Genomic DNA, 52,414 nt, shown 5'->3' with positions numbered 1-52,414 from the left:
AAGCTGCAGTTCACCGACGTGACGGTGGACCAGACCACCGGCTCGGTGACGATCCGCGCGATCTTCCCGAACCCGAACCGCGTGCTGCTGCCGGGCATGTTCGTGCGTGCGCGCATCGAGGAAGGCACCAACGACAACGCGTTCCTGGTGCCGCAGATCGGCGTGCAGCATGATCCGAAGGGCCAGCCGACCGCACTGGTGGTGGGTCAGGACGGCAAGGTCGCCACGCGCGTGCTGAAGACCACCGGCACGCACGGCCAGGACTGGGTCGTCGAAGGCGGCCTGCAGGCGGGCGACCGCGTGATCGTGCAGGGCGTGGCGAAGGTGCAGCCGGGCATGGCCGTCAAGGCGGTGCCGGCGCAGCTGCCGCCCGCGCCGGACGCGAACGCGCCGCAAAGCGCGGCGGACACCGGCAACGCGAATCCGGACGCTGCGGGTGCATCGGGTGCGGCAGGCGCTTCCGGCGCCTCGTCGGCGGCACCCGCGAGCGCGGCGGCCGGTTCGGCAACGAGTGCGACGGCGGCTTCGGGCGCGTAATCACAGGGGGCCTGTTTCATGGCAAAGTTTTTTATCGATCGCCCGATCTTCGCGTGGGTGATCGCCATCATCCTGATGCTCGCGGGTATCGCGGCGATCTTCACGCTGCCGATCTCGCAGTATCCGACGATCGCGCCGCCGTCGATCCAGATCTCCGCCACCTATCCGGGTGCGTCGGCGAAGACGGTCGAGGACACGGTCACGCAGGTGATCGAGCAGCAGATGAGCGGTCTCGACAACTTCCTGTACATGTCGTCCACCAGCGACGATTCGGGTACGTCGACCATCACGCTGACGTTCGCGGCCGGCACCAATCCGGACATCGCGCAGGTGCAGGTGCAGAACAAGCTGTCGCTGGCCACGCCGATCCTGCCGCAGGTGGTGCAGCAGCTCGGCCTGAAGGTCACGAAGTCGAGCAGCAGCTTCCTGCTGGTGCTCGCGTTCGTGTCCGAAGACGGCAGCATGAACAAGTACGACCTCGCGAACTACGTCGCCTCGCACGTGCAGGATCCGGTCAGCCGTCTGAACGGCGTCGGTACCGTCACGCTGTTCGGCTCGCAGTATGCGATGCGCGTCTGGCTCGACCCGAACAAGCTGACCAACTACAGCCTCACGCCATCCGATGTGACGGCCGCGATCACGGCGCAGAACGTGCAGATCGCGGGCGGCCAGATCGGCGGCACGCCGGCCAAGCCGGGCACGGTGCTGCAGGCCACCATCACCGAGCAGACGCTGCTGCAGACGCCCGAGGAGTTCGGCAACATCCTGCTGAAGGTGAACCAGGACGGCTCGCAGGTGCGCCTGAAGGACGTCGCGACGATGAGCCTCGGCGGCGAGAACTACAACTTCGACACGAAGTACAACAATCAGCCCACGGCCGGCCTCGGCATCCAGCTCGCGACCAACGCGAACGCGCTGCAGACGGCCAACGCGGTGCGCGCGAAGATCGACGAACTGTCGAAGTACTTCCCGCACGGGCTGGTGGTGAAGTACCCGTATGACACGACGCCGTTCGTGCGCCTGTCGATCGAGGAAGTGGTCAAGACGCTGCTGGAAGGCATCGTGCTGGTGTTCCTCGTGATGTATCTGTTCCTGCAGAACCTGCGGGCCACGATCATCCCGACCATCGCGGTGCCGGTGGTGCTGCTCGGCACGTTCGCGATCATGTCGGCGGTGGGCTTCTCGATCAACACGCTGTCGATGTTCGGCCTCGTGCTCGCGATCGGCCTGCTGGTGGACGATGCGATCGTGGTGGTGGAGAACGTCGAGCGCGTGATGTCGGAGGAGGGGCTCTCGCCGAAGGAAGCGACCAAGAAGGCGATGGGCCAGATCACCGGCGCGCTGGTGGGCGTGGCGCTGGTGCTGTCGGCGGTGTTCGTGCCGGTGGCGTTCTCGGGCGGCTCGGTGGGCGCGATCTACCGGCAGTTCTCGCTGACGATCGTGTCGGCGATGGTGCTGTCGGTGCTGGTCGCGCTGATTCTCACGCCGGCGTTGTGCGCGACCATCCTGAAGCCGGTGGGCCCCGATCACCACGAGGAGAAGAAGGGTTTCTTCGGCTGGTTCAACCGCAACTTCAACCGCAGCCGCGACAAGTACCACTCGGGCGTGCATCACGTGATCAAGCGCTCGGGCCGCTGGCTGATCATCTACCTGGTGGTGATCGTCGCGGTCGGGCTGCTGTTCGTGCGCCTGCCGAAGTCGTTCCTGCCGGACGAGGATCAGGGCCTGATGTTCGTGATCGTGCAGACGCCGTCGGGCTCCACCCAGGAAACCACCGCGCGCACGCTGAAGAACATCACCGACTACCTGCTCAACCAGGAGAAGGACATCGTCGAATCGGCGTTCACCGTGAACGGCTTCAGCTTCGCGGGCCGCGGCCAGAATTCGGGCCTCGTGTTCGTGCGGTTGAAGGACTACTCGGTGCGCCAGAGCGCGAACCAGAAGGTGCAGGCGCTGATCGGCCGGATGTTCGGGCGCTACGGCGGCTACAAGGACGCGATCGTCGTGCCGTTCAACCCGCCGTCGATTCCGGAACTCGGCACCGCCGCCGGCTTCGACTTCGAGCTGACCGACAACGCCGGTCTCGGCCACGATGCGCTGATGGCCGCGCGCAACCAGCTGCTCGGCGTCGCGTCGAAGGATCCGACGCTGCAGGGCGTGCGTCCGAACGGCCTCAACGACACGCCGCAGTTCAAGGTCGACATCGATCGCGAGAAGGCCAACGCGCTCGGCGTGACGCCAGCTTCGATCGACCAGACCTTCTCGATCGCGTGGGCCTCGCAGTACGTCAACAACTTCCTCGATACCGACGGTCGGATCAAGAAGGTGTACGTGATGGCCGACGCGCCGTTCCGCGCGACGCCGCAGGACATGGACATCTGGTACGTGCGCAACGGTTCGGGCGGGATGGTGCCGTTCAGCGCGTTCGCGACCGGCCACTGGACCTACGGTTCGCCGAAGCTGGAACGCTACAACGGCATCTCGTCGGTGGAAATCCAGGGGCAGGCATCGGCGGGCAAGAGTACCGGCCAGGCGATGACGGCGATGGAGAAGATCGCGCAGAAGCTGCCGAACGGCATCGGCTATTCGTGGACCGGCCTGTCGTTCCAGGAAATCCAGTCGGGCTCGCAGGCGCCGATCCTCTACGCGATCTCGATCCTGGTGGTGTTCCTGTGTCTGGCGGCGCTGTATGAGAGCTGGTCGATCCCGTTCTCGGTGATCATGGTGGTGCCGCTCGGCGTGATCGGCGCGCTGATCGCCACCACGGTGCGCGGGCTTGAGAACGACGTGTTCTTCCAGGTCGGCCTGCTGACCACGGTGGGGCTGTCGGCGAAGAACGCGATCCTGATCGTGGAATTCGCGCGCGAGCTGCAGATCGGCGAGAAGATGGGGCCGGTCGAGGCGGCGCTGGAAGCGGCGCGGCTGCGGCTGCGCCCGATCCTGATGACCTCGCTCGCGTTCATCCTCGGCGTGCTGCCGCTCGCGATCAGCAACGGCGCGGGTTCGGCGAGCCAGCACGCGATCGGCACCGGCGTGATCGGCGGGATGTTGACCGCAACGTTCCTCGCGATCTTCATGATCCCCATGTTCTTCGTGAAGGTGCGGGCGGTGTTCGGCGGCGAGAAGGAAGACGCCGACGAGGCGCTGCGTCTGGCGCAGGAGCACGCGCACCGGACCCAGGAAGGCGGCGACGGCAACAAGGAACAGTGACAATGCGAAAATTTGCTTTGACTGCAATGGCGGTCGCGCTCGTCGCCACCGGCTGTACGCTGGCACCGCGCTACGAGCGTCCGGCGGCGCCGGTCTCGGGGTCGTTCCCGTCCGACGGCGTCTACGCGACGCAGCCGGGCGCGAGCGCGACCAAGAGCGCGAACGGCCAGGCCGCCAGCGACATCGGCTGGCGCAACTTCTTCACCGATCCGCGGCTGCAGCAGCTGATCGAGCTGGCGCTGAAGAACAACCGCGACCTGCGCGTGTCGGTGCTCAACGTGGAGGCGGCGCGCGCGCAGTACCAGATCACGCGCGCCGAGCTGCTGCCCACGCTGGGCGGCACCGGCACCGGCTCGCTCCAGCGGCTGCCGGCCGGCGTCTCGACCACGGGGGCGCCGCTCGTCACGCACGTCTACAACGTCGGGCTGTCGGCGTCGTGGGAGCTGGACCTGTTCGGCCGGATCCAGAGCCTGAAGGACCAGGCGCTCGCGCAATACCTGTCCACGGCACAGGCACGCAAGGCCGCCGAGATCTCGCTGATCTCGCAGGTGGCCGACCAGTACCTGACGGTGCTGTCCACCGACGACCTGCTGAAGGTGACGGAAGACACGCTGAAGACGGCGCAGTCCTCGTACAACCTGACCAAGCTGCAGTTCGACAACGGCACCGGCTCGGAGCTGGACCTGCGTCAGGCGCAGACGGTGGTCGAGCAGGCGCTGGCGAACCAGCAGGCGCAGGCACGCGCACGGGCGCAGGCGCTCAACGCGCTGGTGGTGCTGGTGGGCGAGCCGCTGCCGGACGACCTGCCGGCGGGCCTGCCGCTCGACTCGCAGGACCTGCTCACCGACATCCCGGCGGGGCTGCCGTCGGACCTGCTCACGCGCCGGCCCGACATCATGGAGGCCGAGCAGACGCTGCGCGCGGCCAACGCGAACATCGGGGCGGCGCGCGCGGCGTTCTTCCCGCGCATCTCGCTGACGGGCGCGTTCGGCACGGCGAGCCCGACGCTGGGCGGGCTATTCAAGGCGGGGACGGCGGCCTGGTCGTTCGCGCCGGACATCACGCTGCCGATCTTCGAGGGCGGCTCGAACCTGGCGAACCTCGATCTCGCGCACGTGCAGAAGCGCATCGAGGTGGCGAACTACGAGAAGGCGATCCAGACGGCGTTCCAGGAAGTGTCGGACGGGCTGGCTGCTCGGGGGACGTTCGACCAGCAGATCGCGGCGCTGCAACGCAACGAGCAGGCGCAGCAGCGGCGCTACGATCTGTCGGACCTGCGCTACAAGAACGGGGTGGACAACTACCTGACAGTGCTGACGGCGCAGACGGATCTGTACACGGCGCAGCAGTCGCTGATCTCGGCGCGGCTGTCGCGCTGGACGAACCTGGTGGACCTGTACCGCGCGCTGGGCGGCGGCTGGATCGAGCATTCGGGCGACACGCCGCGCGAGGCCGATGCGCCGGTCGACTACGGCAAGGCTGCTCCGGCGGCACCGGCTTCGCAAGCCACGGCGGGCTGAGCCCCGGATCGAGGCAGGCGGGTGGCGGCAGCATCGACCGCTCGCGCGCCTCGCGCTTCACGCCCCACGCTTTACGCTTCACGATGACACCCCGGCAGGCTTCACGGCTTGCCGGGGTGTCGTTTTTTCGGCGCCGCAAAACGCGACACCCGGCCGGAGCCGGGTGTCGTGTCGCCGTCCGCCGCCCGAGCCGCGCCGCCGCGGCAGGCTGGCGTCGCCGTCAGTGCAGGCCGGCCGGATGCCGTTCGAGATCGTGGCCGGCGCGGCGGATCTCGCACTCGGCCTGCTGCTCGCTCTTCACGCCGTTGAACACGAGATTCAGCAGCACCGCCGACACCGAGGCAAGCAGGATGCCGCTATGCAGGATCGGCGCGAGCGCGCCCGGCAGCTTTGCGAAGAAGTGCGGCGAGACTACCGGCACGAGACCGAGCCCGATGCTGACCGCGACGACGAACAGGTTGTTGTGGTTGCTGACGAAGTCGACGCGCGAGAGCGTCTTCACGCCGTTCGCGGCCACCATCCCGAACATCACGATGCCGGCGCCGCCGAGTACGAAGGCCGGCACCGAGGCGACGATCTGCGCCATCTTCGGGAACAGCCCGAGCAGCACCAGGATCACGCCGCCCATCACGCACACGAAGCGGCTCTTCACGCCGGTCACGCCGACCAGACCGACGTTCTGCGAGAACGAGGTGTGTGGAAACGAATTGAAGATGCCGCCGATCAGCGTGCCGAGGCCGTCCACGCGCAGGCCGCGCACCAGCGCCTGCTGATCCACCGGGCGGTCGACCATGTCGCCGACCGCGAGGAACATGCCGGTCGATTCGATGAACGTGACGAACATCACGATCACCATGGTCGCGATCGACAGCGCGTCGAAGTGCGGCATGCCGAAGTGGAACGGCATCACGAAGCCGACCCAGGGCGCGGCCGCGACGCCGTCGAGATCGACACGCCCGAGCCCGAGCGCGATCACGAAGCCGGCCACGAGGCCGAGCAGCACCGCGATGTTGGCGAAGAAGCCGCGGCCGAACCTGTTGATCAGCAGGATCAGCGTGAGCACCAGCAGCGACAGGCCGAGGAATACCGGGCTGCCGTATTCGGGGTTGCCCACGCCGCCCGCGGCCCAGTTGATGCCGACCCCCATCAGCGACAGCCCGATCACCGCGATCACGGTGCCGACCACCACCGGCGGGAAGAAGCGCAGCAGCTTGCCGATCACCGGCGCGATCACGATGCCGATCACGCCGGCCGCGATGGTCGAGCCGAACACGTCGAGCAGGCCCAGGCTCGGATTGGTGCCGATCGCGATCAGCGGGCCGACCGAGGCGAACGTGCAGCCCATGATCACCGGCAGGCGGATGCCGAAGATCCAGACGCCGAGCGTCTGGATCAGCGTGGCGATTCCGCACGCGAACAGGTCGGCGCTGATCAGGAACGCGATCTGGTCTTTCGGCAGCTTCAGCGCGCCGCCGATGATGAGCGGCACGGCGACGGCGCCGGCATACATCACGAGCACATGCTGCAGACCCAGGGTGACGAGCTTGCCGGCGGGCAAAATCTCGTCGCACGGATGGACCGTGTTCGATTGCATCTGTCTCACTCCATGATCTTGTTGTCGGGGTGGTGTGAAGTTATGCGCATCGACGCGGGCCAACAAGAGTACTGGGCGCTATTCCGCGGTTTGCGGGCGGGATATGCGTTTTTCGATGCCGGATGCCGAGAATTCATGGGGGACGCCCCGCTGGGGTGGGATTGCCGGGAGTTATATCCAGTCAAAAACAGCGTGGCGCCGGTGCCAAATATCGGCCGGGTTATTGTCTGTATCCAGCATGGCGCATGAGGCCGCTTTGGGCCAGCTGCCCGACCGGCTGGGTTTACCCGCGTCGCAAGGCTTTTCACGGGGTCGGATCGCGGTTCGGGCGGTGTCGGCGACGGTTCGTGCGGACGGTTTTTTTCGACGTCGGGACGGGCCGGACGGCGCACGAATCGACCGGCGAAACCGGCTGGCGACGCGAGGCGACATCGATTCGTCGCGTGGCGCCATGCCAGTTTTCGCGGCCGGCGTTTACACTTCCGGCTGGTTCCGCCGCGCCGGCCCGGCGCGTCTCGCGCAGGGCGCGCGCCATGCGCCGGGTCCGGGCACGGCTTCGGCCGCCGCCCGGCGCCGTCCGCGGCGAGCAACCCCGCAACGTCACAGACAAGGAGCATCAAGATGAAGACGAAAGCCGCGATCGCATGGACGGCCGGTGCGCCGCTGACCATCGAGGAAGTGGATCTGGAAGGCCCGCGCGCGGGCGAGGTGCTGATCGAGGTGAAGGCCACGGGGATCTGCCATACCGACTACTACACGCTGTCGGGCGCCGATCCGGAAGGGATCTTCCCGGCGATCCTCGGCCACGAGGGCGCGGGCGTGGTGGTGGACGTCGGCCCCGGCGTCGGCACGCTGAAGAAGGGCGACCACGTGATTCCGCTCTACACGCCGGAATGCCGCGAGTGCAAGTTCTGCCTGTCGCGCAAGACCAACCTGTGCCAGAAGATCCGCGCCACGCAGGGCAAGGGCCTGATGCCCGACGCGACCTCGCGCTTCTCGCTCGACGGCAAGCCGATCTTCCACTACATGGGCACCTCCACGTTCTCGAACTACATCGTCGTGCCGGAGATCGCGGTGGCGAAGATCCGCGAGGACGCGCCGTTCGACAAGGTCTGCTACATCGGCTGCGGCGTGACGACGGGCGTGGGCGCGGTAGTCTACTCGGCGAAGGTCGAGGCCGGCGCGAACGTGGTGGTGTTCGGCCTCGGCGGGATCGGCCTGAACGTGATCCAGGGCGCGAAGATGGTGGGCGCCGACAAGATCATCGGCGTCGACATCAACCCGGCGCGCGTCGAGCTCGCGAAGAAGTTCGGCATGACGCACTTCATCAACCCGAAGGACGTCGAGAACGTGGTCGACCAGATCGTGCAGCTGACCGACGGCGGCGCCGACTACTCGTTCGAGTGCATCGGCAACGTCACCACCATGCGCCAGGCGCTCGAATGCACCCACAAGGGCTGGGGGCAGTCGTTCATCATCGGCGTGGCGGCGGCCGGCCAGGAGATCAGCACGCGGCCGTTCCAGCTCGTCACGGGCCGCGAATGGAAGGGCTCGGCGTTCGGCGGCGCGCGCGGGCGCACCGACGTGCCGAAGATCGTCGACTGGTACATGGAAGGCAAGCTCAACATCGACGACCTGATCACGCACCGGCTGCCGCTCGAGCAGATCAACGACGGCTTCGACCTGATGAAGAAGGGCGAGTCGATCCGCTCGGTCGTGCTCTACTGATCCCGGAGGCAGCGATCATGCTCGAACTGGTTGCGTCGCATGCGTGCTTCGGCGGCGAGCAGCGTTTCTATCGCCACGAGTCGTCGACCATCGGCCTGCCGATGAAGTTCTCGGTGTTCCTGCCGCGGCAGGCGGTGGCGGACGGCACGCGAGTGCCGGCGCTGTTCTTCCTGGCGGGGCTCACCTGCACCGAGGAAACCTTCATGACCAAGGCCGGCGCGCAGCGCTTCGCGGCCGAGCACGGCATCGCGCTGATCGCGCCCGACACGAGCCCGCGAGGTGCCGGCGTGCCGGGCGAGGCCGAGGCCTGGGATTTCGGGGTGGGCGCGGGCTTCTATCTCGACGCCACCGAGGCGCCGTGGGCCACGCACTACCGGATGGAGTCGTACCTGATGGACGAGCTGCGCGCGCTGGTGCTCGGCGCGCTGCCGATCGAAGGCACGCGGCTCGGCATCTTCGGCCATTCGATGGGCGGCCATGGCGCGCTGACGCTCGCGCTGCGGCACCCCGGCGTGTTCCGTTCGGTGTCGGCGTTCGCGCCGATCGCCGCGCCGATGCGCTGCGCGTGGGGCGAGAAGGCGTTCGGCGGCTATCTCGGCGAGGATCGCGAGACCTGGAAGGCGCACGACGCGAGCGAACTGGTCGCGCGCAGCGACGCGCCGCGCTATGCCGACGGGATCCTCATCGATCAGGGGCTGGCCGACAAGTTCCTGCCGACCCAGCTCAATCCCGAGGTGTTCGAGGCCGCCTGCCAGGAAGCCGGCCAGCCGCTCACGCTGCGCCGCCACGAAGGCTACGACCACGGCTATTACTTCATCTCGACGTTCATCGCCGACCACCTCGCGCATCACGCGCGCACGCTGCTCGCGTGACGGCGCAGGTGGCGGCGGTCATCCGCTGCCGCTCGATGTTGTCCGGCGCCGGACCGTGAAACGACGAAGCCCGCCGACGCGCTTGCGAGCGCATCGTCGGGCTTTTTGTTTCGTGCGTCGTGGAGAGGGTCGCGCGCGCTCGCCTCAGGCCGAGGCGCCCGCCGTGAGCCGGCGCCCGCCGAGGCTCGCCGCGTAGACGAGCGCCGACAGCGCGGTGATCCAGAAGCTGGTCGGCCAGTCGGTGTAGTAGGCGAACGTGATGCCGAGCCAGGCCTCGCCGAGCGCGAACAGCGCGGCGAGCCAGACGCCGGCGGCGAGCCGCGTGGTGAGGTTCTGGGCGGCCGAGGCCGGCCCCACCAGCAGCGTGAACACCAGCAGCACGCCGACGATCTGCGTGCAGGCGGCCACCGCCAGCGCGCAGATCGCGAGGAACAGCACCGAGACGAGCCGCAGCGACACGCCCTTGGCCTCGGCCAGCTCCGGCTGCAGCGAGGCGAACACGAGCGGGCGCAGGATTGCCGCGAGCGCGATCAGGCTGACCGCGCCGATCCCGGCCAGCACCATCAGCGTGGCGTGGCTCACGCCGAGCACGTTGCCGAACAGCAGCGCGGTGACCTGGGTCGCGTAGCTCGTGTAGAAGTGCAGGAACAGCAGTCCCGCGCCGAGCGCGACCGAGAGGATCACGCCGATCGCGACGTCGCGGCCCGCGAGCCGTTCGCCGAGCGCGCCCATCGCGATGCCGGCCGCGAGCGTGAAGCCCACCATCCCCCAGATCGGCGAGAGGCCGAGCAGCACCGCGCCGGTGGCGCCGGTGAAGCCGACGTGCGAGAGCGCATGGCCGGCGAAGGTCTGGCCGCGCAGCACCAGGAAATAGCCGACCACGCCCGCCAGCACCGCGACGATCCCCGCCGCGGCGAACGCGTTGACCATGAATTCGTATTCAAACATCGTGCGCCTACTCGTGCGAAGTGCCGTGCGAATGATCGTGGCCGTGCCCATGTGAATGCGCATGAGCGTGCCCGTGTCCGTGGTGGCCGTCGTCCTCGTGTTCGTGATCGTGCTTCTCCACCTCGACGTCGCCCGACATCACGAAGATCCGGCCGTTCACGTGCATCACGTCGATCGGCGAGCCGTACAGGCGTGACAGCACGGGCCGCGTGATCACCTCGTCGACGGTGCCGAGCGCGGCGGTGCCGTTGCCGAGATAGAGCACGCGGTCGAGCGCGTTCAGCAGCGGGTTCAGCTCGTGCGCCGAGAACAGCACGGTAATGCCGAGCTCGCGCTGCACGCGCCGCACCAGTTCCACCACGCCGCGCTGGTGATGCGGGTCGAGACTGATCAGCGGCTCGTCGAGCAGCAGCAGCTTCGGCGCGCCGAGCAGGCACTGCGCGAGCAGCAGGCGCTGGCGCTCGCCGCCCGACAGTTCGGACAGCGGGCGCTGCGCGAGCGCCGCGGCGCCGACCAGGTCGAGCACGCGCGCCACGTCGGCGCGCACCGCCGGGTTCGCGCGCGGCAGCCCCCAGCGGTGGCCGTCGGCGGCCATCGCCACGAAGTCGTAGCCGCGCACGCGGCGCCCGGCCAGCGCGCTGCGGATCTGCGGCATGTAGCCGATCGCCGGATTGCCGCGCGAGACCGGCGCGCCGGCCACCGAGAGGGTGCCGCGCGAAGCCGGCACGAGGCCCAGCACGGCGCGCATCAGCGTGGTCTTGCCGGCGCCGTTCGGGCCGAGCACGCCGACGAATTCGCCGGCCTCGACGGCCAGGCTGACGTCGCGCAGGATGGTGCGCCCGCCCAGTTCGAGCGTGACGCGATCAAGCGCGAGCGCGGCGGAAGCAGCAGCGTTCATGGTCTCAATGGCGGCCCAGCGCGGCGCCCAGCGCATCGAGCTGCGCGAGCATCCACTGCTGGAAGGTCTTGCCGGCCGGTTCGGTCTCGGTGACGCTGACGGTCGGCACGGACGCGTCCTTCGCGATCTTGAGCATGCGCCTGGTCATCGGCTCCTCGGCCTGGCTGTTGTAGATCAGCGCGCGCACCTGGCGCGTGCGGAGGTCTTTCTCGAACGCCGCGATGTCGCTCGCGCTCGCCTCGGTGTCGTTCATGGTCGCGAGCTGGAAGCTCAGGTTGCGCATCGTCAGGCCGATCGCGTCCGACATGTAGCCGAACACCGGCTCGGTGGCCGTCACCGGCACGCCGTGGTACTGCGCGCGCAGCGCGGCGACCTTCGCGTCGATCGGCTTCAGCGAGGCGACGAAGCTCGCGAGGTTCTTCTCGTAGTCGGCCTGGTGCGCGGGATCGGCCGCCGCGAGGGCGGCGGCGATGGCGCGCGCGGCGGCCGGCATCGTGGCCGGATCGTACCAGAGGTGCGGGTTGTCGCCGGGCTTTTTGCCGACCAGGTCGGCCACCACGATGGTCTTGCGCGCGGCGTTGTTCGACGCGGCCAGCAGCTTGGCCATCCACGGATCGTAGTCGGCGCCGTTGTAGACGACCAGGTTCGCGTGCTGCAGCTCGCGCGCCGTCTTCGGGCTCGCCTCGAACAGGTGCGGATCCTGGTCCGGATTGCTGAGGATGCTCGACACCGCCACGTTCGCGCCGCCGATCTGCCGGACCACGTCGCCGTAGAAGTTCTCGGCGGCCACCACCTGCAGCTTCGCGGCCTGCGCGAGCGCCGGCGCGGCGAGCGCCAGCGCGGCGCAGCCGGCGGCGAGCCAGCGGGCCAGGCGGGTGCGGGGGGCACGGGGGGAGCGGGCGCGCAGCGGCGCGCGCGACGTGGCGGCGAAAGTCATGCTTGTTCCTCGACGGAGTGGGCGAGCCGCGCGCCCGAACAGACGCGCGGCGGAGCGGGTCACGCGTTCGGCGCGCCCTTGGGATGGGTCCTGCATTCGCCGCAGAGGCCCGTCAGTTCGACCACCTGACGATGCATCTCGAAGCCGTGGGCGGATTCGCTGGCGGAGAGCTGGCGCGCGAGATCGGCGCCGGGGATTTCGACCGTGTCGCCGCACGATTCGCAGATCAGGAACTGCCCCTGGTGGGGCGGGCCGATCTCGCAACAGGCGAAGAACGCGTTGCGCGACTCGATGCGGTGGATGAAGCCGTGCTCGACGAGGAAATCGAGCGCGCGATAGACGGTGGTGGGCGGCATGCGGCCGCGCTCGGGCGTGAGTTCGGCGATCAGGTCGTAGGCGCCGATCGGCTTCTGCGCGGCCAGCACCTTCTCATAGACCTGCCGCCGCAGCGGCGTCCAGGTCAGGCCGTGCTCGGCGGCGAACGCGTCGGCGCGGGCGAGGCGGGCATCCAGGGACGAGGTCGAGGCCATGGCGATACACCATCGAAAAGCGGGAGATAGCGGATGATATAACGTATCCAGCGATCGTGCATACGGCCGGCTTGCGGAAACCGCGGCGGCGCTGATCCACCCCGGCCGCCGCCGTCCGCGCGATGCGGCAGCGCATCATCGAAAGCGGCGTTTTCGCCTTGACAGTCCCGCAGTGGTATCCGATTATTCGATCGCAATCTGAGCAAATGATCATTCAATGAGCGTTAGCTCACTGAATGCCGGATGACAGCACGAATAACGAAATCGGAGACAGCCAGTGAGATTGCAGGACAAGGTCGCGATCCTGACGGGCGCCGCCAGCGGCATCGGCGAAGCGGTCGCGCAGCGATATCTGGAAGAGGGCGCGCGCTGCGTGCTGGTCGATCTGAAGCCGGCCGGCGGCTCGCTGGCGGCGCTGATGGCCGCGCATCCGGAGCGCGCGATCGCGGTCACCGCGGACGTGACGCGGCGCGAGGACATCGCGCGTATCGTGGCCGCGGCCGTCGAGCAGTTCGGCGGCGTCGACATCCTGTTCAACAACGCGGCGCTGTTCGACATGCGCCCGCTGCTCGACGAATCCTGGGACATCTTCGACCGCCTGTTCGCGGTCAACGTGAAGGGCATGTTCTTCCTGATGCAGGCGGTCGCGCAGCGGATGGTCGAGCAGGGCCGCGGCGGCAAGATCGTCAACATGTCGTCGCAGGCGGGCCGCCGCGGCGAGGCGCTGGTCTCGCACTACTGCGCGACCAAGGCCGCCGTGCTCAGCTACACGCAATCGGCCGCGCTGGCGCTCGCGCCGCACCGGATCAACGTCAACGGCATCGCCCCCGGCGTGGTGGACACGCCGATGTGGGAGCAGGTGGACGCGCTGTTCGCGCGCTACGAGAACCGTCCGCTCGGCGAGAAGAAGCGCCTGGTGGGCGAGGCGGTGCCGCTCGGCCGGATGGGCCTGCCGGCCGACCTGACGGGCGCCGCGCTGTTCCTCGCCTCGGCCGACGCCGACTACATCACCGCCCAGACGCTCAACGTCGACGGCGGCAACTGGATGAGCTGACGCCATGGCCGAGATCGTCGTCGCGGGCGAGCTGCTCGCCGAATTCGTCGCCGTGAAGCGCGGCCAGGGTTTCGCGGCGCCGGGCGAATTCACCGGTCCGTTCCCGAGCGGCGCGCCGGCGATCTTCGCCGATCAGGCGGCGCGCATCGGCGTATCGGTGGCCTACGCGGGCTGCGTCGGGCGCGATGCGTTCGGCGACGCGATCGTCGCGCGGCTCGATTCGCACGGCGTGCGCACCGGCGCGATCCGCCGCGTGGCGCGCCCCACCGGACTCGCGTTCGTGGCCTACCGCGACGACGGCAGCCGCCAGTTCGTCTACAGCATCGACGGCAGCGCCTCGGCGCTGCTCGAGGCAGCCGACGTCACGGCCGACCTGTTCGAGGGCTGCCGCTATTACCACGTGATGGGCTCGTCGCTGACGAGCGAGAACGCGATCGCCGCCGTCAAGCGCGGCGTGATCGAGGCCGCGCGCGTGGGCGCGAAGATCTCGTTCGATCCGAACGTGCGCGCCGAGATGCTGGCCGCGTTCAAGCCGATGCGCGCCGCGCTGGAAGAATTGCTCGACGCCTGCCACCTGTTCCTGCCGAGCGAGGCCGACCTGCCGTTCTTCTGCGGCCCGCAGCCGGCCGAGCGCGCGATCGCCGGGCTGCTCGCCACGCGGCCGCTGCTCGAGCGCGTGGTGCTCAAGCGCGGCGCGGCCGGCAGTGCCGCGTTCGACCGCAACGGTCAGATCGAGATCGGCGGCTACGACACCACCGAGGTCGATCCGACCGGCGCCGGCGACTGCTTCGGCGGCACGCTGGTGGCGAGCCTGATCCAGGGCTGGCCGATCGATGCGGCGCTGTCGCGCGCGAACGCGGCGGGCGCGCTGGCGGTGGCCCGGGTCGGCCCGATGGAGGGCAACAGCTCGCCGGCCGAGATCGTCGAATTCCTGACCCGCCGGGGGATCGCATGCCCGGCCTGAGCCCCGCCGCCGAACGTCACGAACGCCGCGAGCGCCGCGAAGCGCAGGCGGCCGATGCCGGCCGCACGCTCGGCGCGATCTTCGGCGCCAATCGCGCCGGCGCGCGGCGCGGCATCTATTCGGTCTGCAGCGCGCACGCGCTGGTGCTGGAAGCGGCGTTCGAGGCCGCGCGCGACGACGGCTCGCCGCTGCTGATCGAGGCGACCTGCAACCAGGTCAACCATCAGGGCGGCTACACCGGCGCGACGCCGGCCGATTTCCGCCGCGACGTGGAAGCGCTGGCCGCGCGCACCGGTTTCCCGCTCGACGCGCTGGTGCTGGGCGGCGATCACCTCGGCCCGAATCCGTGGCGCCACCTGCGAGCGAAGGACGCGATGCAGGAGGCCGCGGCGATGGTGGCCGCCTACGTGGCGGCCGGCTTCACCAAGATCCATCTCGACGCGAGCATGGCCTGCGCCGACGACAGCGCGCCGCTCACCGACACGCTCGTCGCCGAGCGCGCCGCGCAGCTCTGCGCGGCGGCCGAAGCCGCGGCCGAGGCGGCCGGCACGGCGCCCGTCTACGTGGTGGGCACCGAGGTGCCGGTGCCGGGCGGCGAGACCGGCGGCAACGTGGATGGTGACGCGCCCTCGCAGGATGAAGGAGCGGGCGCCGGCCCGCTGTCGCACATCAAGGTGACGCGCGCCGAGGCGATCCGCGCCACGCTCGACGCGCACCAGGACGCGTTCGCGCGCTACGGCCTCGACGCGGCCTGGGCCCGCACGGTGGCGGTGGTCGCGCAGCCCGGCGTCGATTTCGACGACCGCCAGGTGCTCGACTACGCGCCGGCCCGTGCCGAGGCGCTCGCCGCCAGCATCCTCGAGGTGCCGCGCTTCGTGTTCGAGGCGCACTCGACCGACTACCAGACCGAGGCCGCGCTGGCCGCGCTGGTGCGCGACCATTTCGCGATTCTGAAGGTCGGCCCCGGCCTGACCTTCGCGTTGCGCGAGGCGCTGTTCGCATTGAGCTACGTCGAGGACGCGCTGGTCGACGAGAATCAGCGCTCGCGGCTGCGCGACGTGGTGGACGAGGCGATGCTCGCGCGCCCCGAGCACTGGGCGCCGTACTACCGCGGCGACGCCGCCGCACAGCGGCTCGCGCGCCAGTTCAGCTACAGCGACCGGATCCGCTACTACTGGCTGCAGCCGGTGGTGGCCGCCGCGGTCGCGCGCCTGTTCGCGAACCTCGCGCGCCGCGCGCCGCCCGAGACGCTGCTCGCGCAGTGGCTGCCGGACGTCTACGAGGCGCGGCGCGCGCATGCGCTCGGCGACGATCCGGCCGCCTGGGTCCGGTTCCGGATCCGCCACACGATTGCCCGCTACGCTCGCGCGTGCGGGATGCAGCAAGGCGGGTGAGGGCGCATCAGATCGCGCGCATCCACCCGCACCACGATGGACAGACCGTAGACGACAAGCCGATAACACAGGAGACATGCCATGCAACGACCGACGCTCATCGCCGCCGCCACGCGAATTCTCGCGGGCGCCGCGCTCGCGTCGTCGGCACTGGCCGCGCAGGCGGCCACGCTGACGATCGCGACGCTGAACAACCCCGACATGATCGAGCTGAAGAAGCTCTCGCCGGCGTTCGAGAAGGCCAACCCGGACATCAAGCTGAACTGGGTGATTCTGGAAGAGAACGTGCTGCGCCAGCGCGCCACCACCGACATCACCACCGGCAGCGGCCAGTTCGACGTGATGGCGATCGGCACCTACGAGGCGCCGCAGTGGGGCAAGCGCGGCTGGCTCTCGCCGATGACGGGCCTGCCCGCCGACTACGACCTGAACGACGTCGTGAAGACGGCGCGCGACAGCCTCTCGTACAACGGCCAGCTCTACGCGCTGCCGTTCTACGTCGAGAGCTCGATGACCTATTACCGCAAGGATCTGTTCGCGGCCAAGGGCCTCACGATGCCGGCCCAGCCGACCTACGACCAGATCCAGCAGTTCGCCGACAAGCTGACCGACAAGGCCAACGGCACCTACGGCATCTGCCTGCGCGGCAAGGCCGGCTGGGGCGAGAACATGGCCTACGTGTCGACCGTGGTGAACACGTTCGGCGGCCGCTGGTTCGACGAAAACTGGAACGCCCAGCTGACCTCGCCGGAATGGAAGAAGGCGATCAACTTCTACGTCGACCTGCTGAAGAAGGACGGCCCTCCGGGAGCGAGCTCGAACGGCTTCAACGAGAACCTGACGCTGACCGCCTCGGGCAAGTGCGCGATGTGGATCGACGCCACGGTGGCGGCCGGCATGCTCTACAACAAGCAGCAGTCGCAGGTGGCCGACAAGATCGGCTTCGCGGCCGCGCCGACCGCCGTCACGCCGAAGGGCTCGCACTGGCTGTGGGCCTGGGCGCTGGCGATCCCGAAGACGTCCAAGCAGCAGGACGCCGCGAAGAAGTTCATCACCTGGGCGACCTCGAAGCAGTACGTGGAAGCGGTGGGCAAGGACGAGGGCTGGGCCTCGGTGCCGCCGGGCACGCGCCAGTCCACCTACGCGCGCCCCGAGTACAAGGCCGCCGCGCCGTTCTCGGACTTCGTGCTGAAGGCGATCGAGACGGCCGACGTCAACGATCCCTCGCTGAAGAAGGTGCCGTACACGGGCGTGCAGTACGTCGGGATTCCTGAATTCCAGTCGTTCGGCACGGTCGTCGGCCAGTCGATCGCGGGTGCGGTGGCCGGCCAGATGACGGTCGACCAGGCACTCGCCGCCGGTCAGGCCGCCGCCGACCGCGCGGTGCGCCAGGCCGGCTACAAGAAGTAATCGAGCCAGTCGCGATCCGTGCCGGGCCGGCGCGGATCGCCTCGATGCAAGGCCCGTGCGCCGCCGCGCGGCACGTGGGCATCCGCTTCAAGAGGTCCGAGCATGCGTCACTTACGTCTTCCCCTACATCATCCGGCGCCCATGACCGATTCGTCTCCCGCCTCCGCCGCGTCCTCGCGCGGCAAGCCCGCCCGCTGGCTCGTCACGCCGTCGGTGGCGGTGCTGCTGCTGTGGATGTCGATCCCGCTCGCGATGACGATCTGGTATTCGTTCACGCGCTACAACCTGCTGAATCCCGACGAGAAGGGCTTCACCGGCCTCGACAACTACCGCTATCTGGCCACCGACCCGTCGTTCCTGCCGGCGATCTGGCACACGCTGGTGCTGATCGTGGCGGTGCTCGCGATCACCGTGGTCGGCGGCGTGCTGATGGCCGTGCTGTTCGACCGCAAGTTCTACGGGCAGGGCATCGCGCGCCTGCTCGCGATCGCGCCGTTCTTCGTGATGCCGACCGTCTCGGCGCTGATCTGGAAGAACATGATCCTGAACCCCGTCTACGGCCTGATCGCCCACCTGATGCGCGGGCTCGGCATGGCGCCGATCGACTGGTTCGCCGAATACCCGCTGACCGCCGTGATCATGATCGTCGCCTGGCAATGGCTGCCGTTCGCGTTCCTGATCCTGTTCACCGCGATCCAGTCGCTCGACCAGGAGCAGAAGGAGGCCGCCCGCATCGATGGCGCCGGGCCGTTCGCGATGTTCTTCTACATCACGCTGCCGCACCTGAGGCGCGCGATCGCCGTGGTGGTGATGATGGAAACCATCTTCCTGCTGTCGATCTTCGCCGAGATCTACACGACCACCGGCGGCGGCCCCGGCAACGCCACCACCAACCTGTCCTACCTGATCTACGCGCTCGGCCTGCAGCAGTTCGACGTCGGCCTCGCCTCGGCGGGCGGCATCCTCGCCGTCGTGCTCGCGAACGTCGTGTCGTTCTTCCTGGTGCGGATGCTCGCGAAAAACCTCAAAGGGGAGTACGAAGCATGAGCGACCTGACCGCAACCCCGCGCGCCGCGGGCGCGTCCGGCCCGTCCGGCGGCCTCGGCGCCGCGCTCGGCACCGTCCGGCGCGCGATTCCCGGCCTGCTCGCGTGGCTGATCGCGCTGCTGCTGTTCTTCCCGATCTTCTGGATGGCGATCACCGCGTTCAAGACCGAGCAGCAGGCCTACTCGATGTCGCTGATCTTCACGCCGACGCTCGACAGCTTCCGCGAGGTGTTCGCGCGCAGCAACTACTTCGGCTTCGCCTGGAACTCGATCCTGGTGTCGGTCGGCGTGACGCTGCTGTGCCTGCTGCTGGCGGTGCCGGCCGCCTACGCGATGGCGTTCTTCCCGACCCGGCGCACCCAGAAGGTGCTGCTATGGATGCTGTCCACCAAGATGATGCCGTCGGTGGGCGTGCTGGTGCCGATCTACCTGCTCTGGAAGAACTCGGGCCTGCTCGACACCGTGAGCGGCCTCGTGATCGTCTACACGCTGATCAACCTGCCGATCGCGGTCTGGATGACGTTTACCTATTTCGCCGAGATCCCGCGCGACATCCTGGAGGCCGGCCGCATCGACGGCGCCACCACCTGGCAGGAGATCGTCTACCTGCTGATGCCGATGTCGCTGCCGGGCCTCGCGTCCACCTCGCTGCTGCTGGTGATCCTGTCGTGGAACGAGGCGTTCTGGAGCATCAACCTGACCAGTTCGAACGCCGCGCCGCTGACCGTGTTCATCGCCTCCTACTCGAGCCCCGAGGGGCTGTTCTGGGCCAAGCTGTCGGCCGCCTCGCTGCTGGCCGTGGCGCCGATCCTGATCGTCGGCTGGCTGTCGCAGAAGCAACTGGTGCGCGGCCTCACGTTCGGGGCGGTCAAATGAGCGAACACGGCATGAGCCTGGCCGCCGGCGAGGGCCGCGACCGCCTGCTGATCTGCGATTGCGACGGCGTGCTGATCGACAGCGAGGCGGTGGCCGCCGGCGTGCTGGTGAGCGAGCTGGAAGCGCGCTGGCCCGGCGTGGACGTGCGCCCGGTGGTGATGCCGCTGCTCGGCCTGCGTACCGAGCGCGTGCTGGAGCGCGCGGCCGGACAGGTCGGCCGTGCGCTCGCGGCCGCCGAGGTCGTCGCGATCCGCACGGCGGTGGAGCGCGCGGCGGTGCTCGCGCCGGCCGTGGACGGCATCGACGCGGCACTGGCCGCGATCCCGCTGCCGATCGCCTGCGCCAGCAACAGCAATCGCGCCTACGTGGAGGCTGCGCTGACCCGCACCGGCCTCAAGCGCCATTTCGGCGAGCGGCTGTTCTGCGCCGACGGCGTGGAGCGGCCCAAGCCCGCGCCCGACGTCTACCTGGCCGCCGCCCACACGCTCGGCTTCGCGCCCGAGCACTGCCTGGTGGTGGAGGACAGCGCGACCGGCATCACCGCCGCGGCCGCGGCCGGCATGACGGTGATCGGCTTCATCGGCGGCGGCCACGCCTCGCCGTCGCAGGTCGATGCGCTGCGCGCGATCGGCGCGCGCCACGTGTTCGACCGGATGGACGCGCTGCCCGGCCTCGCCGCGCAGTGGATCGCGACCGGCAGCGTGCCGTCGCAGTGAGCGAAACGAATTGCGCGCCGCGCCGGCCGATCCGGCGGCGCGGCGCGTCACGAACCCAGCGGTAAGGAAAGCGGAGACAAATCATGGCAAGCCTGCTTCTGCGCAACATCGGCAAGCGCTACGACGACAACGAAGTGCTCGGCAACGTCAACCTCGACATCGCGGACGGCGAGTTCGTGGTGTTCGTCGGCCCGAGCGGCTGCGGCAAGTCCACCCTGATGCGGATGATCGCCGGGCTCGAGGACATTTCCAGCGGCGACCTGCTGATCGACGGCGCGCGCGTGAACGACCTGGCGAGCGCCAAGCGCGGCATCGCGATGGTGTTCCAGTCCTACGCGCTGTACCCGCACATGACGCTGTACGACAACATGGCGTTCGGCCTCAAGCTGGCCGGCGCGAAGAAGCCCGAGATCGACGCGGCGGTGCGCAACGCGGCGAAGATCCTGCACATCGACCACCTGCTCGACCGCAAGCCGAAGCAGCTCTCGGGCGGCCAGCGCCAGCGCGTCGCGATCGGCCGCGCGATCACGCGCAAGCCGAAGGTGTTCCTGTTCGACGAGCCGCTGTCGAACCTCGACGCGGCGCTGCGCGTGAAGATGCGCCTCGAGTTCGCGCGGCTGCACGACGAGCTGAAGACCACCATGATCTACGTGACGCACGACCAGGTCGAGGCGATGACGCTGGCCGACAAGATCGTGGTGCTGTCGGCCGGCAGCGTGCAGCAGGTGGGCGCGCCGAACACGCTCTACCACGCGCCGGCCAACCGGTTCGTGGCGGGTTTCATCGGCTCGCCGAAGATGAACTTCCTGGAAGGCGTGGCGCAGGCCGTGACGGCCGACGAGGCGGTGGTGCGCTTCGAGTCCGGCGAGGCGCAGCGCGTGGCGGTGCGTACCGGCGCGCTGAAGGTCGGCGACAAGGTGACGGTCGGCATTCGCCCCGAGCATCTGCTGGTGGGCGCCGCGCCCGACGGCGGGGGCGTGTCGGTGCGCACCATGGCCGTGGAGTCGCTCGGCGACGCCGCCTACCTGTACGCCGAATCGCCGGTCGCGCCGGACGGCATGATCGCGCGGATTCCGCCGCTCGAGACGCACCGGCCGGGCGAGATGCTGCGGGTCCACGCGCAGCCCGAGCACTGCCATCTGTTCGACGAGGGTGGCCTCGCGTTCGAGCGGCGCTCGCCGCATGCGCTGGCCGCGTGAGGCGGCGCCGGGCCGCTTCGGCGGCTCGGTGTGAGTGGGATTGAATGGAACCGACGCCGCGCGATTTTTGCGCGGCGTTGTTGTTTGAGGTGTCGGTCTTGATGTCGAGGATGCGCCGCGTATTCGGCATCGCGGAGGAGGGCGGTCGCGATCGTCTCGTGCGTGGTGGCGTTGGCCGGCGCAGTGATGATGCCGACGGCGATGCGATCGTCAGGCGTCAGGCGCCGTGGATGGCGCGCCGCGCGTTCGCATGAAGGAAGTTCGATGGCCTGAAGGCAAACCGCGATCGCCAGTCATGACGATCGCCGATCGACGGCCGCGCGTTCAATCAGCCAGCGCGGCCCGCGCGCAGGTCTCGTCGGTGACGAGCCCCGACAGCCAGCCGCCGCGCAGCGCGGCCAGCACGGCCGCCTGCTTGCGCGGCCCGCCCGCGAAGCCGATGGTCGGCCGGCGCGGCGGCGTCTCCATCGACACGCTCGTCACGCGCGCCGTCGACGGCGTGACCACGCGCCGGCCGTTCGCGTCGATCGGCAGCCCGACCATCTCGGCCACCGCGCCGCTGGCCATCATCTCGTTCAGCTCGTCGGGCGTGAGGAAGCCGTCCACGAACAGCGGACAGTCCGGGCCGACGTTGCCGATCCCGACGAACGCCACGTCGGCGTCGGCCGTCAGCTGCTCGACGATGCGGTAGAGCCGGTGGTTGCACCACTGCGCGCGTTCGGCGTCGTTGTCGGCGACGAGCGGCGCCGGCAGCAGGAAGTGCTTGCCGCCCGTCTTCTCCGAGATGTGCTGCGCGACGTCGTAGGGGTTCGACGAGCCGTCGCGCGCGATCGCGCCCACCATCGACACGAGCCGGTGCTGGCGGCGGTCGAGCTGCGCGATCTGCGCGACCGCCGCCTTCAGCGTGCGGCCGCTGCTGACCGCGATCACCATCGCGCGATCCTCGTTCAGGTAGCGCTCCATCACCTGCGCGCCCGCCACCGCGAGCTTGCGGTCGACCGCGTCCGGCGTGTCCGAATCGATCGGCACCACCTCGCACATCGCGAGCCCGTAGCGCTTCGAGAGCTGCGCGGCCAGGTCGAGGCAGTCGGCCACGCCGTGATCGACGCGCACGCGGATCAGGTTCTTCTCGACCGCGAACGCGACCAGCCGCTGTGCGACCGGGCGCGACACCTGCAGCTTTTCGGCGATCTCGTTCTGGGTGTCGCCGGCCACGTAGTAGAGCCAGGCGGCGCGGGTCGCGAGATCGAGTTTTTCAGAGGACTTGGGCACGGTGCGTGGGCGCTCGGACGGGCGGCTGGCTGGAAAAGGAACGGATCGTAACGCAATCGGCGTCAGGCGAGGCGCGCGCGCGACGGCTCGAACAGCGGCCGCACGTGGCGATACAGCGCGCGATAGGTGTCGAGCCGCTCGCGCAACCAGGCGTGGCGGCCCGCGTCGGGCACGTACTCGGCCGACAGCGGCGGCTTGGTCAGAACCTGCGACGGATCGCCCCCGTCGGCGAGCCAGCCGAGCCGCGCCGCGCCGAGCGCCGCGCCGGTCGCGCCGCCGCCGAGCTGATGGGTGCGCACGTCGAGCGCGTCGGCCACCAGCTGCGCCCAGTACGCGCTGCGCGCGCCGCCGCCGATCAGCGCCAGCGAGCCGGCCGCCGAGCCGGCCGCGACCAGCGCGTCGTGGCCGTCGGCGAGCGCCAGCGTCACGCCTTCAAGCACCGCGTAGCCGAGCCGCGCGCGATCGGTGCCGTGCGTCATGCCGTAGAACACGCCCTGCGCGTAGGGGTCGTTGTGCGGCGTGCGCTCGCCCGACAGGTAGGGCAGGAACAGCGGCGCGTCGGCGAGCGCGGCCCGATCGAGCGCCTCGACCTCGCCGATCAGCGTCGGCTCGTCGGTGCCGGTCAGCTTGCAGACCCAGCGCAGGCAGCTCGCCGCCGACAGCACCACGCTCATCTGCTGCCAGCGGTCGGGGATCGCGTGGCAGAACGCGTGCAGCGCCGATTCGGGGTAGGGCATGAAGCGGTCGCCGACGATGCTGAGCACGCCCGAGGTGCCGAGCGAGACGAAGCCGTCGCCGGGCTGGGTGGCGCCGATGCCGAGCGCACTGGTGGCGTTGTCGCCGCCGCCGCCCGCCACCACGATGCCCTCGCGCAGGCCCAGTGAGCGCGCCACCTCGGCGCGCAGCGTGCCGGACGGCGCGTTGCCCTCGACGATGCGCGGCATCTGCTCGCGCGTCATGCCGCCCGCTTCGAGCAGCGAGCCCGACCAGTCGCGGCGCGCCACGTCGAGCCACAGCGTGCCGGCCGCGTCCGACGGATCGGACACGCGGTTGCCGGTCAGCCGCAGCCGCAGGTAGTCCTTCGGCAGCAGCACGCAGGCGATCTTCGCGAACGTGTCGGGTTCGTGGGCCGCCACCCAGATCAGCTTGGGCGCCGTGAAGCCGGGCATCGCGAGGTTGCCGGCGAGCCGGTGCAGGTCCGGCGCGCGCTGCGTGAGCGCCGTGCATTCCTCGTCGCTGCGCATGTCGTTCCAGAGGATCGCGGGGCGCAGCACGCGGTCGTCGCGATCGAGCAGCACCGCGCCGTGCATCTGGCCCGACAGGCCGATCCCGCGCACCTGCGCGTACTCGGCCGGATGGCGCTCGCGCAGCGCGGCGAGCGCCTCGAGCGTGCCCACCCACCAGTCTTCCGGATGCTGCTCCGCCCAGCGCGGATGCGGGCGCGACACGGTAAACGGCGTACCCGCCGTGCCGACGACCGCGCCGTCGGGGGAAAGCAGCAGCACCTTGACTTCCGAGGTGCCGAGATCGATGCCGAGATACATGATGGGCGCTAGCCGTTGGTCGTCAGAGAGTCGCTAATGTAGCCGCGCGACGCGGCCCGTGCCAATGCCGGTTGACCCGGAGCGGCGGCAGCCCGGCGCGTGCCGGGCGGTGCCGCCGCGCCGCGCGCGACGCGGTTACGGATGCCACGCGTCGACGCGCGCGAGCCCGGCGCGCAGCGCCCGCACGAGCCGCGCGTCGCCGGCCAGCGACCCCCACAGCAGCCGCTCGGCGGCCAGCGCGGCGACCGGATCGTCGGCCGCCACGATCGCGCGGGCGAGGCCCGCGTCCATCACGCCGTCCTGATACTCATAGGGCAGCAGGCCCTGCGCCCAGCGGCCGAGGAAGCGCAGGAACAGCGCCGGCAGCACCGCGGTGGAGGCCGGCTCGGCGCCGCGCGCGAAGCAGTCGGCGAAGGTCGGGGCGATGAAGCCGGGGATCTTCGAGAAGCCGTCGGCCGCGACGCGCTGGTTGGTGTCGAGGATGTACGGGTTGCCGAAGCGTTCGAGCACCACGTCGCGATAGCGCGCGAGATCGAGCGGGCTCGGCGTGAGCGAGCCGATCACGTCGTCGCTCACGTAGGCGTGCGCGAACGCGCGGATCGCCGGATCGTGGGTGCCTTCGTGGATGTAGGTGAGGCCCGCCAGCGTGCCGGCCCAGGCGATGCAGCTGTGGGTCGCGTTGAGGATGCGGATCTTCGCTTCCTCGTAGGGATGGACGTCGTCCACCAGCTCGGCGCCGGCCAGCTCCCAGCGCGGGCGGCCCGCCACGAAATCGTCCTCGATCACCCATTGGATGAACGACTCGCCCATCACCGGGCAGGCGTCGTCCACGCCGGTGGCGGCCTTCACGCGCTCGCGCACGTCCGGCGTCGGGCGCGGCGTGATGCGGTCGACCATCGCGCTCGGGCACGACACGTGCGCGTCGAACCAGCCGAGCAGGTCGGTCAGGCCGCGCCGTTCGAGGAATTCGCGCATGCCGGCGCGGAACCGCGCGCCGTTGCTGCGCAGGTTGTCGCAGCTCTGCAGCGTCAGCGGGCCGGCGCCGCGCGCCTGCCGTTCGGCCAGCAGCGCCGCGAGCGCGCCGTAGATGGTGGTGCGCGCGCCCTGCAGGTCGGCCGCGAGGTCCGGGTTGCCGGCGTCGAGGCGGTTGTGTTCGTCGAGGTAGTAGCCGCCCTCGGTGACCGTGAACGAGACGATCCGGCAGGCCGGATCGGCGCCCGCCTCGATCAGCGCGGCGAGGTCGATCGACCAGGGCAGCACGCGCGTGATCGAGCCGATCGTCTCGTAGGCGCGCTCACCGTCGGGCGTCACGGTCTCGAGCGTGTAGCGGCCCTGCTGCGCGGCCAGCGCGTCCATCGTCGCGCGCATGTCGTCGCGGATGTTGGCGACGACCAGCGACCAGCGGCCGGCCGGATCGTCCGGTGCGGCCTGTTGGTTGACGCGGTGCAGATACCACGCCTGATGCGCGCGGTGGAACGAACCGGCGCCGATGTGGAGGATCACCGGCGCGGCGGTCGGCGGAGGATTCATCCGTTGTCTCCTTGCGGCCGAACATGGCCTCGTTAAGATCATTTGCTCTCGTGGTGAGCGAATGATCGTATTCGGTTCCATGAAAGTCAAGGCGGCCGGACCGGATTTCGATGCTGCACTGCGGCGCCTGAAAGCTCGGGCCGCTTTTTGTTCGCACGCCCGGGGCATCGAATCGTCTTATGATGCGCAGGCTCGTTCGGCGCCACGGCGCCAGGCGGCGCGCGCGATGGGCAGGCGCGCCGCGCATCACCGCCGCGCATCACGACAGGCCGCCTCCGGCCGCCGCCGGCCATCGGCGCGCGGGCCGGGGATTCCGAGGAGAGAAGAACATGAACCGATCCGTGCCGCGTCGCGCGGCCCGATCCGTATTGCCTGCGTCGCCTGCATCGTGCTTTCCGCGCGCGGTGGCGCCGGCCGCCGCCGTGTGCATTGCCGCGCGCCGGAGGCCGGCATGAGCGCGGCGCGCGAGGCGGCCGCGCCGGCTCCCGTCGACGTCGGTGCGGCGCTCGACCATGGGTCGTTCACGCCGATGCAGGCGCTCGCGGTGCTGCTCGCCGCGCTGTCGATCGTGCTCGACGGCTTCGACGGCCAGCTGATCGGCTTCGCGATCCCGGCGCTGATCCGCGAGTGGCACCTCACGCGCGACGCGTTCGCGCCGGCGGTGGCGGCGGGCCTCGTCGGGATGGGCATCGGCAGCGCCGGCGCGGGCCTGTTCGCCGACCGCTTCGGGCGTCGCCGCGCGGTGATCGCGAGCGTGTTCGTGTTCGGCGCGGCCACCTGCGCGGTGGGCGCCGCGCCCGACATCGCCACGCTCGCGCTGCTGCGCTTCGTGGCCGGCCTCGGGATCGGCGGCGCGCTGCCCACTGCCACCACGCTGACGGCCGAATTCACGCCCGCGCGGCGCCGCACGCTGATGGTGACGGCCACCATCGTCTGCGTGCCGCTCGGCGGCATGCTGGCCGGGCTGTTCGCGCACGACATGCTGCCGGCCTACGGCTGGCGCGGGCTGTTCATCGCCGGCGGGGCGCTGCCGCTGGTGCTGGGCCTGGTGCTGGTCGCCGCGCTGCCCGAGTCGCCGCGCTTCCTCGCACGCGAGCCGGCGCGCTGGCCCGAACTCGTCCGGCTGCTCGCGCGGATGCGCCGGCCGGCCGCGCCCGGCGCCCGCTTCACCGATCTCGTCGAGACCCACCCGGGCCTGCGCCGCCGCGGCTTTCGCGCGCTGTTCGCCGACGGCCTCGCGCGCGACACGATCGCGCTCTGGTGCGCGTTCTTCATGTCGCTGCTGGCCGTCTATAGCGCGTTCAGCTGGCTGCTGACGATGCTCGCCGCGCAGGGCCTGAGCGTGTCGGTGGCCGGCAGCGGGCTGACCGCTTACAACCTCGGCGGCGTGTTCGGCGCGCTCGGCTGCGCGGTGGCGATCGCGCGCTTCGGCTCGCGCTGGCCGCTGGTGATCTGCAGCCTCGGCGGCGCGGCGAGCGCGGCCTGGCTGCTCGGCGTCGACGCGGCCAGCCAGCGCGGCTGGCTGCTGCTCGGGCTCGGCCTGCACGGCCTGTTCGTCAACGCGGTGCAGGCCACCATGTATGCACTGTGCGCCTATCTGTATCCGACGCCGGTGCGTGCCACCGGCGCCGCCGGCGCGCTGATGTTCGGGCGCCTCGGCGCGATCCTCAGCGCGTTCGCGGGTGCGTTCGTGATCACCTCGGGCGGCGCCGCGGGCTACCTGTGCATGCTGGCCGCGGCGATGGCGATCGCCGGGCTCGCGCTGGCGCTGCTGCGCGGCCATCTGAGACCGTTGCGCGCGCAACGGACGGTGGTGCTCAACGAACTGACGGGACAGGGGCGCTGAACGGCGGCACCGTTGAAGGAAGGACAAAGGGCGCGCGGCCGGCGAGAATGCCGGCCGCGTGAGCGCGCTTACAGCGTCGTGCGCACGTGCCAGAGTTCCGGAAACAGCACCACGTCGAGCATCTTGCGCAGATAGGGCGCGCCGTTGGTGCCGCCCGTGCCCTGCTTGAAGCCGATGATGCGCTCGACCGTCGTGACGTGGCGGAAGCGCCACTGGCGGAACGCATCCTCGAGATCGACGAGTTCCTCGGCCATCTCATACAGTTCCCAGTGCGCCGACGGATCGCGGTAGACGGCGAGCCAGGCCGCCTCGACCGACACGTCGTGCGTGGTCGGCGCGCGCCAGTCGCGCGCGAGCCGTTCGGCCGCGATCGGGAAGCCGCGCCGCGCGAGCAGGCGCACCACCTCGTCGTAGAGCGACGGCGCGTCGAGTGTGGCCTCGACCTCGGCCAGGATCTCGGGCCGGTGCGCGTGCGGCTTCAGCATCTGCGCGTTCTTGTTGCCGAGCAGGAATTCGAGCTGGCGGTACTGATACGACTGGAAGCCCGACGACGCACCGAGGTAAGGCCGCATCGCCGAATACTCGGATGGCGTCATGGTGGCCAGCACGCTCCAGGCCTGCACCAGCTGTTCGAGGATTCGCGAGACGCGCGCGAGCATCTTGAACGCGGGCGGCAGCGCGTCGCCGCGGATCGCGGCGAGCGCCGCGCGCAGTTCGTAGAGCGCGAGCTTCATCCACAGTTCGCTGGTCTGATGCTGGATGATGAACAGCATCTCGTTGTGGTCGGGCGAGAGCGGATGCTGGGCCGTGAGGATCGGGCCGAGCGACAGGTAATCGCCGTAGCTCATCGACTTCGAGAAGTCGAGCTGGGCGTCGTGCCAGCCCTCGGGGCCGGCCGGCGCGGCGGCCGGCTGGCCCGAGAACGGGCAGCGCGCGGCGTCGGGCGCGCCCGCTTGCGGTGGTTGGGAACTCATGATCGGGGGACTCTCCGGCTGGTGTTCGTTGAAACGGGCGGCTCAGGTCACGGTGGTCCGGGCGGCGAATTCGGGTGCTCGCCAGGCCTCTGTGTCGAGGATCTCGCGCAGCACTTCCACGGCGTCCCAGACATCCACGTAGCGCGTGTAGAGCGGCGTGAAGCCGAAACGCAGGATGCGCGGCTCGCGGTAGTCGCCGATCACGCCGCGCGCGATCAGCGCGCGCATCACCTCGTAGCCGTGCGGATGCTCGAAGCTGACCTGCGAGCCGCGCCGTGCGTGCTCGCGCGGCGTGACGAGCGTCAGGTCGAAGCCGGCGCAGTGGCGTTCGACCAGCGCGATGAAGGCGTCGGCCAGCGCTAGCGACTTGCGGCGGATCGCCGGCATGTCGGTCTCGTGGAAGATGTCGAGCCCGCATTCGACCATCGCCATCGAGACGATCGGCTGGGTGCCGCACTGGAAGCGTGCGATCCCGGTGTCGGGCACGAAGCCGGGATCCATTGCGAACGGCGCGCGGTGGCCCCACCAGCCCGAGAGCGGCTGCTCGAACTGCGCGACGTGGCGCTGCGGCACCCAGACGAAGGCCGGCGAGCCCGGGCCGCCGTTCAGGTACTTGTAGGTGCAGCCGACCGCGCCGTCCGCGCCGGCGCCGTTCAGGTCGACCGGCACCGCGCCGGCCGAATGCGCGAGATCCCACAGCATCAGCGCGCCGGCCTGCTGCGCGTGGCGCGTGACGGCCGGCATGTCGTGCATGCGGCCGGTGCGGTAGTTGACGTGCGTGATCATCGCCACGGCCGTCTGCGCGTCGATTGCCGTGTCGAGTTCGGCCGGATCGTCGACGAGGCGCAGCGTGTAGCCGCGATCGAGCTGGGCGATCAGGCCCTGCGCGATGTAGAGGTCGGTCGGGAAGTTCGAGCGCTCCGAGACGATCACGCGGCGCTCGGGCGCGCGCTTGGCCTGCTCGCGCAGCATCGCCGAGAGCAGCTTGAACAGGTTCACCGAGATCGTGTCGGTGATCGTCACCTCGCCGCTGGCCGCGCCGATCAGCGGGGCGAGCCGGTCGCCGAGGCGGCGCGGCAGCGCGAACCAGCCGGCCGTGTTCCAGCTGCGGATCAGGTCGCGGCCCCATTCGTCCTCGATCACGGCCTGGGCGCGCGCGGCCGAGGCGGCCGGCCGCGCGCCGAGCGAGTTGCCGTCGAGGTAGATCGTGTCGTCGGGCAGCAGGAAGCGGTCGCGCAGCGCGGCGAGGGGATCGTCGCGGTCGAGCGCGAGGGCGTCTTCACGTGAGTTCATGGCGGAATCCGGGTGAGGAAAGGGAGAGTCCTTGATTCTGACCGGCCGCGCCGGGCGGGCGGATGATCGGGATCGGGTTGTCGATGCGCATGGCCCGTGGCGCCGTCACGGCCGGGGCCTAGGGCGTGGCCGGCGCCGGCAGCGCACGCAGTACCGCGCGCACCGGGCTTGCGTCGAGCGTCGTGAACTTGAGCGGCAGCGCGATCAGCTCGTAGTCGCCGGCGGCGACGTCGTCGAGCACGAGCCCTTCGAGGATCGCCATCGCATGCGCCGACACGCGCCGGTGCGCGTCCATCGTCTTCGATTCCTGCGGGTCGAGCGACGGCGTGTCGATGCCGACCAGCCGCACGCCGTGCGCGGCGAGCAGGTCGATGGTCTCGGGCGCGACGGCGCAGAACGCGCGGTCCCAGGCCGCGCGCGGCGCGCGCGCGTAGGTGCGCAGCAGCACGCGCGGCGGTGCGCCGGCCAGCGAGGCGGCCACCTGGTCGGGCCGCACCACCGGCGTGGCGCCGAGGCAGTGGATCACGCGGCAGGCGCCGAGGTAGGTGTCGAGCGGCACCGCGCCGATCGGCGCGCCGTGCGCGTCGTAGTGCAGCGGCGCGTCGGCATGCGCGCCGGTGTGCGGCGAGAGCGTCAGCCGCGCGACGTTGACGGGCGAACCGGCCTCGATGCGCCAGACGCCGTCGACCGACACAGGAGTGTCACCCGGCCAGACCGGCGTATCGGGGAAAATGTCGGGAGAAATGTCCCAGAGCGTAGCCATCTGCGTTTGTTTTCTGGATATCGATGGGTTCGATCATAGGTAAACGTCGCCGAAAGGTGCTTGCGAAATAAACATGGACATTCGGCAAATATCGCAGATAATTTGAACGATAGCCAAAACGGGGACCAGAAATGCATGCAATCTCGCTGGACGCTACCGATTGCCGTATTCTCGCCGTATTGCAGCAAGAGGGCCGGATCAGCAACCTCGATCTGGCTGAACGTATCTCCCTGTCGCCGTCGGCCTGCCTGAGGCGCATGCGCCTGCTGGAGGAGCAGGGCGTGATCGAGTGCTACCGGGCCTGCCTGAGCCGCGAGAAGCTTGGTTTCGAGCTCGAGGCGTTCGTGCAGGTGTCGATGCGCAACGACCAGGAACAGTGGCACGAGCGCTTCGCGGAAGCGCTGAAGGCCTGGCCCGAGGTGGTGTCGGCGTTCGTCGTGACGGGCGAGACGCACTACCTGCTGCGCGTGCTCGCGCACAATTTGAAGCACTACTCGGATTTCGTGCTGAACCAGCTCTACAAGGCGCCGGGCGTGATGGACATCCGCTCGAACATCGTGCTGCAGACGCTGAAGGACGAGGCGGGTGCGCCCGTGTCGCTGGCGCGCACCGGTTCGGTCAGAGCGGATTGATGCCGTGGAACGTGCCGCCATGGAACACCAGCGGCGCGGCCGAACCGAGGTCCGCGTGCAGGCCGCAGCGCTCGACCTCGCCGACGAAGATCACATGGTCGCCTTCCTCGTAGCGGCTGCGGTTGTGGCATTCGAACCAGGCCAGCGCGTCGTTCAGCACCGGCATGCCCGATTGCCCCGCCGCGTGCGACACCCCCTCGAAGCGGTCTCCCTTGACGGTCGCGAAGCGCTTGCACAGCTCGAGCTGCGAGGCGGCCAGCACGTTGATCACGTAATGACTGTTGCCGCGGAACACCGGCAGCGAGGCCGAGCGCGTGGCCAGGCTCCACAGCACGAGCGGGGGATCGAGCGATACCGAATTGAACGAACTGGCGGTGATGCCGACCAGCGCGCCCGACGGCGCGCGCGTCGTGATCACCGTGACGCCGGTGGCGAACTGGCCGAGCGCCTGCCGGAACGCGGCGGTGTCGAAATCGGGGGGCGCGGCGTGGGACGTCATCGCGGCACCGCCTGCGGCGCCGCGGCGGCACGTGCCGGGGCCGGGAAGCGAGAAATCACGAAAGGAGCAGTCATCGGGCACTCGGAAAAGGTGTTCCGATTCTAGCGGAATCGATGGCGGGCCGGCCCGTTTGTCAACGGCCCCGGCGCAATGCACCGCCGGGCGTTCGTGCGCGCGGACGGCGGCGAAAGGAATGATGTCGGCGGGCATGGCGCAGTGGCGCTGGAGACGGGCGGCATCGTGCGAGACGATCTTCGCCGGCCGGGCCGGCCATGGAAACGGCACGGCGGGGCGCGATGGTCGACCCGGCCGTGCGGGGAGCATGTTCGCCCGACAGCATTTCGCATCCTTTGCCGGCGGGGAGAGCCGGCATGAATCGCGTAAACAAAAAAATGGATCCGGCGTCGCGGCAGCGCGGCATCGTCGAGCGTCCTCTCGCCGCAACCGCCTCATGAACCGTCGCCGCCGCGCGATCTGGTCACCGCGGCGCTGGTGATTTTTGGCGCCGCCACGATCCGGAGAGCGACATCAAGCCGGGGCGGGGCATGGATTACTGCATGCGATGCCGGACCGAGAGCGCCGATCGATTGAAGAACGAGTCGTGAGGATGCGTTGCGCGGCGGCGCGCGCCGCGGGCAAACGAACAGCACCGCCGGGTGCTTTTTTTATTTTGTCGGGCAGCCGATCTACGATGGCGCCGCGTCGGGCGCTCCCGTTTTTCCGCGAAGGCCGGCGGCCGGCCTCGCGTCCGGCCGCGGCAACTGGGCTAAACTTGCCGCATCGAAGCGGTCGCTGCGATCGCTCCGGACACATTGCATTTTCGAGAGGACATGACATGGAAAATCAGGTTTCGACGGCCGTGCTCGGCGGTGGATGTTTCTGGTGCACCGAAGCGGTGTTCCTCGACGTCGCCGGCGTCCACTCGGTCGAGTCGGGCTACGCCGGCGGCAGCGTCCGCAACCCGAGCTACGCGGCGGTCTGCGAAGGCGACACGGGCCACGCGGAAGTCGTGAAAGTCACGTTCGATCCGGCGCGCATCGGCTATCGCGAGATCCTCGAGATCTTCTTCGCGACGCATGATCCGACGCAGCTGAACCGGCAGGGCGCCGACGTCGGCACACAATATCGCTCGTCGGTGTTCGCCGAAAACGAGGAGCAGCGCGCGATCGCGCACGAAGTGATCGATGCGCTCGAGCGCGACAAGGTGTTCGACGCCCCGATCGTCACGCGCGTCGACATGCTCGACGGCAATTTCTGGCCGGCCGAGGAATATCACCGCGACTACTTCGCGCGCAATCCGCAGCAAGGTTATTGCGCGGCCGTGATCGGGCCGAAGATCGCGAAATTCCGCAAGAAGTTCGCGCATCGCCTGAAGTCGAACGGCGGCTGAGCGAGCGGGACGGGCTGCAAGGCCCGATGCGGGAACCGACGGCGGCACAGGCATGTGCCGCCGTTTTTCATGGTGTCGGATTTGTCGAGCCGCGCCGCGCCGCAAGGCACGTGTCTCAGGCCGGGTCCGCGCGCAGCCGTTCGATCGCCGCGCTGATCGCCCTGGCCAGCTCGATGCACGACAGCGGCGCCGAGCCTTCCGCCTTGTTGTTGATGGTGATCAGCACCGGCTGGCCGGCCAGCACGTAGCGCGCGGCCAGGTCGGCGAGCGCGTGGCGCGTCTGCGGGTCCTCGTCGACGAGCCGGTCGAACGGATCGTATTTCGCCTTCGCCTGCTCGTACTTGAAGCCGCCGTGCAGGCTCCAGCGCACCACCAGCGGGCCGGGCACGTCGCCGTCGAGCAGCGCGAGCGCCGCCGCCTGCCGCAGCAGGTCCGGCATCCGCGCGTGCAGGCCGACGCAGTAGCGCACGCGGGCCGCGGCGAGCGCGCGGATGAAGCGCGGCGTGAGCAGGCTCGCGTCGCGGATCTCGATCGCATAGCGCGGGCCGTCGGCCTCGCCGCTTTCTGCCGATGGCGATGGCAGCGGCGGCAGCGCCGCGAAGAACGCCGTGAGCCGCTCGATCAGCGCGGCCGGATCGGCCAGCAGCGCGTCGGGCAGCGGCGAGAACTGGAACACCAGCGCGCCGGCCTTGCGGCCGAGGCCGTCGAGGCAGGGGCGCACGAAATCGTCGGTGGCGATGCGCGCGTCGAGGAACGCCGGGTTCGGTCCGGCCGGCTCGCCGCGCGGGCCGCGCACGACGGCGTCGGTGACCGAGGCCGGCGCCTTCACGACGAAGCGGAAATCGTCGGGTACCTGCTGCGCGTAGCGCAGGTACTCGGCCACCGACAGCGGCGCGTAGAACGAGCGGTCGATGCTGACGCTCTTGAGCAGCGGATGCGCGCCGTAGGCGTCGAGTCCGTCGCGAGCGAGCTTCTGCGCGGAGTAGTCGTCGCCGTAGACGATGCCGTTCCAGCCCGGAAACGACCAGGTCGAGGTGCCGAGCCGCACGTTCGGTGGCAGCGCGGCCGCGGTCGCGGCGACCTCGTCGCTGATCGCGGCGCGCGCCACGCCGCGTTTGCGCGAACGGCGCGGCGCGGCGGCGGGCTGGCCGGCGGCGGTGCCGGAAGCGGCGGATGCGGGCGGGGGTGGCAGTGCCTCGTCGCCCCACAGCGAGGCGGGCGATGCCGCTTCGTTTTCGGCGGGCGCGGGGTGGCTTGAGAGAGCGGGAGGCGGGGACGAACCGGCCGGTATGTCATCCACGTCGTCGGAGCGGCCCGCGGTGGCAGGCGCTGCGTCATCGGCCGTGGGCCCGGCAGCAGGCTCGGGCAGCGGCGCGCCGAACAGATCGAACTGTTCGGCGTCGCGCGGCGCCTCGTCGTGCTTCGTCGTTCGCGCGGCGTCGCGCCGCGTGCTGCCGTCACCCATGCATGGTCATTGCGTCGTCAGGCGCCGCCGTCAGCGCGGCAGCGGGTTCTCGTAGATGTAGCGTCGCGACCACGGCAGCGTTTTCGCGCTGCGGCCGGCCTTGCGGCAGACGAGCTGATAGATCGACACGTCGTCGTTCTCGAACGCGTAGGCACAGCCGGCGAGATAGACGCGCCAGATCCGGAACTTCTCGTCGTCGACGAGCTGCTTCGCCGCGTCGGCCTTTGCCTCGAAGTTGTCGGTCCAGAGGTCGAGCGTGCGCGCATAGTGCCGCCGCAGGCTTTCGACGTCAACCACTTCCAGGCCGCCGCGCTGCGCCGATTCGAGCGCGAGGCCGATGTGCGGCAGCTCGCCTTCCGGGAACACGTAGCGGTCGATGAATTCGCCGCCGCCGAGCGCGGTCTCGCCGCTGTCGGCGTCCGTCGAGGTGATGCCGTGGTTCATCGCGACGCCGTCGTCGGCCAGCAGCTCGCGCACCTTGGTGAAATAGCCGGGCAGGTTCTTGCGGCCGACGTGCTCGAACATGCCGACGCTGGTGATCCGGTCGAACTGGCCGTCCACGTCGCGGTAGTCCTGCAGGCGGATCTCGATCTGGTTCTCGAGGCCGGCCTGCCTGACGCGCTCGGTGGCGAGGTCGAACTGGTTCTGCGAGAGCGTGACGCCCACGCAGCGCGCGCCGAACTTCTGCGCGGCGCGCAGCACCAGCGCGCCCCAGCCGCAGCCGATGTCGAGCAGGCGCTGGCCCGGCTGCAGCTGGATCTTGGTCAGGATGTGGTCGATCTTCTTGATCTGCGCGGTGGCGAGATCCTCGTCGCCGTTCTCGAAGTAGGCGCAGGAATAGACCATGTTCTCGTCGAGCCAAAGCTGGTAGAACTCGTTCGAGACGTCGTAGTGATACTGGATCGACTTCTTGTCCGAGTTCTTGGTGTGGCTGAAGTAGCGCGTCACGCGCGCGAGCTTGCTCGCGTTCGTGACGGTATTGCGCGCGAGCGAATAGCCGATGTTGATGATGTCGGGCAGCCGGCCCTCGATGTCGATCTTGCCCTTCACGTAGGCCTCGCCGAGATTGTCGAGGCTCGGTTCGAGCAGCAGCGGCAGCGCCGAGGCGCTGTTGACCTTCAGCGTGACGTCCGGCGCGCTGAAGGTGCCGAAGTCATGCTGATCGCCGTTCCAGAGCACCAGGCGCGCCGGCAGGTTCGCCTTTTCCCGTACTTCGTCCGCCCACTGTGCCAGCTTCTTTTCCCAGAACATTTGGATTCTCCGTTGCCTGTTGAAATGAATACAGCCAAGTCATTGTTCCGGTCCGCCGCGGCGAGGCGGCGGGCCGTCATGCAAACCGAAACACGGAAGGCCGCGGAGAAGCCCGGGGCGGACCGGTGGGGTGGCGCAGGCGCGGACGATCAGCGCATCAGGGCGAGAGGCGTTCGACCACCCAGCGATCGGGGGCGCCGGCGTCGCGCGTGTAGCGCAGGCGATCATGCAGCCGCGACGGCCGGCCCTGCCAGAACTCGATCGATGCCGGCACGACCCGGAAGCCGCCCCAGTGCGGCGGGCGCGGCGGGTTATCGCCGTAGCGCTCGCGGGCTTCGCGTTCGCGCGTTTCCAGCACGGCGCGGTCGGCGATCACGGTGCTCTGCGCCGACGCCCAGGCGCCGAGCCGCGAGCCGACCGGACGCGACGCGTAATAGGCATCGCTTTCCTCGGCGGCGATCTTTTCGAGGCAGCCTTCGATGCGCACCTGGCGCTCCAGCTCGATCCAGTAGAACAGCAGCGCCGCGTGCGGGTTCGCCTCGATCTCGTGGCCCTTGCGGCTCTCGTAGTTCGTGAAGAACACGAAGCCGCGCTGGTCCACGCCCTTGATCAGCATGATGCGCGCGGACGGGCGTCCGGCGGCGTCCGCGGTCGCGAGCGTCATCGTGTTCGGCTCGGGCAGCTTGGCGTCGAGCGCCTCGTTGAGCCACTTGTCGAATTGCCGGAACGGATCGGATGCCACGTCGTGCTCATCGAGCGACGCGCGGGAATAGTTGATACGGAGATCAGCGAGAGAAGTCATTTTTATGCGAACCCTTCAATCTGGGGCCAGTATAGCCAAGGATGCAAAATCATGCGTCGAGACGACACGCCCGGCCGACACCGCGCCGATCAGGCAAAATAGGCGCTTTCGCGGCCAGGCCGCTTTCATTTCACTTACCTCAGCATGGCCCGAATCGACGTCGTCACGACGCAAGCCGATCTTACTCCTGGCCCGGCGGGACATTTTGACCCGGATCGGGCGCGGCGCTTTGGCGGCGTCTCGCGCCTGTACGGGCCCGACGCGCTGGCCGCGTTCGAACGCGCGCACGTGGCCGTGATCGGCATCGGCGGGGTCGGCTCGTGGACGGCCGAAGCGCTCGCGCGCAGCGCGATCGGCAACCTGACCCTGATCGATCTCGACAATATCGCGGAAAGCAACACGAACCGCCAGATCCACGCGCTCGACGGCAATTACGGCAAGGCCAAGGTGGACGCGATGGCCGAACGGATCGCGCTGATCGATCCGGCCTGCCGCGTGCATCGCGTGGAGGATTTCGTCGAGGTCGAGAACCTCGACGCGCTGCTCGGCGGTGGCTTCGACTACGTGATCGACGCGATCGACAGCGTGCGCACCAAGGTGGCGCTGATCGCCTGGTGCGTCGCGCGCGGCCAGCCGCTCGTGACGGTGGGCGGCGCCGGCGGCCAGCTCGACCCGACGCGGATCCGCATCGACGACCTGGCGCTGACGATCCAGGATCCGCTGCTCTCGAAGGTGCGCGCGCAGCTGCGCAAGCAGCACGGCTTCCCGCGCGGGCCGAAGGCGAAGTTCAAGGTCAGCGCGGTCTACTCGGACGAGCCGCTGATCTATCCGGAGGCGGCCGCCTGCGAGATCGACGACGCGACGGCCGGCGACGTGGCCGGCACGGGCGGGCCGGCCGGGCTCAACTGCGCCGGCTTCGGGTCGAGCGTGTGCGTGACGGCGAGCTTCGGGTTCGCGGCCGCCGCGCATGCGCTGCGCGCGCTCGCGGCGGGCGCGGCGCGGTAACGGGCGAGATGACCGCCGCAACCGGCGGCGAAAAAAACGGGCGCGTGCCACGACGGCACGCGCCCGTTTTGCCTTCGGCAGCCGATGGCCGGCCGCGCCGGCGCCTCAGTACAGCAGCGCGCTGAGCTTGCGGCGCCACGCGGAGACCAGGTTCGGCTGGTCGGCGGCCAGCTCGAACACCGACACCATGGTCTTGCGGCCGACGTCGTCCTTGAACGCGCGGTCGCGCTTGACGATCTCGAGCAGCTGCACCAGCGCGCCTTCGTAGACGCGGTGCGCGATCAACATCTGGGCGAGATCGAAGCGCGCCTCGAGATCGTTGCCGTCGGCGGCGATGCGGGCTTCCAGCGCGTCGGTCGGCGGCAGCTCGACAGCGGCGTCGAGCGAGTCGAAGCGCGTCTTGATCGCGTGGTAGCGCGGGTCCACGCCGTTCACGGTCTGCGGCGAGAGGCGCGTGGCCTCGTCGCGCGCGGCCTCGACGCGATCGATGGCCAGCAGCAGCTCGATCAGGTCGAGGCGGATGTCGTCCTGGCCCGGGTTCAGCGCGAGCGCCGACTGCAGGTGCGTGACGGCGTCGTCGTAGCGTTCCTCGGACAGCGCGATCTGCGCGGCGCGGCGCTCGGCGTCGTCGGGCGACGGCAGCAGGCGGTCGATGAAGGCGCGGATCTGGCCTTCGGGCAGCACGCCGATGAACTGGTCGACGGCACGGCCGTCGGCGAACGCGATCACGTGCGGGATGCTGCGCGTCTGGAAATGCGCGGCGAGTTCCTGGTTCTCGTCGACGTTGACCTTGACGAGTTTCCAGCGCCCCGCGTAGTCGGCCTCGAGGCGTTCGAGCAGCGGGCCGAGCGTCTTGCACGGGCCGCACCAGGGCGCCCAGAAGTCGACGAGTACCGGGGCGTCGAGCGATGCTTCGATGACGTCGCGTTCGAAGGTGGCGAGCGTGGTTTCCATGGAGGTCCTCGTGGATCGGATTAATCGCGTAGATGGGGCCGAAGCCGGATCTTTCAATGCAGGCGCGCCGGCCGCCGGCGCGCCCCGGAGTTCAATGCGTCTTGCGCTCGGGCAGCGGAATCCAGTCGGTCTCGCCCGGCACGCCGCCCATCGTCTGCTCGGTCCAGGCCGTCTTCGCGCGCTCGATCGCCTCGCGGCTGCTCGCCACGAAATTCCACTCGATGAAGCGCTCGCCGGCCAGCTTCGCGCCGCCCAGCAGCATCAGGCGCGCGCCGCCGCGGCTCGCGAGCGAGACCGCCGCGCCGGGCGTGAGCACGGCCATCTGTTCCGCGTCGAGCGGCGTGCCGTCGATCGTCAGGTCGCCCGCCACCAGGTAGACGGCGCGTTCCTCGTGATCGGCGTCGAACGCGAGCGTCGCGCCGGGGGCGAACTCGGCGGCCGCGTAGAGCGTGCGCGAGAACGTGGTGACGGGCGAGACGAGGCCGAACGCGTCGCCGGCGATCACGGTCAGCGCGACGCCGTCGCGCGCGAGCTTCGGCAGCGTCGCGGCCGGATGGTGCTCGAACGCGGGCTCGGTGGTCTCGTGTTCGAGCGGCAGCGCCACCCAGGTCTGGATGCCGTGGATGGTCTGGCCGCGCTCGCGGACTTCGGCGGGCGTGCGCTCGGAGTGGACGATGCCGCGCCCCGCCGTCATCCAGTTCACGTCGCCGGGCACGATGGTCTGCACCGAGCCGAGGCTGTCGCGGTGCAGGATCGCGCCGTCGAACAGGTAGGTGACCGTGGCGAGGCCGATGTGCGGGTGCGGGCGCACGTCGAGGCCGCTGCCGGGCGGCAGTTCGGCCGGCCCCATGTGGTCGAAGAAGATGAACGGGCCGACGAGGCGCGCGGCCATCGCGGGCAGCGTGCGGCGCACCTGCAGGTTGCCGATGTCGCGGACATGCGGTTTCAGGACCGCTCGGATCGAATCGCTCATGGTGGTCGGGGGGCTGGCTGGGGACGGACTGGAATTGCGCTCATTGTATCGGGCTCGCGGAAAGCGCGGCGACAGGTTGCCGCAGCCGTTACACTGCCGGTTTCGTGCAATCGGGATAACGGAGGAGATGACGCGATGATGGCCATGAAGGACCTGCTGCTCGCGCTGGTGGTGATCGTCGCGTGGGGCGTCAATTTCGTCGTGATCAAGGTGGGCCTGCACGGCGTGCCGCCGATGCTGCTCGGCGCGCTGCGCTTCACGCTCGCGGCGCTGCCGGCGGTGTTTTTCGTGCCTCGGCCGCGTATCCCGCTGCGCATGCTGGTGCTGTACGGCGCGACCATCCTGCTCGCGCAGTTCGTGTTCCTGTTCACCGCGATGAACGTCGGCATGCCGGCCGGAGTGGCCTCGCTGGTGCTGCAGGCGCAGGCGTTCTTCACGCTCGGCTTCGCGCGGGTGTTCCTCGGCGAGCGCGTGCGGGTCTGGAACCTGACGGGCCTCGCGATCGCCGCGCTCGGGCTCGTGACGATCGCCGCGCAAAGCGGCGGGGCAATGACGCTGGCCGGCTTCGCGCTGACCATCTGCGCGGCCGCGTCGTGGGCGCTCGGCAACATCGTCACGAAGCGGATCGGCAAGGTGGAGCTGGTGCCGCTGGTGGTGTGGGGCAGCCTGGTGCCGCCGCTGCCGTTCTTCGCGCTGTCGCTCGCGCTCGAGGGCCCGGCGCGGATCGAGGCCGCGCTCGGCGCGCTGTCGGGCGCGTCGATCTTCGCGATCGTCTATCTCGCATTCGTCGCCACGCTGGTCGGCTACGCGCTGTGGGGGCGCCTGCTGTCGCGCTATCCGGCGGCGCAGGTCGCGCCGTTCTCGCTGGTGGTGCCGGTGGTCGGCATCGCCTCGTCGGCGCTGCTGCTCGGCGAACGGATGAGCGGCGCCGAATACCTCGGCGCCCTGCTGGTGATGGGGGGGCTGGTGGTCAACGTGTTCGGCGGCCGGCTCGTGCGGCGCGCGGCCTGAAGGGCGCCATCGGCGCCGCGCCGGATGCTGCAAGGAAATAGGCCCCGCGATGCGGGGCCTTTGCGTTTGGCGTGGCGGCGAGGCCGTGAAGCTGCCGCTCAGGCCATCCGGCTTTTCGCGAGCGGCGGATTCGCCGCGAAGTAGCGCTTGATGCCGCGGAAGATCGCGTCGGCCATCTGCTCGCGATAGGCGTCGTCGTTGAGGCGCCGCTCTTCTTCCGGATTGCTGATGAACGCGGTCTCGACCAGGATCGACGGAATGTCGGGCGCCTTCAGCACCGCGAAGCCGGCCTGCTCGACCGAGCCCTTGTGCAGCTTGTTGATGGTGCCGACTTCCTTCAGCACGAAGTTGCCGTAGCGCAGCGAGTCGCGGATCTGTGCCGTGGTCGACATGTCGAACAGCGCGCGGTTCACCGACACGTCCTGCGTCTTCACGTTGATCCCGCCGATCGTGTCCGACGAGTTCTCCTTGTTCGCCATCCAGCGCGCGGCGGCGCTGGTCGCGCCGTGGTCGGACAGCGCGAACACCGACGAGCCGTGTGCCTGCGGCGTGGTGAACGCGTCGGCGTGGATCGACACGAACAGGTCGGCGCCGACGCGCCGCGCCTTCTGCACGCGCACGTTCAGCGGCACGAAGAAGTCGTTGTCGCGCGTCATCATCGAGCGCATGTTCGGCGCGCCGTCGATCTTCGCGCGCAGCCGCTTGGCAATGTCGAGCGCGACGTGCTTCTCGTAGGTGCCGCCGCCGCCGATCGCGCCGGGATCCTCGCCGCCGTGGCCCGGATCGATCGCGACGGTGAGCAGCCGCACCGTGCCGTTCTTGCCCTTCGGCGCCGTGAGCGCATAGGACGAGTCGGTGTCGTCATCGTCGTCCTGCTTCGCGACCGCTGGCGGCGGCTTGATGGCGGGCCTGGCCGGGCTCGACGGCGCGGCGGGCGAGGGCCGCGCCGCGGGCGGCGCGTTCTGCGCGAAGCGCTGGAAGAACGCGTCGCTGCCGTCGCCGCTCGCGGGCGGCGGCGTGCCGGGGCCGTTCAGCGCTGCCTGCGGCGGCTGCGCTTGCTGCGCGCGCACCGAGTCGTTCAGCTGCTGTTCCTTGTGCTCGGTCTGCGCGATCAGGTCCGACAGCGGATCGGGCGCGACGGCCGGATACAGGTCGAACACCAGCCGGTAGCGATACGAGCCGACCGGCGGCAGCGTGAACATCTGCGGCTTCACCGAACCTTTCAGGTCGAACACCATGCGCACCACGTGCGGCTGGTACTGGCCGACGCGCACCGACTGGATCTGCGGATCGTTCGGCGCGATCTTCGAGACCAGCTCGCGCAGCGCCTGGTCGAGGTCGAGCCCGTCGAGGTCGACCACCAGCCGGTCGGGGCCTTGCAGCAGCTGCTGGGCCGCCTGCAGCGGCTGGTCGGATTCGATCGTCACGCGCGTGTAGTCGCGCGCGGGCCAGACCCGCACGCCGAGCACCGACGACGCACGCGCCAGGCTCGGCGCGACCAGCCCGAGCACGAGCGTCGAGGCGCCCGCGACGAGCACCTGCCGGCGCCGCCAGTTGTGGGTGACGGTGGCGGCCGATTCGATCGACCGGAACGGTTTGATCAACATCTTTCGAGACATGCGTTTCCTGAAGCACTGTAGGCCCGCGCGTCGAGCCGGCGGCCGTCGCCGTCGACATCGAGCGCGAACACGAGATCCGGCACGCCGAGCAGGGTACCGGCCTGCTGCGGCCATTCGACGAGGCAGATCGCACCGGCGTTGAAATATTCGCGAAAGCCCGCGTCCGCCCATTCGGCCGGATCACTGAATCGGTAGAGATCGAAATGATGGACCGTGAGTTCCCCGTTTTCGCGCGCGATCACGTAGGGCTCGACGAGCGTGTAGGTGGGACTCTTCACGCGGCCGGCGTGGCCGAGGCCGCGCAGGATCGCGCGGACCAGCGTGGTCTTGCCGGCGCCGAGGTCGCCCGCGAGCTGGATCTGCAGGCCGGTGAACGCGTGTTGCGCCACGGCTTGCGCGCGCACGGCGTCGAGCGCCTGCGCGAAGCGCTCGCCGAACGCGGCGGTCGCGGCCTCGTCGGGGAGCGCGAAGCGGCGCTCGGCCAGCGGTGCGGCGGGGACGGACACGGCGTTCGGATGGCTGGGCTGCGCGGGCATTCTCGTAAAATAGCGCGATGAACCGTAAACCGGAACTCGCCGTGATCGACGCGCCCGCTTCGCAAAGCGACGGCGCCGCGTGGGGCCGCCTCGATGATGCGGCGCTGGAGGCGCTTGCGCAGCGCATCCGGGCCTGGGGGCGCGAACTGGGTTTCGGGGCGATCGGCATCAGCGATACCGATCTCTCGGATGCCGAAGCGGGGCTCGCCGCCTGGCTGGAAGCCGGTTGCCACGGCGAAATGGATTATATGGCCAAACACGGCATGAAACGCGCGCGCCCGGCCGAACTTGTGGCCGGTACGCGACGTGTGATCTCGGCGCGGCTCGCCTATCTGCCGGCCGCCACGATGGCCGACGGCGCCGCGTCGGATGCGGGTGGCTGGCGCGCGCACGAGCTCGCGCGGCTCGAGGACCCGGCCGCGGCGGTGGTGTCGATCTACGCGCGCGGGCGCGACTATCACAAGGTGCTGCGCAATCGGTTGCAGACGCTGGCCGAGCGCATCGAGGCCGAGATCGGCCCGTTCGGCTATCGCGTGTTCACCGATTCGGCGCCGGTGCTCGAGGTCGAACTCGCGCAGAAGGCCGGCAACGGCTGGCGCGGCAAGCACACGCTGCTGCTGCAGCGCGACGCCGGCTCGCTGTTCTTCCTCGGCGAGATCTTCGTCGACGTGCCGCTGCCGACCGACGCCGAGCTGCACCCCGAGGCCGCGCCCGAAACGCCGGGCGCGCATTGCGGCAGCTGCACGCGCTGTCTCGACGCCTGCCCGACGGCGGCGATCGTCGAACCGTTTCGCGTCGATGCGCGGCGCTGCATCTCGTACCTGACGATCGAACTGAAAGGCAGTATTCCGGAAGCGATGCGCCCGCTGATCGGCAATCGCGTGTATGGCTGCGACGACTGCCAGCTCGTCTGCCCCTGGAACAAGTTCGCGCAGGCCGCGCCGGTGGCCGATTTCGACGTGCGCCACGGGCTCGACCGGGCCTCGCTCGTCGAGCTGTTCGGCTGGAGCGCGACGGAATTCGACGAGCGCATGCAGGGCAGCGCGATCCGGCGCATCGGCTATGAACGCTGGCTGCGCAATCTGGCGGTCGGGCTCGGCAACGCGCTGCGTGCGCCGGCCGGGCGCGTGACCGACGAAGCGCGCGCGGCGATCGTGGTGGCGCTCTCGGCACGCGCCGACGATGCCTCGGCGCTCGTGCGCGAACATGTGGAATGGGCGCTGCGGGCGGCCTGACGGCGGCATGGCGCGGCGGTGGACGAATGGATGGGCGGGGATCGCGCGGCACCGGCCGCGCTTCGGGAGACCGTGATGTTCAATGCAGTGATCGACGCGCCGTTCGGCAGGATCGGCATTCGCACCGAAGGGAACGTGGTGCGCGAGCTCGTCTATCTGCCCGATTCGGTGCGCGCCGTGGCGCCCGACAACGCGCTCGCGCGGCGCGCCGCGAAGCAGATCGAGCGTTATTTCGAGCGGGCCTCGGCGCGCTTCACGCTGCCGCTCGCCGAGGTCGGTTCGGCATTCCAGCAGCGCGTCTGGCAGGCGATCCGCGAGGTGCCGCCCGGCAATGTGGTGACCTACGGCCAGCTCGCGAAGCGGATCGGCAGCGCGCCGCGCGCGGTCGGCCAGGCCTGCGGCGCGAACTGGTTTCCGCTCGTGATCCCGTGCCATCGCATCGTCGCGTCGAGCGGCATCGGCGGCTTCTCGAATCACGACGACGAAGGTTATTTCCTGAAGATCAAGCGCTGGCTGCTCGCGCATGAAGGGATCCGCTACTGATGGCGATGCAGATCGACGAACAGACCGGCGTGCCGGTGGATGAGCCGCGCGAGGCGCAGGTGTCCGGCGCGGGCGACGACGCTGCGGCGTCGCCCGGTGGAGAGGGTGGCGCGCCTTTGGCGACCGTGGGCGCCAAAGGTACGATCGGCGTGGCTGCCGGCGAGGCGGCCGGCGACGCGAAGCGTGCCAAGGGCACGAAGGACATGAAGGACACGAAGGCCGTGAAGGGTGTGAAGGGCACGAAGGGCACGAAGGGCACGAAGGGCGCCGCCGCGGCGCCGGCAACGGCGGGCAAGCTGCGTGGCGCGGCGGACAGCAAGCCGCGCGCGGCGGCGGAGCCGCCGGCCGGGCCCGGTGCCGGCGACGAGCCGGCCGACGGCGGCGATCCGCTCGGCGGCAGCCCCGAGCGCGAGGCGAGCCGGACCTCGATCGATCTGTTCTGCGATGCGCTCTGGCTCGAACACGGCCTGTCGCAGAACACGCTCGATGCCTACCGGCGCGACCTGACGCTGTTCGCGCAATGGCTCGCGGCCGCGCACGGTGCGAGTGTCGACGCCGTGGACGAGGCGATGCTGACGGGCTACATCGCGGCGCGCAGCGACGGCAAGGCCACCTCGTCGAACCGGCGCCTGTCGGTGTTCCGCCGCTACTATGGCTGGGCGCTGCGCGAGCACCGCGCGGCGACCGATCCGACGCTGCGCATCCTGTCCGCGAAGCAGCCGGCGCGGTTTCCGTCGACGCTGTCGGAGGCGCAGGTCGAGGCGCTGCTCGCGGCGCCCGACGTCGAGACCGCGCTTGGACTGCGCGACCGCACCATGCTCGAGCTGATGTATGCGAGCGGGCTGCGCGTGAGCGAACTCGTCACGCTGAAGACCGTCGAGATCGGCCTCAACGACGGCGTGGTGCGCGTGATGGGCAAGGGCTCGAAGGAGCGGCTGGTGCCGTTCGGCGAGGTCGCGCACGGCTGGATCGAGCGCTACCTGCGCGAGGCGCGCCCGGCGCTGCTCGGCGCGCGCGCCTCGGACGCGCTGTTCGTGACCGCGCGCGGCGAAGGCATGACGCGCCAGCAGTTCTGGAACATCATCAAGCGCCACGCGACGCGCGCCGAGATCCGCGCGCACCTGTCGCCGCACACGCTGCGGCACGCGTTCGCGACGCATCTGCTCAACCACGGCGCCGACCTGCGCGTGGTGCAGATGCTGCTTGGCCACAGCGACATCTCGACGACGCAGATCTACACGCACGTCGCACGCGAGCGGCTGAGGACGCTGCACGCCGCGCATCATCCGCGCGGCTGAGGCGGCTTGGGCTGGCGTCAGCGATTCACGGCACGGGATCGCGGCATCGAATCACGCACGGTACAGCCCGGCGCTCCGCGAGCGCCACGCCGCGTCACCGGCCATAGGCAGGATGCTCGCGCAGCCGATGCTTGAGCACCTTGCCCGTCGAGGCGGCCGGCAGCGCATCGACGGCGACGATGCGCGCGGGCCGCTTGTACGGCGCCAGCCGCGCCGCGCACCAGGCCTCGAGTTCGTCGCGCGCGAGGGCCGCGCCCGGCGTCAGCTCGACGAAGGCCATCACTTCCTCGTTGTCCGCCACCGGCCGGCCGATCACGGCCGACTGCACGACCGCCGGATGCGCGTTGAGCACATGCTCGACCTCGGCCGGATAGACGTTGAACCCCGAACGGATGATCAGTTCCTTGCTGCGGCCGGCGATGGTCAGCGCGCCGTCGCCAGCGGCGCTCGCGAGGTCGCCCGTCTTCAGCCAGCCGTCGGCCGTCACCGCCGCGCGCGTCGCTTCCGGGTTGCGGTAATAGCCGAGCATCACGTTCGGCCCGCGCACGAGGATCTCGCCGACCTCGCCGGGCGCCGCGTCGCGGCCGTCCACGCCGGCCAGGCGCACCTCGATGCCGGGAATCGGCGTGCCGACCGAGCAGTCGGCGCGCGGCGCGTCGAGCGAGGTCTGCGTGACGGTCGGGCTGCTCTCGGTCATGCCGTAGCCGTTGTGCATCGGCAGGCCGTAGATACGCTCGACGCGCGCCTTCAGGTCGGCGTCGAGCGGCGAGCCGCCCGAATAGATGAAGCGCAGATGCGGCGCATGCCACGCGTGGCCCTGCGCCTGCAGATGGTCGAGCAGCTTCGCGTGCATCGCCGGCACCCCCTGGAAGATCGTCACGCGTTCGTCGGCGAGCGCGCGGCGCGCGGCCTCGGGCGTGAAGCGCTGCACCAGCCGCAGCGTGGCGCCGGCGTAGAGGCTGCCGAGGCAGACCGAGGTCAGCCCGTAGACGTGCGATACCGGCAGCACCGTATAGACGACGTCGTCGGCACTCACGCGCCGCAGCGTGCTCGACATCGCGGCGACGAACAGCAGGTTGCGGTGCGACAGCATCACGCCCTTCGGCGTGCCGGTGGTGCCGGTGGTGTAGATCAGCGCCGCGCACTGCCGGGCCGCATCGGATTCGACCGGCTCGGCGGCGGCGCCGGGATCGAGCGCGACGGCCCAGGTACCGATGTCGGGCTCGCCCGTGGCGGCGGGCAGCGCGTGGTGGCGCGCCGCGTGGGCGGCCGCGTCGGCCGAGGTGGCGGTGACGAACGCGATCGCGCGCGGCCGCGCGTGCGCGGCGATCGCGTCGAGTTCGGCCGCCGACAGCCGCGCGTTCGCGAGGAACGCCCAGGCGTCGAGCGAGGCGGCCGCGAACAGCAGCACGATCTGCGCGATGCTGTTCTCGGCGACGAGCATCACGCGATCGCCGCCGCGCACGCCGAGCGCGCGCAGCTGGCCGGCCGTCGCGCCGATGGCCGCCACGAGCTGCCGGTAGCTGAGCCGGCGTGCATCCTCGACGAGCGCCGGGTGGTCGGGCAGGCGTGCCGCGACCCGCGCGGGGATCTCGGTGATCCGCTCGGGTAGCGCGGCGAGCAGCGCCGCGACGTCGAGGCTCGGGGAGGGCGGTGAAAGGGGCATCGGGGCTCCGGAAACGAGGCCGGCACGGGATGGGCGCGGCCTTTCGCAGGAAAACGTGCCGATCGTGCCATGCCCACCCCGGGCGCCGCAATCGGCCGAACGGACAATAGTGCTTCGCGGCGCCCGCAATTAAAATGCGCGCATGAGCAAATCCCGACATGTATCCGAGACGCCGGCGACGCAATGGTTGCGCCGCCACGGCATCGCCTTCGGCGAACACACCTACGATTACGTCGAGCATGGCGGCACCGGCGAATCGGCGCGCCAGCTCGGCGTGGACGAGCACGCCGTGGTCAAGACGCTGGTGATGGAGGACGAGCACGCCAAGCCGCTGGTGATCCTGATGCACGGCGACCGTACCGTGTCGACCAAGAACCTGGCGCGGCAGATCGGGGCCAAGCGCGTCGAGCCGTGCAGGCCCGAGGTCGCCAACCGCCATTCCGGCTACCTCGTCGGCGGCACCTCGCCGTTCGGCACGAAGAAGGCGATGCCCGTCTACGTCGAGGCGAGCGTGCTCGACCTGCCCTCGATCTTCGTCAACGGCGGCCGGCGCGGCTACCTCGTGAGCCTCGCGCCGGCGGTGCTGACCACGGTGCTCGGCGCGACGCCGGTGCAGTGCGCGAGCGTCGACTGAGGGTTTCACCGGCGACCCCGGCCGGCGCGCTTCGGTAGAATGGGCGCCGCCGCGGCCCGGCAGACGGCGCCGCTTCCTCATTCATTCGTCGAAATTACGCTCCCATGCAGATTCTGATCGCTACCGTCGCTGCCTACCTGATCGGCTCGGTGTCGTTCGCCGTCGTCGTCAGCGCGTTGATGGGCCTCGCCGATCCCCGCTCGTATGGCTCGAAGAACCCCGGCGCGACCAACGTGCTGCGCAGCGGCAACCGCAAGGCCGCGATCCTGACGCTGCTCGGCGACGCGTTCAAGGGCTGGCTGGCCGTCTGGCTGGTGCGGCACTTCGGGATCGGCGGCGAGACCGGCATCGCGCTGGCCGCGATCGCCGTGTTCCTCGGCCACCTGTATCCGGTGTTCTTCCGCTTCCAGGGCGGCAAGGGCGTGGCGACGGCGGCCGGCGTGCTGCTCGCGATCTCGCCCGCGCTCGGCATCGCGACGCTCCTGACCTGGCTCGTGATCGCGTTCTGCTTCCGCTACTCGTCGTTCGCCGCGCTGGTGGCCGCCGTGTTCGCGCCGCTGTTCGACGTCTACCTGTTCGGCACGCACGACAACCCGGTCGCCTGGGCCGTGCTGGCGATGAGCGTGCTGCTGGTCTGGCGGCACCGCGGCAATATCTCGAAGCTGCTGAAGGGACAGGAAAGCCGGATCGGCGACAAGAAGAAAGCCGCGGAGGCGCCGCGCGCCGAGTGAGCTGGCGGCGGGGGGACAGGATATAAGACACGCGGCACGCCGGCGAGCATCGCCGGCGCCGCGTCGCGATCAGTCGCGGAAGTTGTTGAAGTCGAGCGGCGTGTCGGAGATTTCCTTGCGCAGCAGCGCGATCACGCTTTGCAGGTCGTCGCGCTTGGTGCCCGATACGCGCACGGCGTCGCCCTGGATGCTGGCCTGCACCTTGATCTTGCTGTCCTTCACGGTGCGCACGACGCGCTTGGCCAGATCGCCCGTCACGCCCTTCTTGATCGTGACGACCTGCTTGAGCTTGTCGCCGCCGATCTTCTCGACCTTGCCGTAGTCGAGGAAACGCACGTCGACGCCGCGCTTGGCCATCTTGCCGATCAGCACGTCCTTCACCTGGCCGAGCTTGAAGTCGTCGTCGGCAAACATCGTCAGTTCCTGCTCCTTGTGCTCGACGCGCGAGTCGGAGCCCTTGAAGTCGAAGCGCGTCGAAATTTCCTTGTTCGACTGCTCGATGGCGTTTTTCACTTCAATCATGTTCGCTTCGGAAACGACGTCGAACGATGGCATGCGATTCTCCCTGTAAAACGCGCGCCCCGCGCGAAGCGGGCGCGCTCACTCGCTATAATTGCGGACCGACCGCCATTTTACCGATGCCCCCGCGTTTGCCCAAGGCCGCTCGCCCGTCACCCCGGCGCGGTTTGCGCGAACCGCGCGCCGTTCCCTGCCCGCCGCCGATGTCCGAAGCCCCGATGCCGCCCGATCCCGCCCTGCTGCCGCTGCCCGCCGACACCCCGGTATTGCGTCCCGATTACCCGCTGCGCGAGCACAACACGTTCGGCTTCGACGTGCGCGCGCGCTTCGCGGCGACGGTCGGCACGCCGGCCGGGTTCGCCGCCGCGGCGCGCGACCCGCGCGTGGCCGGGCTGCCGGTGCGGGTGCTCGGCGGCGGCAGCAACGTGGTATTCACCGGCGACGTGGACGCGCTGGTGCTGATCAACGACGTGCGTGGTCGCGCGCTGGTGCGCGAGGACGACGAGGCCTGGTACGTGGAGGCGGGCGGCGGCGAGAACTGGCACGCGTTCGTCGACTGGACGCTCGCGGCCGGCATGCCGGGGCTCGAGAATCTCGCGCTGATTCCCGGCACGGTCGGCGCCGCGCCGATCCAGAACATCGGCGCCTACGGCATCGAGATGCGCGAGCGCTTTGCCGCGCTGACGGCCGTCGAGCTGGCCAGCGGCGAGCTGGTGGCGTTCGACGCCGCGGCCTGCGCGTTCGGCTATCGCGACAGCGTGTTCAAGCGCGAGGCGCGCGAGCGTTTCGCGATCGTGTCGGTCACGTTCCGGTTGCCGAAGCGCTGGGCGCCGCGCACCAACTACGCCGATGTCGCGCGCGAGTTCGCGGCACGCGGCATCGAGCCGGCCGCCGCGACGCCGCGCGACGTGTTCGACGCGGTGGTCGCGATCCGGCGCGCGAAACTGCCCGATCCGCGCGAACTCGGCAACGCCGGCAGTTTCTTCAAGAATCCGGTGATCGACGCGGCGCAGTGCGCGGCGCTGCGCGAACGCGAGCCCGAGCTGGTCTCGTATCCGCAGCCCGACGGGCGCGTCAAGCTCGCGGCCGGCTGGCTGATCGACCGCTGCGGCTGGAAGGGACGCGCGCTCGGCACGGCGGCGGTCCACGATCGCCAGGCGCTGGTGCTGGTGAATCGCGGCGGCGCGACGGGGGCGGACGTGCTCGCGCTCGCGCGTGCGATCCAGGACGACGTGGAGGCGCGCTTCGGCGTGCGGCTCGAGGCCGAGCCGGTCGCGATCTGAGACGCGCCGCGGGCCGCCCGCGCCAATCCGGGCTGCATTAACCCGCTAACCCGCGCGTCCATGAAAAAGCCCCGCCTCGGCGGGGCTTCGTCCATCCTTGCTGCGGTGCGGCGCTCAGTGATTGAGCTTGCCGAGCAGCAGGAATTCCATCAGCGCCTTCTGCACGTGCAGGCGGTTTTCCGCCTCGTCCCAGACCACGCTCTGCGGGCCGTCGATCACGCCGGCCGACACTTCCTCGCCGCGATGGGCGGGCAGGCAATGCATGAAGAGCGCGTCGGGGCTCGCGCCGGCCATCATCTCCTCGTCGACGCACCAGTCGGCGAAGGCCTGCTTGCGCACCTCGTTCTCGGCCTCGAAGCCCATGCTGGTCCAGACGTCGGTCGTGACGAGATCGGCGCCGCGGCAGGCTTCGTTCGGATCCTCGACCACCTCGTAGGCCGAGGCGGCGTCGGCGTCGACGAGCGTCATGTCGAGCGCGTAGCCGGGTGGCGTGGACAGGCGCAGCTTGAAGCCGAGGATCTGCGCGGCCTGGATCCAGGTGTAGAGCATGTTGTTGGCGTCGCCGACCCAGGCCACCGTCTTGCCGCGGATCGGGCCGCGGTGTTCGTAGTAGGTGAAGATGTCCGCCAGCACCTGGCACGGATGGAACTCGTTGGTCAGGCCGTTGATCACCGGCACGCGCGAATTGTCGGCGAAGCGCTGGATGATCTCCTGCTCGAAGGTGCGGATCATGATGATGTCGACCATCCGCGAGATCACCTGCGCCGAATCCTCCACCGGCTCGCCGCGGCCGAGCTGCGTATCGCGCGTGCTCATGAACACCGCGTGGCCGCCGAGCTGGAAGATGCCGGCTTCGAACGAGAGCCGCGTGCGCGTCGAGTTCTTCTCGAAGATCATCGCGAGCGTGCGGTCGTGCAGCGGATGGTAGGTTTCGTAGTTCTTGAACTTGCGCTTCAGGATACCCGTGCGTTCGAGCACGTACTCGTAGTCTTCCAGCGAGAAATCCTTGAACTGCAGGTAGTGACGAATGGTTTTGGCGGTCATGAAACGAGACGCGGCGGGAGGCAACCAGCGCTCGCGCGCCGGACGGCGCCGGCCGTCGGGGTGTGGTAATCCGGTCGAGCATAAAGGATTTTGCCGGCTTTGACGAGCCGGGCCGCCCCGGCGCGCCAGCTCGTGGCGCAGCGGCCGGCGCCGTGTCCTTGGCCGCGCGAATCAGGGTGACGGGCGGGCAGGCGGTGGCACGCGAATCGGTCCGGCACCGGCATCGTGGCGCCGCTGGATGCGGCGGTGCGGTATAATTTCGCGGTTTTCCGAAGCCCGGCAGATCGCGCTGCCGGATACGGGCGGCGCCCGCGCTCATGCGCGGCTGCGTACACCGGTGTGCTTGCGGGCAGCGCCCGGCGAGGGCGGCGGCAACGCGCCACGCAGCCGGCATCGCAAGCGGCCGTTCCCCGTTTCCGCCGCGGCAGCGTCATGCCGTCGGCCCATCAACTGGGACCCTTCATGGCAGAAACTCCCCCGACCGAATTCTTCATTCAAGGCATCACGAAAGAAGGAAAGACGTTTCGTCCGAGCGACTGGTCGGAACGGCTTGCCGGCGTGATGGCCCAGTTCGGACCGGGCGCGAGCGGCCGCAATGCGTACATGAAATATTCGCTGTACGTGCGGCCGACGATCGTCAGCGGCATCAAGTGCGTGATCGTCGACACG

At 69.6% G+C, this 52,414-nt stretch carries 48 protein-coding genes (1 of these 48 running past the window's edge); 26 read left to right on the top strand and 22 right to left on the bottom strand.

The features are described from left to right. The 3 genes from BpN12_RS30480 to BpN12_RS30470 all read left to right on the top strand — a co-directional run. The coding region (locus BpN12_RS30480) for an efflux RND transporter periplasmic adaptor subunit (RefSeq protein WP_246795845.1) at window positions 1-537 on the top strand (537 nt) is incomplete at its 5' end. Between the two features lie 18 nt (window positions 538-555). Further along, window positions 556-3,747, top strand: coding sequence for an efflux RND transporter permease subunit (locus BpN12_RS30475; protein WP_246795844.1), 3,192 nt, complete (start codon window positions 556-558; stop codon window positions 3,745-3,747). Window positions 3,748-3,749: 2 nt separating this feature from the next. Continuing rightward, the gene (locus BpN12_RS30470) at window positions 3,750-5,267 is read left to right on the top strand and encodes an efflux transporter outer membrane subunit (protein WP_246795843.1); all 1,518 of its coding nucleotides are present in this window, start codon (window positions 3,750-3,752) and stop codon (window positions 5,265-5,267) included. Between the two features lie 220 nt (window positions 5,268-5,487). Here BpN12_RS30470 and BpN12_RS30465 read toward each other — a convergent pair whose 3' ends face one another. Beyond that, entirely contained in the window at window positions 5,488-6,861 is a 1,374-nt protein-coding gene (locus BpN12_RS30465) for a nucleobase:cation symporter-2 family protein (RefSeq protein ID WP_246795842.1), read from the bottom strand. A 621-nt stretch (window positions 6,862-7,482) separates the two neighbouring features. Here BpN12_RS30465 and BpN12_RS30460 point away from each other — a divergent pair. Next, the gene (locus BpN12_RS30460) at window positions 7,483-8,589 is read left to right on the top strand and encodes an S-(hydroxymethyl)glutathione dehydrogenase/class III alcohol dehydrogenase (protein ID WP_246795841.1); all 1,107 of its coding nucleotides are present in this window, start codon (window positions 7,483-7,485) and stop codon (window positions 8,587-8,589) included. Window positions 8,590-8,606: 17 nt separating this feature from the next. Then, window positions 8,607-9,461 carry an S-formylglutathione hydrolase gene (gene fghA, locus BpN12_RS30455; protein ID WP_246795840.1) on the top strand — a complete coding sequence of 285 codons (855 nt, stop codon included), beginning with the start codon at window positions 8,607-8,609 and terminating at the stop codon, window positions 9,459-9,461. A 144-nt stretch (window positions 9,462-9,605) separates the two neighbouring features. Here the strand turns inward: fghA and BpN12_RS30450 are convergent, their stop codons facing one another. From BpN12_RS30450 to BpN12_RS30435, 4 genes are read right to left on the bottom strand one after another with little or no spacing between them, the layout of a single operon-like run. Then, window positions 9,606-10,409, bottom strand: a complete 804-nt coding sequence (locus BpN12_RS30450; RefSeq protein ID WP_246795839.1) for a metal ABC transporter permease — start codon at window positions 10,407-10,409, stop codon at window positions 9,606-9,608. A gap of 7 nt (window positions 10,410-10,416) precedes the next feature. After that, window positions 10,417-11,307 carry an ABC transporter ATP-binding protein gene (locus BpN12_RS30445; RefSeq protein ID WP_246795838.1) on the bottom strand — a complete coding sequence of 297 codons (891 nt, stop codon included), beginning with the start codon at window positions 11,305-11,307 and terminating at the stop codon, window positions 10,417-10,419. Between the two features lie 4 nt (window positions 11,308-11,311). Next, window positions 11,312-12,244 carry a metal ABC transporter solute-binding protein, Zn/Mn family gene (locus BpN12_RS30440; protein WP_246795837.1) on the bottom strand — a complete coding sequence of 311 codons (933 nt, stop codon included), beginning with the start codon at window positions 12,242-12,244 and terminating at the stop codon, window positions 11,312-11,314. A 59-nt stretch (window positions 12,245-12,303) separates the two neighbouring features. Further along, entirely contained in the window at window positions 12,304-12,774 is a 471-nt protein-coding gene (locus BpN12_RS30435) for a Fur family transcriptional regulator (RefSeq protein ID WP_198251272.1), read from the bottom strand. A 277-nt stretch (window positions 12,775-13,051) separates the two neighbouring features. Between BpN12_RS30435 and BpN12_RS30430 the strand changes: the two genes are divergently transcribed. The 9 genes from BpN12_RS30430 to BpN12_RS30390 all read left to right on the top strand — a co-directional run bounded on the left by BpN12_RS30430 (window position 13,052) and on the right by BpN12_RS30390 (window position 21,687). Further along, entirely contained in the window at window positions 13,052-13,828 is a 777-nt protein-coding gene (locus BpN12_RS30430) for an L-iditol 2-dehydrogenase (protein WP_246795836.1), read from the top strand. Between the two features lie 4 nt (window positions 13,829-13,832). After that, window positions 13,833-14,792, top strand: a complete 960-nt coding sequence (locus tag BpN12_RS30425) for a sugar kinase (RefSeq protein WP_246795835.1) — start codon at window positions 13,833-13,835, stop codon at window positions 14,790-14,792. After that, entirely contained in the window at window positions 14,780-16,186 is a 1,407-nt protein-coding gene (locus BpN12_RS30420; RefSeq protein ID WP_246795834.1) for a D-tagatose-bisphosphate aldolase, class II, non-catalytic subunit, read from the top strand. The genes BpN12_RS30425 and BpN12_RS30420 overlap by 13 nt, the downstream gene beginning before the upstream one ends. Window positions 16,187-16,267: 81 nt before the next feature. Then, window positions 16,268-17,596, top strand: coding sequence for an ABC transporter substrate-binding protein (locus tag BpN12_RS30415; protein ID WP_246795833.1), 1,329 nt, complete (start codon window positions 16,268-16,270; stop codon window positions 17,594-17,596). 102 nt (window positions 17,597-17,698) lie between these two features. Then, on the top strand, window positions 17,699-18,643 hold the full coding sequence (locus BpN12_RS30410; RefSeq protein ID WP_246795832.1) for a carbohydrate ABC transporter permease: 945 nt from the start codon (window positions 17,699-17,701) through the stop codon (window positions 18,641-18,643). Then, window positions 18,640-19,518 carry a carbohydrate ABC transporter permease gene (locus tag BpN12_RS30405; RefSeq protein ID WP_246795831.1) on the top strand — a complete coding sequence of 293 codons (879 nt, stop codon included), beginning with the start codon at window positions 18,640-18,642 and terminating at the stop codon, window positions 19,516-19,518. Before BpN12_RS30410 ends, BpN12_RS30405 begins: the two co-directional genes overlap by 4 nt. Continuing rightward, the gene (locus BpN12_RS30400; protein WP_425306336.1) at window positions 19,515-20,234 is read left to right on the top strand and encodes an HAD family hydrolase; all 720 of its coding nucleotides are present in this window, start codon (window positions 19,515-19,517) and stop codon (window positions 20,232-20,234) included. The genes BpN12_RS30405 and BpN12_RS30400 overlap by 4 nt, the downstream gene beginning before the upstream one ends. A gap of 83 nt (window positions 20,235-20,317) precedes the next feature. Then, window positions 20,318-21,433, top strand: coding sequence for an ABC transporter ATP-binding protein (locus tag BpN12_RS30395; RefSeq protein WP_246795830.1), 1,116 nt, complete (start codon window positions 20,318-20,320; stop codon window positions 21,431-21,433). A gap of 44 nt (window positions 21,434-21,477) precedes the next feature. Next, the gene (locus tag BpN12_RS30390; protein WP_246795829.1) at window positions 21,478-21,687 is read left to right on the top strand and encodes a hypothetical protein; all 210 of its coding nucleotides are present in this window, start codon (window positions 21,478-21,480) and stop codon (window positions 21,685-21,687) included. A gap of 70 nt (window positions 21,688-21,757) precedes the next feature. Here BpN12_RS30390 and BpN12_RS30385 read toward each other — a convergent pair whose 3' ends face one another. The 3 genes from BpN12_RS30385 to dalD form a co-directional block, all read right to left on the bottom strand. Next, the gene (locus BpN12_RS30385) at window positions 21,758-22,705 is read right to left on the bottom strand and encodes a sugar-binding transcriptional regulator (protein WP_246795828.1); all 948 of its coding nucleotides are present in this window, start codon (window positions 22,703-22,705) and stop codon (window positions 21,758-21,760) included. A gap of 62 nt (window positions 22,706-22,767) precedes the next feature. Further along, window positions 22,768-24,249 (bottom strand): xylulokinase, encoded by a 1,482-nt coding sequence (xylB, locus tag BpN12_RS30380; RefSeq protein ID WP_246795827.1) that lies wholly within the window; start codon window positions 24,247-24,249, stop codon window positions 22,768-22,770. Between the two features lie 135 nt (window positions 24,250-24,384). Beyond that, window positions 24,385-25,779 (bottom strand): D-arabinitol 4-dehydrogenase, encoded by a 1,395-nt coding sequence (dalD, locus tag BpN12_RS30375; RefSeq protein ID WP_246795826.1) that lies wholly within the window; start codon window positions 25,777-25,779, stop codon window positions 24,385-24,387. Between the two features lie 451 nt (window positions 25,780-26,230). Between dalD and BpN12_RS30370 the strand changes: the two genes are divergently transcribed. Next, complete coding sequence (locus BpN12_RS30370; protein WP_246795825.1) at window positions 26,231-27,625, top strand: MFS transporter; 1,395 nt, start codon at window positions 26,231-26,233, stop codon at window positions 27,623-27,625. A gap of 68 nt (window positions 27,626-27,693) precedes the next feature. On the opposite strand, the gene kynA is transcribed toward BpN12_RS30370, so the two are convergent. The 3 genes from kynA to kynB all read right to left on the bottom strand — a co-directional run bounded on the left by kynA (window position 27,694) and on the right by kynB (window position 30,655). Continuing rightward, complete coding sequence (kynA, locus tag BpN12_RS30365; protein WP_246795824.1) at window positions 27,694-28,599, bottom strand: tryptophan 2,3-dioxygenase; 906 nt, start codon at window positions 28,597-28,599, stop codon at window positions 27,694-27,696. A gap of 42 nt (window positions 28,600-28,641) precedes the next feature. After that, window positions 28,642-29,892 (bottom strand): kynureninase, encoded by a 1,251-nt coding sequence (gene kynU, locus BpN12_RS30360; RefSeq protein WP_246795823.1) that lies wholly within the window; start codon window positions 29,890-29,892, stop codon window positions 28,642-28,644. 118 nt (window positions 29,893-30,010) lie between these two features. Then, entirely contained in the window at window positions 30,011-30,655 is a 645-nt protein-coding gene (gene kynB, locus BpN12_RS30355; protein ID WP_246795822.1) for an arylformamidase, read from the bottom strand. 131 nt (window positions 30,656-30,786) lie between these two features. On the opposite strand from kynB, the gene BpN12_RS30350 reads away from it, so the two are divergent. Then, window positions 30,787-31,287, top strand: coding sequence for an Lrp/AsnC family transcriptional regulator (locus BpN12_RS30350; RefSeq protein WP_017425094.1), 501 nt, complete (start codon window positions 30,787-30,789; stop codon window positions 31,285-31,287). Here BpN12_RS30350 and BpN12_RS30345 read toward each other — a convergent pair. Beyond that, a complete protein-coding gene (locus BpN12_RS30345; protein WP_246795821.1) occupies window positions 31,274-31,786 on the bottom strand; it encodes a flavin reductase family protein in 513 nt (170 codons plus the stop codon). The two genes, BpN12_RS30350 and BpN12_RS30345, sit on opposite strands and share 14 nt — an antisense overlap. An 835-nt stretch (window positions 31,787-32,621) precedes the next feature. On the opposite strand from BpN12_RS30345, the gene msrA reads away from it, so the two are divergent. After that, entirely contained in the window at window positions 32,622-33,176 is a 555-nt protein-coding gene (msrA, locus tag BpN12_RS30340) for a peptide-methionine (S)-S-oxide reductase MsrA (RefSeq protein WP_246795820.1), read from the top strand. 115 nt (window positions 33,177-33,291) lie between these two features. Here msrA and BpN12_RS30335 read toward each other — a convergent pair whose 3' ends face one another. The 3 genes from BpN12_RS30335 to pdxH form a co-directional block, all read right to left on the bottom strand. Continuing rightward, window positions 33,292-34,641, bottom strand: a complete 1,350-nt coding sequence (locus BpN12_RS30335) for a DUF72 domain-containing protein (RefSeq protein ID WP_246795819.1) — start codon at window positions 34,639-34,641, stop codon at window positions 33,292-33,294. 30 nt (window positions 34,642-34,671) lie between these two features. Further along, window positions 34,672-35,892 carry an SAM-dependent methyltransferase gene (locus BpN12_RS30330; protein ID WP_246795818.1) on the bottom strand — a complete coding sequence of 407 codons (1,221 nt, stop codon included), beginning with the start codon at window positions 35,890-35,892 and terminating at the stop codon, window positions 34,672-34,674. A 157-nt stretch (window positions 35,893-36,049) separates the two neighbouring features. Beyond that, window positions 36,050-36,694 (bottom strand): pyridoxamine 5'-phosphate oxidase, encoded by a 645-nt coding sequence (gene pdxH, locus BpN12_RS30325; protein ID WP_246795817.1) that lies wholly within the window; start codon window positions 36,692-36,694, stop codon window positions 36,050-36,052. 144 nt (window positions 36,695-36,838) lie between these two features. On the opposite strand from pdxH, the gene tcdA reads away from it, so the two are divergent. Then, window positions 36,839-37,699: a tRNA cyclic N6-threonylcarbamoyladenosine(37) synthase TcdA gene (gene tcdA, locus BpN12_RS30320; protein ID WP_246795816.1), complete on the top strand. Its 861-nt coding sequence runs from the start codon at window positions 36,839-36,841 to the stop codon at window positions 37,697-37,699. A 105-nt stretch (window positions 37,700-37,804) separates the two neighbouring features. Here the strand turns inward: tcdA and trxA are convergent, their stop codons facing one another. Both trxA and BpN12_RS30310 read right to left on the bottom strand, forming a co-directional pair. Then, complete coding sequence (trxA, locus tag BpN12_RS30315; RefSeq protein ID WP_246795815.1) at window positions 37,805-38,653, bottom strand: thioredoxin; 849 nt, start codon at window positions 38,651-38,653, stop codon at window positions 37,805-37,807. Window positions 38,654-38,744: 91 nt separating this feature from the next. Continuing rightward, the gene (locus tag BpN12_RS30310; protein WP_246795814.1) at window positions 38,745-39,626 is read right to left on the bottom strand and encodes a pirin family protein; all 882 of its coding nucleotides are present in this window, start codon (window positions 39,624-39,626) and stop codon (window positions 38,745-38,747) included. Window positions 39,627-39,764: 138 nt separating this feature from the next. Between BpN12_RS30310 and BpN12_RS30305 the strand changes: the two genes are divergently transcribed. After that, the gene (locus BpN12_RS30305; RefSeq protein WP_246798044.1) at window positions 39,765-40,637 is read left to right on the top strand and encodes an EamA family transporter; all 873 of its coding nucleotides are present in this window, start codon (window positions 39,765-39,767) and stop codon (window positions 40,635-40,637) included. Between the two features lie 98 nt (window positions 40,638-40,735). On the opposite strand, the gene BpN12_RS30300 is transcribed toward BpN12_RS30305, so the two are convergent. Then, on the bottom strand, window positions 40,736-42,256 hold the full coding sequence (locus tag BpN12_RS30300; RefSeq protein WP_246795813.1) for an N-acetylmuramoyl-L-alanine amidase: 1,521 nt from the start codon (window positions 42,254-42,256) through the stop codon (window positions 40,736-40,738). Next, a complete protein-coding gene (tsaE, locus tag BpN12_RS30295; protein ID WP_246795812.1) occupies window positions 42,238-42,792 on the bottom strand; it encodes a tRNA (adenosine(37)-N6)-threonylcarbamoyltransferase complex ATPase subunit type 1 TsaE in 555 nt (184 codons plus the stop codon). Before tsaE ends, BpN12_RS30300 begins: the two co-directional genes overlap by 19 nt. Before the next feature lie 17 nt (window positions 42,793-42,809). On the opposite strand from tsaE, the gene queG reads away from it, so the two are divergent. The 3 genes from queG (at window position 42,810) to xerD (ending at window position 45,868) form a co-directional block, all read left to right on the top strand. Next, window positions 42,810-44,027 carry a tRNA epoxyqueuosine(34) reductase QueG gene (queG, locus tag BpN12_RS30290; protein ID WP_246795811.1) on the top strand — a complete coding sequence of 406 codons (1,218 nt, stop codon included), beginning with the start codon at window positions 42,810-42,812 and terminating at the stop codon, window positions 44,025-44,027. A 75-nt stretch (window positions 44,028-44,102) separates the two neighbouring features. Next, window positions 44,103-44,570, top strand: a complete 468-nt coding sequence (locus BpN12_RS30285; protein WP_246795810.1) for a methylated-DNA--[protein]-cysteine S-methyltransferase — start codon at window positions 44,103-44,105, stop codon at window positions 44,568-44,570. A gap of 203 nt (window positions 44,571-44,773) precedes the next feature. Further along, window positions 44,774-45,868: a site-specific tyrosine recombinase XerD gene (xerD, locus tag BpN12_RS30280; RefSeq protein WP_425306382.1), complete on the top strand. Its 1,095-nt coding sequence runs from the start codon at window positions 44,774-44,776 to the stop codon at window positions 45,866-45,868. 94 nt (window positions 45,869-45,962) lie between these two features. Here the strand turns inward: xerD and BpN12_RS30275 are convergent, their stop codons facing one another. Further along, the gene (locus BpN12_RS30275) at window positions 45,963-47,534 is read right to left on the bottom strand and encodes a class I adenylate-forming enzyme family protein (RefSeq protein ID WP_246795809.1); all 1,572 of its coding nucleotides are present in this window, start codon (window positions 47,532-47,534) and stop codon (window positions 45,963-45,965) included. 142 nt (window positions 47,535-47,676) lie between these two features. Between BpN12_RS30275 and ybaK the strand changes: the two genes are divergently transcribed. Beyond that, window positions 47,677-48,168 (top strand): Cys-tRNA(Pro) deacylase, encoded by a 492-nt coding sequence (gene ybaK / locus BpN12_RS30270; protein ID WP_246795808.1) that lies wholly within the window; start codon window positions 47,677-47,679, stop codon window positions 48,166-48,168. 104 nt (window positions 48,169-48,272) lie between these two features. Further along, complete coding sequence (gene plsY / locus BpN12_RS30265; RefSeq protein WP_246795807.1) at window positions 48,273-48,899, top strand: glycerol-3-phosphate 1-O-acyltransferase PlsY; 627 nt, start codon at window positions 48,273-48,275, stop codon at window positions 48,897-48,899. A gap of 69 nt (window positions 48,900-48,968) precedes the next feature. On the opposite strand, the gene BpN12_RS30260 is transcribed toward plsY, so the two are convergent. Continuing rightward, window positions 48,969-49,454 carry a YajQ family cyclic di-GMP-binding protein gene (locus BpN12_RS30260; RefSeq protein WP_042625840.1) on the bottom strand — a complete coding sequence of 162 codons (486 nt, stop codon included), beginning with the start codon at window positions 49,452-49,454 and terminating at the stop codon, window positions 48,969-48,971. A 182-nt stretch (window positions 49,455-49,636) separates the two neighbouring features. Between BpN12_RS30260 and murB the strand changes: the two genes are divergently transcribed. After that, window positions 49,637-50,701: a UDP-N-acetylmuramate dehydrogenase gene (gene murB / locus BpN12_RS30255; RefSeq protein ID WP_246795806.1), complete on the top strand. Its 1,065-nt coding sequence runs from the start codon at window positions 49,637-49,639 to the stop codon at window positions 50,699-50,701. A 114-nt stretch (window positions 50,702-50,815) separates the two neighbouring features. On the opposite strand, the gene argF is transcribed toward murB, so the two are convergent. Beyond that, complete coding sequence (gene argF, locus BpN12_RS30250) at window positions 50,816-51,745, bottom strand: ornithine carbamoyltransferase (RefSeq protein ID WP_246795805.1); 930 nt, start codon at window positions 51,743-51,745, stop codon at window positions 50,816-50,818. A 462-nt stretch (window positions 51,746-52,207) separates the two neighbouring features. Here argF and BpN12_RS30245 point away from each other — a divergent pair, with 462 nt between their 5' ends. Further along, on the top strand, window positions 52,208-52,414 hold the 5' portion of the coding sequence (locus BpN12_RS30245) for a DUF3579 domain-containing protein (protein ID WP_042625838.1). 111 nt of this gene lie beyond the right edge of the window; only the first 207 of its 318 coding nucleotides appear in the window; the start codon lies at window positions 52,208-52,210; the stop codon falls past the right edge of the window.

The sequence above is a fragment of the Burkholderia perseverans genome (assembly GCF_022870505.1).
Lineage (GTDB): Bacteria > Pseudomonadota > Gammaproteobacteria > Burkholderiales > Burkholderiaceae > Burkholderia > Burkholderia plantarii.
This window is presented reverse-complemented; position numbering and strand designations above follow the sequence as displayed.

What these genes read in the sequence shown, in the direction of transcription:
- BpN12_RS30475 (WP_246795844.1), top strand. Translation starts at nt 556, where the DNA reads ATGGCAAAGTTTTTTATCGATCGCCCGATCTTCGCGTGGGTGATCGCC.
- BpN12_RS30470 (WP_246795843.1), top strand. Translation starts at nt 3,750, where the DNA reads ATGCGAAAATTTGCTTTGACTGCAATGGCGGTCGCGCTCGTCGCCACC.
- BpN12_RS30465 (WP_246795842.1), bottom strand. Translation starts at nt 6,861, where the DNA reads ATGCAATCGAACACGGTCCATCCGTGCGACGAGATTTTGCCCGCCGGC.
- BpN12_RS30460 (WP_246795841.1), top strand. Translation starts at nt 7,483, where the DNA reads ATGAAGACGAAAGCCGCGATCGCATGGACGGCCGGTGCGCCGCTGACC.
- fghA (WP_246795840.1), top strand. Translation starts at nt 8,607, where the DNA reads ATGCTCGAACTGGTTGCGTCGCATGCGTGCTTCGGCGGCGAGCAGCGT.
- BpN12_RS30450 (WP_246795839.1), bottom strand. Translation starts at nt 10,409, where the DNA reads ATGTTTGAATACGAATTCATGGTCAACGCGTTCGCCGCGGCGGGGATC.
- BpN12_RS30445 (WP_246795838.1), bottom strand. Translation starts at nt 11,307, where the DNA reads ATGAACGCTGCTGCTTCCGCCGCGCTCGCGCTTGATCGCGTCACGCTC.
- BpN12_RS30440 (WP_246795837.1), bottom strand. Translation starts at nt 12,244, where the DNA reads ATGACTTTCGCCGCCACGTCGCGCGCGCCGCTGCGCGCCCGCTCCCCC.
- BpN12_RS30435 (WP_198251272.1), bottom strand. Translation starts at nt 12,774, where the DNA reads ATGGCCTCGACCTCGTCCCTGGATGCCCGCCTCGCCCGCGCCGACGCG.
- BpN12_RS30425 (WP_246795835.1), top strand. Translation starts at nt 13,833, where the DNA reads ATGGCCGAGATCGTCGTCGCGGGCGAGCTGCTCGCCGAATTCGTCGCC.
- BpN12_RS30420 (WP_246795834.1), top strand. Translation starts at nt 14,780, where the DNA reads ATGCCCGGCCTGAGCCCCGCCGCCGAACGTCACGAACGCCGCGAGCGC.
- BpN12_RS30415 (WP_246795833.1), top strand. Translation starts at nt 16,268, where the DNA reads ATGCAACGACCGACGCTCATCGCCGCCGCCACGCGAATTCTCGCGGGC.
- BpN12_RS30410 (WP_246795832.1), top strand. Translation starts at nt 17,699, where the DNA reads ATGCGTCACTTACGTCTTCCCCTACATCATCCGGCGCCCATGACCGAT.
- BpN12_RS30405 (WP_246795831.1), top strand. Translation starts at nt 18,640, where the DNA reads ATGAGCGACCTGACCGCAACCCCGCGCGCCGCGGGCGCGTCCGGCCCG.
- BpN12_RS30400 (WP_425306336.1), top strand. Translation starts at nt 19,515, where the DNA reads ATGAGCGAACACGGCATGAGCCTGGCCGCCGGCGAGGGCCGCGACCGC.
- BpN12_RS30395 (WP_246795830.1), top strand. Translation starts at nt 20,318, where the DNA reads ATGGCAAGCCTGCTTCTGCGCAACATCGGCAAGCGCTACGACGACAAC.
- BpN12_RS30390 (WP_246795829.1), top strand. Translation starts at nt 21,478, where the DNA reads ATGGAACCGACGCCGCGCGATTTTTGCGCGGCGTTGTTGTTTGAGGTG.
- xylB (WP_246795827.1), bottom strand. Translation starts at nt 24,249, where the DNA reads ATGTATCTCGGCATCGATCTCGGCACCTCGGAAGTCAAGGTGCTGCTG.
- dalD (WP_246795826.1), bottom strand. Translation starts at nt 25,779, where the DNA reads ATGAATCCTCCGCCGACCGCCGCGCCGGTGATCCTCCACATCGGCGCC.
- BpN12_RS30370 (WP_246795825.1), top strand. Translation starts at nt 26,231, where the DNA reads ATGAGCGCGGCGCGCGAGGCGGCCGCGCCGGCTCCCGTCGACGTCGGT.
- kynA (WP_246795824.1), bottom strand. Translation starts at nt 28,599, where the DNA reads ATGAGTTCCCAACCACCGCAAGCGGGCGCGCCCGACGCCGCGCGCTGC.
- kynU (WP_246795823.1), bottom strand. Translation starts at nt 29,892, where the DNA reads ATGAACTCACGTGAAGACGCCCTCGCGCTCGACCGCGACGATCCCCTC.
- kynB (WP_246795822.1), bottom strand. Translation starts at nt 30,655, where the DNA reads ATGGCTACGCTCTGGGACATTTCTCCCGACATTTTCCCCGATACGCCG.
- BpN12_RS30350 (WP_017425094.1), top strand. Translation starts at nt 30,787, where the DNA reads ATGCATGCAATCTCGCTGGACGCTACCGATTGCCGTATTCTCGCCGTA.
- BpN12_RS30345 (WP_246795821.1), bottom strand. Translation starts at nt 31,786, where the DNA reads ATGACGTCCCACGCCGCGCCCCCCGATTTCGACACCGCCGCGTTCCGG.
- msrA (WP_246795820.1), top strand. Translation starts at nt 32,622, where the DNA reads ATGGAAAATCAGGTTTCGACGGCCGTGCTCGGCGGTGGATGTTTCTGG.
- BpN12_RS30335 (WP_246795819.1), bottom strand. Translation starts at nt 34,641, where the DNA reads ATGGGTGACGGCAGCACGCGGCGCGACGCCGCGCGAACGACGAAGCAC.
- BpN12_RS30330 (WP_246795818.1), bottom strand. Translation starts at nt 35,892, where the DNA reads ATGTTCTGGGAAAAGAAGCTGGCACAGTGGGCGGACGAAGTACGGGAA.
- pdxH (WP_246795817.1), bottom strand. Translation starts at nt 36,694, where the DNA reads ATGACTTCTCTCGCTGATCTCCGTATCAACTATTCCCGCGCGTCGCTC.
- tcdA (WP_246795816.1), top strand. Translation starts at nt 36,839, where the DNA reads ATGGCCCGAATCGACGTCGTCACGACGCAAGCCGATCTTACTCCTGGC.
- trxA (WP_246795815.1), bottom strand. Translation starts at nt 38,653, where the DNA reads ATGGAAACCACGCTCGCCACCTTCGAACGCGACGTCATCGAAGCATCG.
- BpN12_RS30310 (WP_246795814.1), bottom strand. Translation starts at nt 39,626, where the DNA reads ATGAGCGATTCGATCCGAGCGGTCCTGAAACCGCATGTCCGCGACATC.
- BpN12_RS30305 (WP_246798044.1), top strand. Translation starts at nt 39,765, where the DNA reads ATGGCCATGAAGGACCTGCTGCTCGCGCTGGTGGTGATCGTCGCGTGG.
- BpN12_RS30300 (WP_246795813.1), bottom strand. Translation starts at nt 42,256, where the DNA reads ATGTCTCGAAAGATGTTGATCAAACCGTTCCGGTCGATCGAATCGGCC.
- tsaE (WP_246795812.1), bottom strand. Translation starts at nt 42,792, where the DNA reads ATGCCCGCGCAGCCCAGCCATCCGAACGCCGTGTCCGTCCCCGCCGCA.
- queG (WP_246795811.1), top strand. Translation starts at nt 42,810, where the DNA reads ATGAACCGTAAACCGGAACTCGCCGTGATCGACGCGCCCGCTTCGCAA.
- BpN12_RS30285 (WP_246795810.1), top strand. Translation starts at nt 44,103, where the DNA reads ATGTTCAATGCAGTGATCGACGCGCCGTTCGGCAGGATCGGCATTCGC.
- xerD (WP_425306382.1), top strand. Translation starts at nt 44,774, where the DNA reads ATGAAGGACACGAAGGCCGTGAAGGGTGTGAAGGGCACGAAGGGCACG.
- BpN12_RS30275 (WP_246795809.1), bottom strand. Translation starts at nt 47,534, where the DNA reads ATGCCCCTTTCACCGCCCTCCCCGAGCCTCGACGTCGCGGCGCTGCTC.
- ybaK (WP_246795808.1), top strand. Translation starts at nt 47,677, where the DNA reads ATGAGCAAATCCCGACATGTATCCGAGACGCCGGCGACGCAATGGTTG.
- plsY (WP_246795807.1), top strand. Translation starts at nt 48,273, where the DNA reads ATGCAGATTCTGATCGCTACCGTCGCTGCCTACCTGATCGGCTCGGTG.
- BpN12_RS30260 (WP_042625840.1), bottom strand. Translation starts at nt 49,454, where the DNA reads ATGCCATCGTTCGACGTCGTTTCCGAAGCGAACATGATTGAAGTGAAA.
- murB (WP_246795806.1), top strand. Translation starts at nt 49,637, where the DNA reads ATGCCGCCCGATCCCGCCCTGCTGCCGCTGCCCGCCGACACCCCGGTA.
- argF (WP_246795805.1), bottom strand. Translation starts at nt 51,745, where the DNA reads ATGACCGCCAAAACCATTCGTCACTACCTGCAGTTCAAGGATTTCTCG.